The organism is Streptomyces sp. NPDC031100, assembly GCF_055570785.1.
Map to the genome: position 1 here is coordinate 531396 of NZ_JBVIGN010000003.1, position 56249 is coordinate 587644.

General features: G+C 71.8%; 50 protein-coding genes and 4 pseudogenes (2 of these 54 cut by a window edge). 25 read left to right on the plus strand and 29 right to left on the minus strand.

Translation table 11 applies throughout. The features are described from left to right. From ACZ5DS_RS10320 to ACZ5DS_RS10335, 4 genes and pseudogenes are all read left to right on the plus strand, one after another. A pseudogene (locus ACZ5DS_RS10320) lies at positions 1-231 on the plus strand (beta-galactosidase domain 4-containing protein); its annotated part reaches 1224 nt to the left of the window's first position; the annotation flags it as partial. 44 nt (positions 232-275) lie between these two features. Continuing rightward, positions 276-2111 (plus strand): LamG-like jellyroll fold domain-containing protein, encoded by a 1836-nt coding sequence (locus tag ACZ5DS_RS10325; RefSeq protein ID WP_468235735.1) that lies wholly within the window; start codon positions 276-278, stop codon positions 2109-2111. A 28-nt stretch (positions 2112-2139) separates the two neighbouring features. Then, the gene (locus ACZ5DS_RS10330; protein WP_468235737.1) at positions 2140-3813 is read left to right on the plus strand and encodes a PHP domain-containing protein; all 1674 of its coding nucleotides are present in this window, start codon (positions 2140-2142) and stop codon (positions 3811-3813) included. Beyond that, entirely contained in the window at positions 3813-4655 is an 843-nt protein-coding gene (locus tag ACZ5DS_RS10335) for a hypothetical protein (protein WP_468235738.1), read from the plus strand. The genes ACZ5DS_RS10330 and ACZ5DS_RS10335 overlap by 1 nt, the downstream gene beginning before the upstream one ends. Positions 4656-4662: 7 nt before the next feature. Here the strand turns inward: ACZ5DS_RS10335 and ACZ5DS_RS10340 are convergent, their stop codons facing one another. Genes ACZ5DS_RS10340 through ACZ5DS_RS10355 form a run of 4 tightly spaced genes read right to left on the minus strand, consistent with a single transcriptional unit; the run spans position 4663 to position 8431 of the window. Then, positions 4663-5118, minus strand: coding sequence for a MaoC family dehydratase (locus ACZ5DS_RS10340; protein ID WP_468235740.1), 456 nt, complete (start codon positions 5116-5118; stop codon positions 4663-4665). A 13-nt stretch (positions 5119-5131) separates the two neighbouring features. Next, the gene (gene menE, locus ACZ5DS_RS10345; RefSeq protein WP_468235741.1) at positions 5132-6628 is read right to left on the minus strand and encodes an o-succinylbenzoate--CoA ligase; all 1497 of its coding nucleotides are present in this window, start codon (positions 6626-6628) and stop codon (positions 5132-5134) included. 10 nt (positions 6629-6638) lie between these two features. After that, positions 6639-7514 carry an amidohydrolase family protein gene (locus ACZ5DS_RS10350; RefSeq protein ID WP_468235743.1) on the minus strand — a complete coding sequence of 292 codons (876 nt, stop codon included), beginning with the start codon at positions 7512-7514 and terminating at the stop codon, positions 6639-6641. After that, entirely contained in the window at positions 7514-8431 is a 918-nt protein-coding gene (locus tag ACZ5DS_RS10355) for an SDR family NAD(P)-dependent oxidoreductase (RefSeq protein WP_468235745.1), read from the minus strand. Before ACZ5DS_RS10355 ends, ACZ5DS_RS10350 begins: the two co-directional genes overlap by 1 nt. A gap of 198 nt (positions 8432-8629) precedes the next feature. On the opposite strand from ACZ5DS_RS10355, the gene ACZ5DS_RS10360 reads away from it, so the two are divergent. After that, positions 8630-9049 (plus strand): MarR family winged helix-turn-helix transcriptional regulator, encoded by a 420-nt coding sequence (locus ACZ5DS_RS10360; RefSeq protein WP_468236406.1) that lies wholly within the window; start codon positions 8630-8632, stop codon positions 9047-9049. Between the two features lie 112 nt (positions 9050-9161). On the opposite strand, the gene ACZ5DS_RS10365 is transcribed toward ACZ5DS_RS10360, so the two are convergent. Then, complete coding sequence (locus tag ACZ5DS_RS10365) at positions 9162-10457, minus strand: lipase family protein (protein WP_468235746.1); 1296 nt, start codon at positions 10455-10457, stop codon at positions 9162-9164. Between the two features lie 183 nt (positions 10458-10640). Between ACZ5DS_RS10365 and ACZ5DS_RS10370 the strand changes: the two genes are divergently transcribed. After that, positions 10641-11465 (plus strand): DUF817 domain-containing protein, encoded by an 825-nt coding sequence (locus tag ACZ5DS_RS10370; RefSeq protein WP_468235748.1) that lies wholly within the window; start codon positions 10641-10643, stop codon positions 11463-11465. Positions 11466-11499: 34 nt separating this feature from the next. On the opposite strand, the gene ACZ5DS_RS10375 is transcribed toward ACZ5DS_RS10370, so the two are convergent. Further along, positions 11500-14169 carry an FAD/NAD(P)-binding protein gene (locus tag ACZ5DS_RS10375; protein WP_468235750.1) on the minus strand — a complete coding sequence of 890 codons (2670 nt, stop codon included), beginning with the start codon at positions 14167-14169 and terminating at the stop codon, positions 11500-11502. 748 nt (positions 14170-14917) lie between these two features. Here ACZ5DS_RS10375 and ACZ5DS_RS10380 point away from each other — a divergent pair. Further along, complete coding sequence (locus ACZ5DS_RS10380) at positions 14918-16318, plus strand: glycoside hydrolase family 16 protein (protein ID WP_468235752.1); 1401 nt, start codon at positions 14918-14920, stop codon at positions 16316-16318. A 49-nt stretch (positions 16319-16367) separates the two neighbouring features. Here ACZ5DS_RS10380 and ACZ5DS_RS10385 read toward each other — a convergent pair whose 3' ends face one another. After that, the gene (locus ACZ5DS_RS10385) at positions 16368-16802 is read right to left on the minus strand and encodes an SAM-dependent methyltransferase (RefSeq protein WP_468235753.1); all 435 of its coding nucleotides are present in this window, start codon (positions 16800-16802) and stop codon (positions 16368-16370) included. Positions 16803-16875: 73 nt separating this feature from the next. Next, entirely contained in the window at positions 16876-17766 is an 891-nt protein-coding gene (locus ACZ5DS_RS10390) for a helix-turn-helix domain-containing protein (protein WP_468235754.1), read from the minus strand. 154 nt (positions 17767-17920) lie between these two features. On the opposite strand from ACZ5DS_RS10390, the gene tkt reads away from it, so the two are divergent. From tkt to ACZ5DS_RS10435, 9 genes are all read left to right on the plus strand, one after another. Continuing rightward, a complete protein-coding gene (gene tkt, locus ACZ5DS_RS10395; protein WP_468235755.1) occupies positions 17921-19996 on the plus strand; it encodes a transketolase in 2076 nt (691 codons plus the stop codon). A gap of 19 nt (positions 19997-20015) precedes the next feature. After that, complete coding sequence (tal, locus tag ACZ5DS_RS10400) at positions 20016-21158, plus strand: transaldolase (protein ID WP_468235757.1); 1143 nt, start codon at positions 20016-20018, stop codon at positions 21156-21158. Next, positions 21158-22750 carry a glucose-6-phosphate dehydrogenase gene (zwf, locus tag ACZ5DS_RS10405; protein ID WP_468235759.1) on the plus strand — a complete coding sequence of 531 codons (1593 nt, stop codon included), beginning with the start codon at positions 21158-21160 and terminating at the stop codon, positions 22748-22750. The genes tal and zwf overlap by 1 nt, the downstream gene beginning before the upstream one ends. Next, complete coding sequence (opcA, locus tag ACZ5DS_RS10410) at positions 22747-23673, plus strand: glucose-6-phosphate dehydrogenase assembly protein OpcA (protein ID WP_468235760.1); 927 nt, start codon at positions 22747-22749, stop codon at positions 23671-23673. The genes zwf and opcA overlap by 4 nt, the downstream gene beginning before the upstream one ends. Position 23674: 1 nt before the next feature. Further along, positions 23675-25333 (plus strand): glucose-6-phosphate isomerase, encoded by a 1659-nt coding sequence (pgi, locus tag ACZ5DS_RS10415; protein WP_468235761.1) that lies wholly within the window; start codon positions 23675-23677, stop codon positions 25331-25333. A 2-nt stretch (positions 25334-25335) separates the two neighbouring features. Continuing rightward, a complete protein-coding gene (gnd, locus tag ACZ5DS_RS10420) occupies positions 25336-26214 on the plus strand; it encodes a phosphogluconate dehydrogenase (NAD(+)-dependent, decarboxylating) (protein ID WP_468235763.1) in 879 nt (292 codons plus the stop codon). 6 nt (positions 26215-26220) lie between these two features. Next, a complete protein-coding gene (locus ACZ5DS_RS10425; protein ID WP_468235764.1) occupies positions 26221-26814 on the plus strand; it encodes a histidine phosphatase family protein in 594 nt (197 codons plus the stop codon). A 45-nt stretch (positions 26815-26859) separates the two neighbouring features. Next, on the plus strand, positions 26860-28305 hold the full coding sequence (locus ACZ5DS_RS10430) for a membrane-associated oxidoreductase (protein ID WP_468235766.1): 1446 nt from the start codon (positions 26860-26862) through the stop codon (positions 28303-28305). A gap of 141 nt (positions 28306-28446) precedes the next feature. Beyond that, the gene (locus ACZ5DS_RS10435) at positions 28447-29112 is read left to right on the plus strand and encodes a TetR/AcrR family transcriptional regulator (protein WP_468235767.1); all 666 of its coding nucleotides are present in this window, start codon (positions 28447-28449) and stop codon (positions 29110-29112) included. 6 nt (positions 29113-29118) lie between these two features. Here ACZ5DS_RS10435 and ACZ5DS_RS10440 read toward each other — a convergent pair whose 3' ends face one another. The 3 genes from ACZ5DS_RS10440 to ACZ5DS_RS10450 are packed head-to-tail and all read right to left on the minus strand — an operon-like array spanning position 29119 to position 31318. Then, positions 29119-29460, minus strand: a complete 342-nt coding sequence (locus ACZ5DS_RS10440; protein ID WP_468235769.1) for a VOC family protein — start codon at positions 29458-29460, stop codon at positions 29119-29121. 52 nt (positions 29461-29512) lie between these two features. Continuing rightward, entirely contained in the window at positions 29513-30106 is a 594-nt protein-coding gene (locus ACZ5DS_RS10445; protein WP_468235770.1) for a TetR/AcrR family transcriptional regulator, read from the minus strand. Positions 30107-30148: 42 nt separating this feature from the next. Then, on the minus strand, positions 30149-31318 hold the full coding sequence (locus ACZ5DS_RS10450; protein WP_468235772.1) for a PP2C family protein-serine/threonine phosphatase: 1170 nt from the start codon (positions 31316-31318) through the stop codon (positions 30149-30151). 151 nt (positions 31319-31469) lie between these two features. Between ACZ5DS_RS10450 and ACZ5DS_RS10455 the strand changes: the two genes are divergently transcribed. Next, positions 31470-31679 carry a hypothetical protein gene (locus ACZ5DS_RS10455; protein WP_468235774.1) on the plus strand — a complete coding sequence of 70 codons (210 nt, stop codon included), beginning with the start codon at positions 31470-31472 and terminating at the stop codon, positions 31677-31679. A gap of 165 nt (positions 31680-31844) precedes the next feature. On the opposite strand, the gene ACZ5DS_RS10460 is transcribed toward ACZ5DS_RS10455, so the two are convergent. Then, a complete protein-coding gene (locus ACZ5DS_RS10460; protein ID WP_468235776.1) occupies positions 31845-32138 on the minus strand; it encodes a hypothetical protein in 294 nt (97 codons plus the stop codon). Positions 32139-32428: 290 nt separating this feature from the next. Here ACZ5DS_RS10460 and ACZ5DS_RS10465 point away from each other — a divergent pair. Beyond that, positions 32429-32653: pseudogene (locus tag ACZ5DS_RS10465) on the plus strand (NAD(P)-dependent oxidoreductase); the annotation flags it as partial. A gap of 1 nt (position 32654) precedes the next feature. Here the strand turns inward: ACZ5DS_RS10465 and ACZ5DS_RS10470 are convergent. Further along, a complete protein-coding gene (locus ACZ5DS_RS10470) occupies positions 32655-33092 on the minus strand; it encodes a PPOX class F420-dependent oxidoreductase (RefSeq protein WP_468235779.1) in 438 nt (145 codons plus the stop codon). Positions 33093-33180: 88 nt separating this feature from the next. On the opposite strand from ACZ5DS_RS10470, the gene ACZ5DS_RS10475 reads away from it, so the two are divergent. Genes ACZ5DS_RS10475 through ACZ5DS_RS10490 form a run of 4 tightly spaced genes read left to right on the plus strand, consistent with a single transcriptional unit; the run spans position 33181 to position 37028 of the window. Beyond that, a complete protein-coding gene (locus ACZ5DS_RS10475) occupies positions 33181-33759 on the plus strand; it encodes a TetR/AcrR family transcriptional regulator (RefSeq protein WP_468235781.1) in 579 nt (192 codons plus the stop codon). After that, positions 33756-35117: an MFS transporter gene (locus ACZ5DS_RS10480; protein ID WP_468235784.1), complete on the plus strand. Its 1362-nt coding sequence runs from the start codon at positions 33756-33758 to the stop codon at positions 35115-35117. Before ACZ5DS_RS10475 ends, ACZ5DS_RS10480 begins: the two co-directional genes overlap by 4 nt. A 60-nt stretch (positions 35118-35177) precedes the next feature. After that, positions 35178-36401: a serine hydrolase domain-containing protein gene (locus tag ACZ5DS_RS10485; protein ID WP_468235787.1), complete on the plus strand. Its 1224-nt coding sequence runs from the start codon at positions 35178-35180 to the stop codon at positions 36399-36401. A gap of 57 nt (positions 36402-36458) precedes the next feature. Further along, on the plus strand, positions 36459-37028 hold the full coding sequence (locus ACZ5DS_RS10490; RefSeq protein WP_468235789.1) for a DinB family protein: 570 nt from the start codon (positions 36459-36461) through the stop codon (positions 37026-37028). Between the two features lie 22 nt (positions 37029-37050). On the opposite strand, the gene ACZ5DS_RS10495 is transcribed toward ACZ5DS_RS10490, so the two are convergent. The 5 genes from ACZ5DS_RS10495 to ribA are packed head-to-tail and all read right to left on the minus strand — an operon-like array spanning position 37051 to position 42066. After that, entirely contained in the window at positions 37051-38205 is a 1155-nt protein-coding gene (locus tag ACZ5DS_RS10495) for a saccharopine dehydrogenase family protein (RefSeq protein ID WP_468235791.1), read from the minus strand. Then, entirely contained in the window at positions 38202-39260 is a 1059-nt protein-coding gene (locus ACZ5DS_RS10500) for a saccharopine dehydrogenase (protein ID WP_468235793.1), read from the minus strand. Before ACZ5DS_RS10500 ends, ACZ5DS_RS10495 begins: the two co-directional genes overlap by 4 nt. Continuing rightward, entirely contained in the window at positions 39257-40402 is a 1146-nt protein-coding gene (locus ACZ5DS_RS10505; protein WP_468235796.1) for an NAD(P)/FAD-dependent oxidoreductase, read from the minus strand. Before ACZ5DS_RS10505 ends, ACZ5DS_RS10500 begins: the two co-directional genes overlap by 4 nt. Further along, positions 40399-41373: an ornithine cyclodeaminase family protein gene (locus ACZ5DS_RS10510; protein WP_468235799.1), complete on the minus strand. Its 975-nt coding sequence runs from the start codon at positions 41371-41373 to the stop codon at positions 40399-40401. Before ACZ5DS_RS10510 ends, ACZ5DS_RS10505 begins: the two co-directional genes overlap by 4 nt. Positions 41374-41406: 33 nt before the next feature. Next, the gene (ribA, locus tag ACZ5DS_RS10515; RefSeq protein WP_468235802.1) at positions 41407-42066 is read right to left on the minus strand and encodes a GTP cyclohydrolase II; all 660 of its coding nucleotides are present in this window, start codon (positions 42064-42066) and stop codon (positions 41407-41409) included. 38 nt (positions 42067-42104) lie between these two features. Between ribA and ACZ5DS_RS10520 the strand changes: the two genes are divergently transcribed. Beyond that, positions 42105-42881, plus strand: a complete 777-nt coding sequence (locus ACZ5DS_RS10520) for a creatininase family protein (protein WP_468235805.1) — start codon at positions 42105-42107, stop codon at positions 42879-42881. A 53-nt stretch (positions 42882-42934) separates the two neighbouring features. Here the strand turns inward: ACZ5DS_RS10520 and ACZ5DS_RS10525 are convergent. The 5 genes and pseudogenes from ACZ5DS_RS10525 to ACZ5DS_RS10545 form a co-directional block, all read right to left on the minus strand. After that, a pseudogene (locus ACZ5DS_RS10525) lies at positions 42935-43924 on the minus strand (lysylphosphatidylglycerol synthase transmembrane domain-containing protein); the annotation flags it as partial. Next, on the minus strand, positions 43921-44931 hold the full coding sequence (locus tag ACZ5DS_RS10530) for a class I SAM-dependent methyltransferase (protein ID WP_468236409.1): 1011 nt from the start codon (positions 44929-44931) through the stop codon (positions 43921-43923). The pseudogene ACZ5DS_RS10525 and the gene ACZ5DS_RS10530, both read right to left, overlap by 4 nt. Before the next feature lie 209 nt (positions 44932-45140). Continuing rightward, entirely contained in the window at positions 45141-46340 is a 1200-nt protein-coding gene (locus ACZ5DS_RS10535; protein ID WP_468235807.1) for a glycosyltransferase family 4 protein, read from the minus strand. Next, positions 46337-46735, minus strand: a complete 399-nt coding sequence (locus tag ACZ5DS_RS10540; RefSeq protein WP_468235810.1) for a 6-pyruvoyl trahydropterin synthase family protein — start codon at positions 46733-46735, stop codon at positions 46337-46339. Before ACZ5DS_RS10540 ends, ACZ5DS_RS10535 begins: the two co-directional genes overlap by 4 nt. 112 nt (positions 46736-46847) lie before the next feature. Then, the gene (locus ACZ5DS_RS10545) at positions 46848-47837 is read right to left on the minus strand and encodes a zinc-dependent alcohol dehydrogenase (protein WP_468235813.1); all 990 of its coding nucleotides are present in this window, start codon (positions 47835-47837) and stop codon (positions 46848-46850) included. A 108-nt stretch (positions 47838-47945) separates the two neighbouring features. Here ACZ5DS_RS10545 and ACZ5DS_RS10550 point away from each other — a divergent pair, with 108 nt between their 5' ends. After that, complete coding sequence (locus ACZ5DS_RS10550) at positions 47946-48710, plus strand: CDP-alcohol phosphatidyltransferase family protein (protein WP_468235816.1); 765 nt, start codon at positions 47946-47948, stop codon at positions 48708-48710. A 60-nt stretch (positions 48711-48770) separates the two neighbouring features. Here ACZ5DS_RS10550 and ACZ5DS_RS10555 read toward each other — a convergent pair whose 3' ends face one another. Next, positions 48771-49475: a YcnI family copper-binding membrane protein gene (locus tag ACZ5DS_RS10555; protein WP_468235819.1), complete on the minus strand. Its 705-nt coding sequence runs from the start codon at positions 49473-49475 to the stop codon at positions 48771-48773. A 39-nt stretch (positions 49476-49514) separates the two neighbouring features. Next, positions 49515-50138: a hypothetical protein gene (locus tag ACZ5DS_RS10560; RefSeq protein WP_468235821.1), complete on the minus strand. Its 624-nt coding sequence runs from the start codon at positions 50136-50138 to the stop codon at positions 49515-49517. 237 nt (positions 50139-50375) lie between these two features. Here ACZ5DS_RS10560 and ACZ5DS_RS10565 point away from each other — a divergent pair, with 237 nt between their 5' ends. Then, entirely contained in the window at positions 50376-51953 is a 1578-nt protein-coding gene (locus ACZ5DS_RS10565; RefSeq protein WP_468235824.1) for an alpha/beta hydrolase, read from the plus strand. Positions 51954-51999: 46 nt separating this feature from the next. Here ACZ5DS_RS10565 and ACZ5DS_RS10570 read toward each other — a convergent pair whose 3' ends face one another. The 4 genes and pseudogenes from ACZ5DS_RS10570 to ACZ5DS_RS10585 all read right to left on the minus strand — a co-directional run. Next, the gene (locus ACZ5DS_RS10570) at positions 52000-52983 is read right to left on the minus strand and encodes a sugar-binding transcriptional regulator (RefSeq protein ID WP_468235827.1); all 984 of its coding nucleotides are present in this window, start codon (positions 52981-52983) and stop codon (positions 52000-52002) included. Positions 52984-53028: 45 nt separating this feature from the next. Continuing rightward, the gene (locus ACZ5DS_RS10575) at positions 53029-53475 is read right to left on the minus strand and encodes an ATP-binding protein (RefSeq protein ID WP_468236412.1); all 447 of its coding nucleotides are present in this window, start codon (positions 53473-53475) and stop codon (positions 53029-53031) included. Positions 53476-53675: 200 nt separating this feature from the next. Next, positions 53676-55263: pseudogene (locus ACZ5DS_RS10580) on the minus strand (ABC transporter permease subunit). Positions 55264-55537: 274 nt separating this feature from the next. Further along, positions 55538-56249, minus strand: partial view of a GH1 family beta-glucosidase gene (locus ACZ5DS_RS10585; protein WP_468235830.1) — the 3' portion only. Its footprint extends 653 nt past the window's final position; only the last 712 of its 1365 coding nucleotides appear in the window; its start codon lies off the right edge, out of view; its stop codon occupies positions 55538-55540.

Sequence of the window (56249 nt, forward strand, 5' to 3'; positions counted from 1 at the left end):
GCCACCGGGCTCGTGGTCGAGCTGGACGAGCCGCGGCAGGTGTCCGTCACCCGCCCACAGCCCTCGGCCATCCGCACCGAAAGCCCGACCGCCGCCCACCCCGGCGAGCCGGTGCCCCACCCGGGCTGCGTGGTGCACCTCGATGCCGTGCACCGGGGCCCCTACAGCGCTCCCTCCTCCTCCGTCCCCGCCGGTGTCCACCACTGGACCTGGACCCTGCGCGTTCTCTGACTCCCCCCACGCCTCCTCTCCCCTTCACCTCTCACGGAGCACACGTGTGCACTTCGCATGACCACCCCCAGGGCGAGGCCGCGCAGGCCGGAGCCGGACGACGCAGTTTCCTCAGGGCCACGGCGCTGCTCGGTGCCGCCGCCACCGCCTCTGTCGCGCTGCCGGCCGTGGCCGAGGCGGCTCCCACGAGCAGCCGGCGGCCCGACACGGACAGCCGCCGCTTCACCCTCGCGGTGATGCCCGACACCCAGTACCTCTTCGACGGCCCCAGCATCGACCAGGCGCCCGTCGAGGCCTCCCTGCGCTACCTGCTGGAGCGCTGCGAGGGCGAGGACGCCGAGAACATCGTGTTCCTCACCCACCTCGGCGACCTCACCCAGAACGGTGCCGAGGAGGAAGTCGCCGCGATCAGCGCGGCGTTCGGGATCCTGGACCGGCGGGGCGTGGGCTACAGCGTCGTCGCGGGCAACCACGACGTGCGGTCCTCGACGGACGACCAGCGCGGTACGACACCGTATCTGGACGCCTTCGGGCCGCAGCGGTTCGCGGACAAGGCGACCTTCGGCGGTGCCTCGCCCGACGGCTACAACACCTTCCACCTGTTCCGGGCGGCCGGACGGGAGTGGATGGTGCTCGCCCTGGACTGGCGGCTGTCGGCGAAGGGGTACGCGTGGGCCCGGGACGTGCTGGCCCGGCACCCGAAGACGCCGGTCGTTCTCACCACCCACGAGCTGGTCTCCGAGGACGACACCCTCTCCGCCTACGGGCAGAAGCTGTGGGACCAGCTGATCGAGGATCACGACCAGATCTTCCTCACCCTCAACGGGCACTTCTGGCCGGCGGGCCGCGCCACCCGCAAGAACGCGGCCGGGAACGACGTACACCTCCACCTGACGAACTACCAGAACCGTTACTTCGGCGGCGCGGCGATGATCCGTCTGTACCGCTTCGACCTCGACCGGAACGTCATCGACGTGGAGACGATCTCCCCGTGGATCCTCGGCCGGGCCGCGAAGGGGCTCAACGAGCTGGAGCGGCAGGAGATCGAGCTGAGCGGGGACGCGGACCGCTTCTCCGTCGAGATCGACTTCGCGGAGCGCTTCTCCGGCTTCGACCCGGTGCCGGCGCGCCCGGCCCGGCCCGCCTCGCAGCTGGTCGTCCCCGGCACCCTGGCGTACTGGCGCTTCGACGCGCCCGTGTCCGGCACGGTCCGCGACCTGTCCGGGCGGGGCAACGACCTCGTGCCGGTATCGGTGGGCGGCGGCTCGCTCGGCTGGTCGGCGGACCACCACCCGGACCAGCCCGGCCACGGCAGCCTGGAGTTCACGGGCTACAAGTCGCCGCTGAAGGGTGCCTATCTGAAGACGGTCGACGGGGCGCCGCTCAACACCGCGACGTTCAGGAGCGGTTACACCATCGAGGCCTTCTACTGGCTGCCCGCCGACTGGGACGCCTCGCACCACGCGTGGGCGGGGCTCCTCAGCCGCACCGGCACGGGTGGAGCCGCCGGCAAGACCGCGGACGATCCGGACGAGCCGCTCGCCACGCTGTCGATCTCCGACGGGCCCGGGCCGCAGTGGGCGGTGCGTCCGCTCAACCAGCAGGGCATCGCCACCAACTGGGGTGACGAGACCGCCCGCGAGACCTGGTGGCACCTCGCCGTCGTCAACGACGGCCGGCACACGACGATGTACGTCCAGGGCTGTCCCGTGGCCCGCAATCCGCACGCCGCCGCCGTCGGGCTCACCTCGCTCGGGCTGCCGTGGCTGCTCGGCGGCTACGAGTACGCCGGGAAGATCGACCAGATCCTGCACGGCCGCCTCGGCGACGTCCGGATCGTCGCACGGGCACTGCCCGTCACCTCCTTCATGAACCACTGACGCCCTCGAAGAGGAGCCTTCGACGATCATGACCGAGCAGCAGCTGCCCGCCTGGGCCGACCCGTCCGTCTCCCCCGCATCCCTCGACGCCCAGGGCGTGTCGAGACGCGGACTCCTGCTCCGCGCCGGCCTGTTCGGCGCCGCGTTCACCCTCGGCTCGGCCGCCACGCCCGCCTTCGCCTCCGGCAAGCCGGAACTCGGCGGCGACGACCCGCGCCTCGCCTACCTGGTCGGCGACCACCACGTCCACTCCGTGTACAGCCACGACGCGAAGTACACGTTCTCCCAGCAGGCCCAGGCCGCCGCCAGGTACGGCCTGGACTGGATGGTGTTCAACGAGCACTCCAACTTCGGGCACGCCCACTACGGCGCGCAGCTGGAGCACCAGGAGATCCTCAAGGCCCGCGCCGAGAACCCGCGCCAGCTGATCTTCCAGGGCCTGGAGTGGTACATCCCGGCCGCCGAGCACTGCACGGTCTTCGCCGCCCCCGGCCCCAACGAGGCCGACCTGCTCACCCAGTTCGAACTCGCCTACGACGGCAAGCTGTTGGGCTACACGGACGGCGCGCCGGGCAACGCGAACACGGCCCGCAACGAGGCACACGCCGTCAAGGCCATTCAGTGGCTGGCCGAGCAGCGCCGCACCGGGTACGTCGACGACGTCCTCGTCCTCGCCAACCACCCGCTGCGCCTCGGCATCGACTCCCCGCACGAGATGCGCAACTGGCGCGACGCGGCTCCCGAGATCGTGATCGGCATGGAGGGGGCGCCCGGCGCTCAGGGCGCGGCGATCCCCGGCTGGCGTGGCGCGACCACCTCGATCCGCGGCGAGTACGAGAACAAGCCGTCCGCCAACTCCTTCGCCGGTTACCCGGCGGAGGCCTACGTCACCTACGGCGGCTTCGACTGGGCGACGGCGACCGTCGGCGGGCTGTGGGACTCGATGCTGGCCGAGGGCAGGCTGTTCTCCATCACCACCAACTCCGACAACCACCGCACGGTCTTCGACACCTGGAAGAACGGCGACTGGCAGCCCGGCCAGAACTTCGACAACACCGGCAAGCTGCCCGACCCGGTGAACACGGACACCCCGCAGCCCGGCAGCGACTTCTGGCCCGGCGAGTTCAGCCGCACCCACGTCGGTGTGACCCGCTACGGCTACCGCGCCGTGATGGCGGGCCTGCGCGCGGGCCGTATCTGGCTGGACCACGGGCACCTGCTGGACGGGCTCGACGTGCGCCTGAAGCGGGACTGCGACTTCGGGCGCGGCGTCACGCTGGGCGGACGACTGCGCGTCCGCAAGGGCGAGAAGCTCACGCTGTACGTGACGGTGACCACCGCCTCACGGGCCAACCCGCAGGGAATCCTGCCCCAGTTGGCGCATGTCGACGTGATCCGGGGTGCGGTGCGCGGCCCGGCGGCCGACCGCGACAGCTGGCGGGCGCCCGACACCAAGGTCGTGCAGACCGAGGACGTCAGCGGTCGCACCGGCACGTACACCCTGCGCATCCCGCTGACCGCGGGCGACGAGTCCTTCTACGTGCGGCTGCGCGGCAGCGACGGCAACCGGAACGGCACCGGCTACCTCGGCGCTGCGATCGACCCGCACGGGCCGATCCCGCACCAGCCCGGGAACGGTGACCCGTGGATCGATACGTGGTTCTATTCCAACCCCATCTTCGTCGACGTGGCAGGAGCCTGATGAAGCGTCATCTCTTCACCCTCACCGCCTTACTGGGAGCGCTCGCGCTCGGCGCCCCGAGCGCCTCCGCCGCCGAGGGCCCCCAGTGGGCGCCGGCCGGGACGTCGTACACCGACACCCTGGGCGGCGGGCAGGGGCTCGCGAGCCGGGCGAACGGGTCGCTGCTGCACCGCGGTCTGCTGGACATCCCGCTGGACCTCAGGATCAAGGGCTGGAACCACGTCGGAGACCCGGACATCGCGCGCGGCTACGTCTTCGACGCCTACCAGGGCGCCGACACGGCCACCGCGAAGCTGTACGCGGTCACCACGCCGTCCGGGAAGCGGTACGACTACGTGCATCCGCTGGACCCGGGCGAGAAGGTGAACAACTCCTTCGCGACCGTCTCGCCCGACGGCCAGTGGCTGGTGTCGGGCGAGTGGGGCGACCAGAACCGGCTCCAGGTGTTCCCGGCACCCCTGCTGAACCCGGCCACGCCGGCCACCGGCGGGTCGCTGGCCCAGGCCGGTCAGGTCAGCCTGGACAGGCCGGTGCGCGACATCCAGGGCTGTGACTTCGTCACCGCCACCCGGCTGCTGTGCGCCTCGGACGACGCCTCCGGCGCGCTCTTCCCGCAGAGCAGGCCGCTGCTCCAGGTCGACCTCCCGCACCCGCTGGACGGCAAGCCGGTGACCGGAGCCGTGACGAGCCTGTTCGGGCTTCCGCAACAGAGCGTGTGCACGGGCACGTTCGAGGCGGAGGGCGTCGACTACGACCCGGGCAGCGCCACCCTGCGGGCCGAGGTGATCCCGCCGGGCGTGTGCGCGGTCGCGACGACCGTGTACGCCTACCGGCAGCAGTAGCCGCCTCTCACGCGTAGAAGCGGGAGAGACTCTGCAGGACGGCGGCGGGCTTCCCGCCGCCGTCCACCTCGATCGTGCCGTCGACGGCGATCTGCACCCCGCCCGGCACGTCCTCGACGGAGGCGAGCCTCGCGGCGAGCCGGATGCGTGAGCCCGCCTTCACCGGGGCGGGGAAACGCACCTTGTTCAGACCGTAGTTGACCTTGGTCGTCACCCCCTGGACGTCCAGCAGCTCGGTGAAGAGCGGGATGAACAGGGACAGGGTGAGGTAGCCGTGCGCGATCGGGGCGCCGAAGGGGCCGTCCTTGGCGCGTTCGGGGTCCACGTGGATCCACTGGTGGTCGCCGGTGGCGTCGGCGAAGGTGTCGATGCGTTCCTGGGTGACCTCGATCCACTCGCTGGTGCCGAGGTCGCTGCCGGCCAGCTTCTTCAGCCCGTCCAGGCCGTTGACGGTGACGGTCATGAGGTGCCTTTCCTTACGGGAGTTGGCGGCCGAAGTCCCGGCGCACCCGGGACTTGAGCAGCTTTCCGGAGGCGGTGCGCGGGAGGGCGTCCGCGACCACCAGCGACTTGGGGATCTTGTACTTGGCGAGCCGTCCGGCCAGCGAGGCCAGCACCTCGCCCGGGTCGAGTGCCCCACTCTCGTGGGGGACGACGACCGCGCGGGGCACCTCGCCCCACCTGTCGTCCGGGACGCCGATGACCGCGCACTCCGCTATGGCGGGGTGGGCGAGCAGCAGGTCCTCGATCTCGGCGGGGTAGATGTTCTCCCCACCGGAGATGATCATGTCCTTCATGCGGTCGACGATGTACACGTATCCGTCCGCGTCGGCCCGGGCCGCGTCCCCGCTGCGGAACCAGCCCTCCGCGAAGGAGGCGGCCGTCTCCTCGGGCAGCCCCCAGTAGCCGGACATGACGTGCGGCCCGCGCACGACGACCTCGCCGGTCTCGCCCACGTCCACCGGGGTGAGGTCGGGCCGGACCACCCGGACGTCGCTGAAGAAGTGCGGTACGCCTGCCGAGCCGGCCTTGCTCACCGCGTGCTCGGCGTCCAGGAACAGGGTGCCGGGCGCGGCCTCGGTCATGCCGTAGCCCTGCAGGAAGGTGAGCCCGCGTTCCTGGTAGGCGGCGATCAGCGGGGTCGGCACGGGTGAGCCGCCGCAGGTGAGGATCCTGAGCGAGGACAGGTCGGCGTCCGGCCAGCGCGGGTGCCGGGCGATCAGGTCGAACATGGTCGGCACGCCGAACATGAAGGTGATCCGGTGCCGTTCGATCAGGTCGAAGGTGGCCTCCGGGTCGAAGGACTCCGCCAGGACGCAGGTGCCGCCCTTCAGCAGGACCGGCAGGGTCAGCATGTTGAGGCCGGCCGTGTGGAACAGCGGGGCGCAGACCAGGGCGCGTTCGTCGGCGGTCAGGTCGGTGTCCACCAGGACGTTGACCGCGTTCCAGGTGAGGTTGCCGTGAGTGAGCATCGCGCCCTTGGGCCGGCCGGTCGTCCCCGAGGTGTACATGAGGATGCAGGTGTCGTCGGGGGTGACGGGTTCGTCGATCGGCTCGTCGCTCGCCGAGGCCAGCAACTCCTCGTAGGCGGTGCCCACTTCGACGTACGTACGGACCTCCGGGGTCTCGGGCGGCGCGCCGCGGGAGGGGGTGTGGACGAGGACCCGGGCGCCGGAGTCGGCGAGCTGGAAGGCGAGTTCGGGGTCGGCGAGGCGGGTGTTGAGGGGGACGAAGACCGCGCCGAGCGTGCCGGCGGCGAACAGTGTCTCCAGGTAGGCGGGGTGGTTGGGGCCGAGGTAGGCGACGCGGTCGCCGCGGCGGACGCCCCGGGCGCGCAGGGCATGGGCGAGACGGGTGGTGCGTGTGTGCAAGGTGCGGTAGTCCGTCGACCGGTCACCGTGTATCAGCGCGGTGCGGTGCGGGGTCTTGCGGGCCCGGCGTGCGGGCCACGACCCCAGTCCCTCGTTGCGCATCTGACGCCCCCTACGGTTTCGTCAGCCCGAGCAGCCGGGCGGCGTTCTCCTTGAGGATCTTCGGCCGCACCTCGTCCCTGACGGGCAGCTTCGCGAAGTCGGCGAGCCAGCGGTCGGGGGTGAGGACGGGGAAGTCGGAGCCGAAGAGGACCTTGTCCTTCAGCAGCGTGTCGGCGTACTGCACCAGCTGCGGCGGGAAGTACCTCGGCGACCAGCCGGACAGGTCGATGTGCACGCCCGGCTTGTGCGTGGCGACGGCCAGGGCCTCGTCCTGCCAAGGGAACGAGGGATGCGCCAGGATGATCTTCAGATGGGGGAAGTCGGCGGCGACATCGTCCACGTACAGGGGGTTGGAGTACTTCAGGCGGATGCCGCCCCCGCCAGGCACGCCCGCGCCGATGCCGGTCTGGCCGGTGTGGAACAGGGCGATGGTCCCGGTCTCCTCGATCACCTCGTACAACGCGTAGGCCGCCGCACGGTCGTTGGGGAAGAAGCCCTGGATGCCGGGGTGGAACTTGAAGCCCTTCACCCCGTACTCCTCGACCAGCCGCCGGGCCTGCCGCACGCCCGCCTTCCCGCGGAAGGGGTCGATGGAGGCGAAGGGAATGAGCACGTCCGTGTTGGCGGCGGCCGCCTCCGCCACTTCCTCGTTCGGGACGGGCGCGGTGCCGGTGGCGGACTCGGCGTCCACCGTGAAGATCACGGCGGCCATCTTCCGCTCGCGGTAGTAGGCGGCCGTCTCCTCGAGGGTCGGCTTCCGCCTCCCCTCGACCTTGAAGTAGGCGGCGGAGGCGGCGTGCAGGTCGTCGTCCAGGGAGGAGTGACCCTTCGAGGACACCTCCGCGTGGGTGTGGACGTCGATCGCGACCAGGTTCTCGATGTCCATCACGCCTCCGGGACCTTCGGCGCGGGGATGCCGACCGTCTGGGGCTCGGCACCGACCGACGTGTGCCAGGCATCGGCGAGCGCCTCGGGGCTCCAGCCGCCGTCCGCGTACGCCGCCCGGATCTCCTGCGGATGCGACCAGAGCGCCACCTTGTCGCCGCCGATGCCGATGGCCTGGCCGGTGATCCCGCGTGCCGCCCCGGAGGCGAGGAAGGGCACGAGGGCCGCGCAGTCCTCGGGGGTGCCGAAGCCCTCGCCCTTGCGCAGGAAGTCCGGCAGCGGGGTGCCGCCGCGCAGCGCCTCGACGTACGGGGCGAAGGCCGGGATGGTCTGGGTCATCGCGGTCGCGGCGACCGGCACGATCGCGTTGACGGTGATCTGCGCGCGGGCCAGCTCCAGCGCCCAGGTGCGGGCCATCGCGGCGATGCCGGCCTTGGCGGCGGCGTAGTTGGTCTGCCCGAAGTTGCCGCGCTGCCCGGCCGGGGAGCCGACCAGGATCAGCGTGCCGCCCGCGCCCTGCTCGCGCATGCGGACGGCGGCGGCACGGGCGCAGGTGAACGTGCCCCTGAGGTGGGTGGTGACCACCGCGTCGAAGTCCTCGTCGGTCATCTTCCACAGCACCTTGTCGCGCAGGATGCCGGCGTTGGTGACCAGGATGTCGAGCCGCCCGAACTCCTGAACGGCCCGGTGTACGAGGCGGTCGGCGGCCTCGGCGGTGCCGACCGGGACCACCTCGGCGACGGCGGTGCCGCCGGCCTCGGTGATGGACTTGACGGCCTCCTCGGCCACGGCGTCGTCAATGTCGTTGACGACCACCGAGGCGCCGTGGGCGGCGAGGGCGTGGGCATAGGCGAGGCCGAGGCCCCGGCCGCTGCCGGTGACGACGGCGGCCTTTCCGGTGAGATCGACGGGAGGCACGAGCGGGTCCCTTCGTTCGCATGCAGGCGACTTCGAGATCGAAGCTAAGAGCAATAATTGTTGTCGTCAATAGTTGTTATCGTCCTTCGGATACGGCATGCTGGGATGCGCACCACCGAACGGACCGAGACCAGGGGGCCCGCCATCACCCGCCGGCACACGAAGAACCCGAGCCCGATCGACGCGGACGAGCCGTGGATGCGCGGGCTGCACGCGGACACGGGCTATCTGCTGTACCGCCTCGGCCTGCGCTCCGGGCAGATGTTCAACGCGTTCCTGCAGGAGTCCGGGTTGCGGCTGCGGCACTACGCGGTGCTGCGCTTCCTCGCCACCTCCGAGGGTGCGCTCCAGCGCGAGCTGAGCACCCGGCTCGGCTACGACCCGAGCGCGATCGTGGGTCTGGTCGACGAGTTGGAGAAGCTGGGCTTCGCCGAGCGCCGCCCCTCCCCCGACGACCGGCGCAGCAGGATCGTCGTCCTGACCGAGGGGGGCCGCACCTTCCTGCGGGACACCGACGAGGCGGGCCGCAGGGTGACGAACGACCTGCTGGACCAGCTGGACGCGGCGGAACGCGAGACACTGCACGCTCTGCTGCTGCGGGTCGCGGACCGGCCATGAGCGGCCGGTCAGGTGCGCGACGGCGCGGAGGTCGTCTGCACCGGGTGAGGTCCCCGCGCCCGTGGGCTCCGGGCGCGGGGACCTCTGCGGTACGGCTGTGCCGGGTGACGAATCAGCAGTTGCCGGTGTCCGCCTTGCCGTCGAACCGGTCGCCCAGCCAGTCGACCACATCGCCGATGGCGTTCGGGTCGCTGGTGAGGTGGTCGCCCGCGTACGCGCTCCAGCGGGTGCTGATGCCGGCGGCGCAGTAGGCGCGGCGGGTCGCGCTCGCGGTCCGGGCGGGGATCACCTCGTCCAGCAGGCCGCGGTACTGGAACACCGGGAAGCCGATCTCGTAGCGGGCGCCGGAGCGGGGTGTGCCGACCCCCGCCCCCAGCGTGTTGGCGTCGACGGCGTCGCCCCAGGTGGTGCCGTCCGGGCCGCTGAGGGCGTAGATCTGGTCGAGCGTCAGCCGGTCCTTGGTGTAGTGCTCGATCCGTGTGCCCGGGAAGCGGCTCACGGTGCCGGCCGCGCACAGCGATTCGGCGTCCTTGACGGCCTTGCGGCCGCTGTCGTTCAGGAGGTCGTCGAACGGCAGGTCCGGGTGGGTGACGGACAGTCCGATGAACGCGTCCACCAGGAACCCGGCGAAGAACTGCCCGTCGAGGTTGCTCGCCACCTGCGTGAGGTCGGCGGGGATCCCGCCGGAGGCCGCGCCGACGACGTGCAGTTCGGGGGCGTACGACCGGGCGAGCTGGGCCGCCCACAGGCTGCCGGAGCCGCCCTCCGAGTAGCCCCAGATCCCGACCTTGGCCTCGGGACTCACCCCGGTGCCGGGCACCCGGGAGGCCACGCGGGCCATGTCGAGGGCGGCATGGCCCGCCTCGACCCCGGAGGCGTAGGGGTGGACCTGGCCGTCCAGGTATCCCTGGCCGTCCGTCGCGGCCACGGCGTAACCGGCGTTGAGCAGGGCCGCGATGTTCGGGACCTCGTAGGCGTCCTGGTACTGGCCCGCGAGCTGTTTGGAGAACGCGCACTGCGGTCCGATGCCGAGGGTGCCGGGCACGAATGCGACCAGCGGCCGCTCGCCCGGTCCGGTCCACGGCTTGTGCGGTACGACGACGGTGCCGGCGACGGAGACCCGCCGGCCCCGCCCGTCGGTGGAGCCGTACTGCACCTTCCAGGCGTCCACCGCGGGGCCGCCGACCAGCATGGGCAGCGCGTCGACCCGGCGGCAGGCGACGACGGCACCCGGCTCGGCGGTGGCGCGGTCCGGGGGCCGGTATATGTCGGCGTCCGCGGCGGAGCACGCCTCAGGCGTTCCGGCCGACGCGGTCGCCGCCGGCACGGTCAGCAGTCCGCCGAGCAGGCCGGCGGCGGCGAGCAGCGCGGCTCTCCTGGGCAGCGGCTTCTTCGACCTGTGTGACATCACCTCAGAGCGTCCCTTCCGTGGGGTGAAGAGGTACGTGATGCTGAGCAGGCCGTGAGGTTACGGAACCGTAAGTAAGCGCTGATAGTTAGAGGATGATGAACCGGCGGGGCAGGGCTGTGCGCCGGTGACTAGCGTCGCAGCGCAACCGGAAAAGGGCCGGGCGTCGTCCTCTTGATCACCATGCCCACTACAAACCCGGCCGGTCTTCCGGCCTCTCCGGTCGGCCAACTGCTCGATTTCACCTGGACACAGGCCCGGTCCTGCGCCTTCGCCATAGCCCTGCTGTCCGGCGTGGCGGCGTCCGCCCTGCTGCCGCCTCTGCCGGTGGCCCGCTACGACCTGCTCGTCGGCTACGGCCTGTTCCTCACGCTGCTGTTCTGGCGGCGCGGCTGGGAGAGCGGACGCGATGTCGCCGTCATCGCCGCCTGCCATGTCATCGGTCTCGCCTTCGAGCTGGTGAAGGTCTCTCTCGGCTCGTGGAGCTACCCGGAACCGGCCGTGCTGAAGTTCGCGGGCGTCCCGCTGTACGGGGGCTTCCTCTACGCGGCCGTCGGCAGCTATGTCTGCCGGGCCTGGCACCTGTTCGACCTGGAGGTGGTCCGCTACCGGCCGTGGGCGACGGCGCTGGTGGCCGCCGCCGTCTACATCAACTTCTTCAGCCACCACTGGCTGCCCGACGCCCGCTGGCCGCTCGCCGCCCTCCTCGTGGCCGTCACCGCGCGTACGTCCGTGCACTTCACCGTCCGCGGGACACGGCGGCACATGCCGCTCGCGCTGTCCTTCGCCCTGATCGGGTTCTTCCTCTGGCTGGCGGAGAACCTGGCCACCTACGTGGGCGCGTGGCGCTACCCGTACCAGCTCCACGGCTGGCAGCCCGTCGACTTCGGCAAGTTCGGCGCGTGGGCCCTGCTCATCAGCGTCACGTTCGTCCTCGCGGCGTTCGGCCGGTCGAGGGCACCCACCCGGGCAGGGGGGAGCGTGACGGGGCCCGTTTCCGACACGTGATCGAATCGAGGCCCCGGTGGAGACGGGCGTCCGGTCAGCCGGGCAGTGCGGCCAGCAACCGGCGGTCGCGGGGCGCCGGCTTGCGGTCGAGGCGGGCGTCCAGCAGCCGGCGGGCCGCATCGCAGCGGCCGTCCGCCACCAGCGCGTACAGCAGCGTCTCCTCGACGACCTCGCGCTGGGCCGCGCTTCCGCCGACCCTGCGCAGCTCGGGCAGTAGCGCGTAGAGCCCGCGGGCCGCCTCCTGGAAGCGCTCCTCGACGAGCGCGGCGAACGCCTCGCACAGCGGCGCGACGATCTCCCGCTGCACCGGATCGGCACCCGACGCGTGGTCGCGCAGCCTGCGCAGCGCGGGCAGGTCCCCGGCGGCGGTCAGGGCGACCGCGGCGTGCAGCGCGGTGAACGCGGTCGCCGGCCGCTCCAGCACCTCGCGCCCGACCGAGTCCAGCACGTCCGCGGTGGGCAGTTCGCCCTCCCAGCTGTCGCTGAGCCGTGCCCGCCACAGCAGCGACCCCGAGTCGACCAGGGCCCGCATTCCGGTCACCCGGCCCGGCGCGAGCTGGGCGAACCAGCGCCTACGGACCGCGGCCGGGTCGTCGAGGGCCAGTTCGTGCAGGGCGATGTGCCAGGAGAAGTGCGCCCGGTGGACCGCGCCCCGGCCCCGCCCCGACACCCAGCGTTCCAGCCAGTCGCGGCCCGCCTCGTGCGCGCCCGACTCGTAGTGCACATGGGCCAGGGCGTGCACGGCGTGCCCGGAGGCCGGCTCGGCGGCCAGGGCCCGGTGGGCGAGTTCGCCCGCTTCGTGGAGCCGGCCCTGCCCCTGCCGCAGGAAGGCGAGCAGCGAGGTGTGGAACCAGTGCCCGTCGTACGCCGGTGACGTCAGCTCGAGCAGACCGAGCGCCTCGTCGTCGTGCAGGTCGCTGACACCGGAGAAGGCGATGGTGGGCACGGCGGCGGCGAGCGCGAGCGCGTCGGCGGGGTACGTCCGCAGGTGTCGTACGAGCGCCTCGTCCCCGTCGTCGCCGATGATCCGGCGGGTGACCACGTCCACGAAGGAGCGCTCGCGCTCGTCGGCCCGCTCGCGGGCGCAGCGCTGCGCGTCGGCCAGGGCGCGGGGTACGTCGACGGCGGCCGAGCTCTCGTGGCCCAGCAGGGCGAGGGCGGCATGGCCGAGGGCGAAGCCGGGGTCGAGGGCGACCGCGCGGGTGAGGGCGTCCTCGGCTCCGGACCGGACCTTGAGGATCCGGTCGAGTCCCGTGCGGTAGGCGGCGGCCGCCTCCGCGTGGGTGGTCAGGGCGAGGCCGTACCCGTCGACGGGACGGCGGCTCCTGCGCGGCTTCGGGGTGAGCGGCGCCAGCAGCTGCTGGGCCAACTCGGCCGCCTGGACGCGGATTTCGGGGATGGCGGTGGTCTCCCACAGCTCGCCACGGCGCGGGGCGCCGAGCGTGAACAGGGGGAGCCCGGCATCGCCCAGGGCGTCGAGGAGGCGGCCGTCCCGGGTCGCGGCACCCATGCCCAGCGGGCCGGGAACCGCCATGCCTGACGCGAACAGCGCACGCCACAGCGGGTCGCCGAGGCTCCGCCCGGGGCCGGTGCAGTCGACCACCCAGCCCACGTGCAGCGTACGGCCGCCCGAGAGCTCGACGGCGAGCGGTCCGCCGTCGGATGCGGTGGCCCGCACGACCGTGCCCGTGTGGACCTGGAGGCGGCGGGCGGTGCGGGCCCGGGAGACGTGCTCGGCGGTGGCGGGGGCCATGCGGTGGCGGTGGGTGTTCCACAGGGCGCCCTCGCGGGCGAGGAACTCCTCCCGCTCCTCTGGGGTGAGGCTGCGCCACAGGCGCGTGATGTGCGGGCGGAGGCTGTCGAGGCCGGGGCGCCAGTCACCGTGGGTACGGACCGAGCGGCTGAGGTGACGGTAGACGGCGCGGCGCAGCCTGCCCAGGGACGTGTCGTGCAGGTCCTCCGGCGCGGGCATCACTCCGGCCGGGCCGAGTGCGTGCGGCTGGGGCAGCAGGCCGTTGCGGGAGAGGGCGTGCACCGTGCGGCCGGGGCGGTCGAGGGTCAGGGCGAGGTCGACGGCGGTCAGGCCCGTGCCCACGAGCAGTACGTCGTCGGTGCAGTCCAGGGCGCCGTCCAGGGCACCCGGCGCCCACGGCGCGCCGACGAAGCGAGGCGAGGCGCGCAGGGCGGGCGGAGCCCATGCGGCGGTCGGGGCCGCGGGGCCGGTGGCGAGGACGGCGGCGTCGGCGGTCAGGTGTCCCCCGTCGGCCAGGCGGAGCTCCACCCTGCCGTCGGGGGTGCCGGTGCAGTTCTCCGCGCGGGTGCGCAGCCGGCGTACGGCCACCGTGCCGTGGGAGCGGACGACGGCCTGGCCGAGGGTGTCGGCGAGGTAGGCGCCGTAGCGGTACCGGGTGGCGAAGTCGGCGCCGGTGACGGAGGGTTCGCCGTGCCGGCACAGCCAGCGGGTGAGGTGTCCCGGGTCGTCGGGGTAGGCACTCATGTTGCCCGCGGGGACGTTGAGGCGGTGGCGCGGGTCGGGGGTGGCGTAGGCGGTGCCGCGGCCCGCTTCCGGGGCCGGGTCGACCAGGACGACGTCGAGGGGAGTCCGTCGGCGGGTCGCCGTCTCGCAGAGCTGGACGGCGGTCAGGGCGCCCGCCGCGCCGGCTCCGACGATGGCCACGGTGTGCCGCTTGCGGACTTCGGTCACGGATACCTCCGGCGGGGTCGGTCAACTGCGTCGGCACTGCTGCGAACTCGTCCGATCGGGTCGGCGGGGGAGCCATGCGGAGCCGGGGATCTCACCGGAGGCTCAGGACGCCGGTCGGCCGTTCACAATCTGTTCATACCCGGAGGGGTCCGGACAATCGTTTTCCGGCCGTATCGGGTGGCGCGTCCTCACCGTAATCCCGGCAAGTGTCGTGGGCGTCTCGCACATATCGAACGGGCCGGGGTGGCAGTCCGGACGGTGGTCCCGGCGCGGGATCATCACCGCGCTCGGGGCGCTGCCGGTCGCGGCCCTCACGGGCTGCAGCTCGTCCGCCGACGCCTCGGCGGCCTCGGACGGCAAGGGCGCCGCGGCGTCCGCGCGGGCCGCCACGACCAAGAAGGCGACCATCACGGTCACGCCCGCGCGGGCTCGTACAACGACACAAGGACGTCACCTTCCACATCGGCCGCGAGCAGATCAGCACGGTCGACCTGGCCGCGAAGACCATGACGGTCCGCCGGGACGGAAGGACCACGGCCGGGCAGCGAGGTCTGAGCCGCCCCGAGCCGGTGCGGGAGGCTTCATGGGGTGAACTCCCCTGCGGCGAAAGGACTTTCTCCGCTTTAACTCTTGACGACCTCAGGGGCGGGGAGCACATTGGCGGCACCCTGAGAGCGCTCTCAACCCACCATGGGAGCGCTCTCAAAGGACTCCCGCACACCCCTCCGTACCCGAGAGGCCCTCCCTCATGAGCGAATCCTCCGGCATACCCAGACCCCGCGCGTTCCGCCGCGCGCTGGTCGCCGTCGTCGCCACGCTCGGTGTGGCCGCAGCGGTCGCGACGGCTGCCACCGCACCCGCGAACGCCTCCGCCCCCACGCCCCCGTCCGGCTGGACCCAGGTCTTCCTGGACGATTTCAACGGCTCGGCGGGATCCGGCGTCAACACGTCCAACTGGCAGTACGACACCGGTACCTCGTACCCGGGCGGCGCGGCCGGCTGGGGCACCGGCGAGGTCGAGACGATGACCTCCGGCACGAGTAACGTCTCGCTCGACGGCAGCGGCAACCTGCTCATCACCCCGCGCCGCGACGCGTCCGGCAACTGGACCTCCGGGCGCATCGAGACCACCCGCACCGACTTCCAGCCCCCGGCCGGCGGCACCCTGCGCGTGCAGGCCCGCATCCAGCTTCCGAACGTCACCGGCGCCGCCGCCAAGGGCTACTGGCCGGCGTTCTGGATGCTCGGCTCACCGTTCCGCGGCAATTACTGGAACTGGCCGAGCGTCGGCGAGCTGGACATCATGGAGAACGTGCAGGGCCTGAACACCGACTGGGCCACCATGCACTGCGGCACCAACCCGGGCGGCCCCTGCAACGAGACCTCCGGCATCGGCAACTCGACCTCGTGCACCGGCAGCACCTGTCAGGCAGGCTTCCACACCTACGCGATGGAGTGGGACCGCTCGACCAGCCCCGAGGAGATCCGCTTCTACCTCGACGGCGTCAACTTCCACACGGTGAAGGCCAACCAGGTCGACGCGACGACCTGGGCCAACGCCACCGACCACGGCTTCTTCCTCATCCTGAACGTGGCGATGGGCGGCGGCTTCCCGGCCGCCTTCGGCGGCGGCCCGGACGCCGGCACCGAGCCGAACCACCCCATGGTCGTGGACTACGTGCAGGTGCTCCAGTCCTCGGGCGGCGGAGGCGGCACCACTCCCCCGCCCTCCGGCAACCGGGACGCCTACAGCGCCATCCAGGCCGAGTCCCACGACGGCCAGTCCGGCGTGATCACCGAGACCACCACGGACACCGGCGGCGGGCAGGACATCGGCTACCTCGCGAACGGCGACTGGGCGCTCTACAAGGGCGTCGACTTCGGCTCCACGCCGGCCACCCAGTTCTACGGTCGGGTGGCGAGCGGCGCCGCATCCGGGGTGAGCGGCCTGGTGGAGGTACGCCTCGACAGCCGCAGCAACGCCCCGATCGGCAGTTTCGCGCTGGCCAACACCGGAGGCTGGCAGAGCTGGCGGACGATCCCGGCGAACATCGGCTCGGTGACCGGCACGCACGACGTGTACCTGACGTTCACCAGCGGCCAGCCCGCCGACTTCGTGAACGTGAACTGGTTCGACTTCGGTCACTGACAGGAGTGTGGGGCCCCGTGAGCAAGATCCCACGGGGCACCCCGACCTGTTAAGGCCGCGGGATGGGCAGTTCGCGCAGTGGATCGCCACCGTCGATGAAGAGCCGGGCGTCTGCCCTGGTCGCCCTGGCGATACGCTGCAGCACCTGCTGACCGGCCTCGGGGTGTCGCCCGTCGAGGGCACCGACGCGGACGGCGAACACGATGTCGTACGGCTCCTCGTGTGGTTGCAGAACGAAGTGTTCGGCCGAGACCTGACGGACACTCATACGGCCCGACATGATCTCCTCCACCGCGGCGGTCTCCGCCTGGGTGATGGCGGTGGCGGATCTGTCGATGGCCAGGATGTGCCCGGTGGTGAGTCGCCTTGCGACTGCTCGTGCGGCCGCCCCGGGCCCGCAGCCGATTTCGAGAACGCGGGAATGCGGCTGAAGGGGAAGCGCATCCACGATCGCGGCGAGGCGCGGGGACAGACCATTCGGCATGGTCAAAAGGTAAGCGCCGAACAGCCGAGGCGCACTCCAGGCAACCTCCGGTCACATACGAGCACAGCCACGGCTACCGCAGCTCCACCCGAAACGCCACCGGCGTCACGCCGGTGTGCAGATGGAAGAACTTCGAGAAGTTCGCCGCGTCGGGAAAGCCCACGGCCGCCCCGACGCGGCCGATCGGCATGTCCGTGTGGGCGAGGAGGCGCTTGGCCTCCAGGACGACCCGCTTGTCGATGAAGCCCTTCGGGGTCTCGCCGGTGGCCGCGCGGACCGCGCGGACGAGGGTGCGGCGGGAGTAACCGAGAGCATCGGCGTAGGCGCTGACGCTGTGGTTGGTGGCGAAGCCCTGCTCGACCGCGTCCCGGAAGAGGGTGAAGGTGGTGTCCGACTGCTGCCGGGACGCCTCGGCCGAGCTGGCCGCGAGATGGGCGAGGCGCAGCAGGAACGCGGTCAGGGTGTGCCGCAGCACGGCGGTGTGCAGGCTCAGCGGGAGCGTGGCGGTGTCCTCGTACTCGCGACGCAGTTGGTCGAGAGCCGCTTGGAGCGCGGCGAGTTGGGCCGGGTCGGGATGCAGCAGCGGCGGCAGGTCGTAGCGGTACAGGCCGGTGGCCTCGACGGTGGCGCGGGGCAGGAAGCCGGGCTGCATGGTCAGGACGGTGCCGCGGTAGTCGCTGGTCCGGGAGAACCGGTGGACCTGTCCGGGGCGGATCCACAGCAGGTCGCCGGCCGCGGCCTCGTACTCGGCGAAGTCGACCATGTGCCGGACGGGGCCCTCGGTGAAGAGCATGACGACGTGGAAGTCGATGCGGTGGACGCGGTGCAGCGGGGCATCGGCGTGCCAGGTGCGGTCGGTTCCCATCGGGCCGATCTGCATGCCGACGCCGCCGACGGCCAGCTCGGCCGGGAAGGGGAAGGTTCTGATCCCCTCACCGTCGCCTTGGTGTGTTCTGCCCGCCATGTCTCGCATGTCCTGCTCGTGCCGTCCCTGTCGCGCGATCACTGTCCCAGATTCACCACAGGCTGACACACCTCACCCTTCCTTCTAAAAAGTCAGACTTTTAGTTTTGAACGCGTCCGGCCGCAATCACGCATTGAACGAGGACTTCTTGAAGATGAGCACGCAGACATCCGACGGCTTCGAGTGGACCGACCTCGACCGGCGTGCCGTGGACACCGCCCGGCTTCTCGCGGCCGACGCCGTGCAGAAGGTCGGCAACGGCCACCCGGGCACCGCGATGAGCCTGGCCCCCGCCGCGTACACGATCTTTCAGAAGGTGATGCGGCACGACCCGGCCGACCCGGAGTGGACCGGTCGTGACCGCTTCGTGCTGTCCCCCGGCCACACCTCGCTGACCCTCTACACCCAGCTCTTCCTCGCCGGGTACGAGCTGGAGCTGGACGATCTGAAGGCGTTCCGGAGCCATGGGTCCAAGACGCCGGGTCACCCCGAGTACGGGCACACCGCCGGAGTCGAGACCACCACCGGGCCGCTCGGCCAGGGTGTCGCCAACGCCGTCGGCATGGCGATGGCCGCCCGCTACGAGCGCGGCCTGTTCGACCCCGGGGCCCCCGAGGGCACCTCCCCCTTCGACCACACCATCTGGGCGATCGTCTCCGACGGCGACCTGGAGGAGGGCGTCTCCGCCGAGGCATCCTCCCTGGCGGGCCACCAGAAGCTCGGCAACCTGGTCTTCCTCTACGACGACAACCACATCTCCATCGAGGGCGACACCGCGACCGCCTTCTCCGAGGACGTGCTGGGGCGGTACGAGGCCTACGGCTGGCACACCCAGCGCATCGAGCCCACCGCCGACGGCGACGTCGACGTACCCGCCCTGTACGCGGCGCTGAAGGCGGCCCAGGCCGAGACCGAGCGGCCCTCGATCATCGCGATGCGCACGATCATCGCCTGGCCGGCCCCGAACGCCCAGAACACCGAGGCCTCCCACGGCTCCGCGCTCGGCGCGGAGGAGATCGCCGCCACCAAGCGCGTCCTCGGCTTCGACCCGGAGCAGTCCTTCGAGGTCACGGACGAGGTCCTGAAGCACACCCGCCGGGCGCTGGACCGGGGCGCCGAGGCGCACGCGGCCTGGGACAAGCGGATCGCCGAGTGGCGCGCGACCGACGAGGAGCGGGCGCAGCTGTTCGACCGGATCAGCAAGGGCGAGCTGCCCGAGGGCTGGGAGGACGCCCTGCCCGTGTTCGAGGAGGGCAAGTCGGTCGCGACCCGCGCGGCCTCCGGCAAGGTGCTGCAGGCGCTCGGCCCGGTCCTGCCCGAGCTGTGGGGCGGCTCCGCCGACCTCGCCGGCTCGAACAACACCACCATCGACAAGACCAGCTCCTTCCTGCCGCAGGGCAACCCGCTGCCCGAGGCGGACCCGTACGGCCGTACCGTCCACTTCGGCATCCGCGAGTTCTCGATGGCCGCGGAGATGAACGGCATCGCCCTGCACGGCAACACCCGCATCTACGGCGGCACCTTCCTGGTCTTCTCCGACTACATGCGCAACGCCGTCCGTATGTCGGCGCTGATGCAGCTGCCGGTGACGTACGTGTGGACGCACGACTCCATCGGCCTCGGCGAGGACGGCCCGACGCACCAGCCGGTCGAGCACCTGGCCTCGCTGCGCGCGATCCCCGGCCTGAACGTCGTCCGCCCGGCGGACGCCAACGAGACCGCGATCGTCTGGGCCGAGATCCTGAAGAGGCACGCCACCCACCCGGCACCGCACGGGCTCGCGCTGACCCGCCAGGGCGTGCCGGTGTACGCGCCCCACGAGGACGCGGCCAAGGGCGGCTATGTGCTGCGCGAGTCCTCGACCGAGACCCCGGAGGTGATCGTCATCGCGACCGGCTCCGAGGTGCAGCTGGCCGTCGCCGCACGGGAGCAGCTGGAGGCCGAGGGGATCGGCACGCGGGTCGTGTCGATGCCGTCCGTGGAGTGGTTCGAGGAGCAGTCGCCCGCCTACCGCGAGAGCGTGCTGCCGCCGGCCGTGAAGGCCCGTGTCGCCGTCGAGGCCGGTATCGGTCTGACGTGGCACCGGTTCGTGGGGGACGCAGGTCGGATTGTCTCCCTCGAACATTTCGGTGCCTCCGCCGATGCGACGACACTGTTCGCCGAGTTCGGCTTCACCCCCGAGAACGTCGCCGCCGCTGCCCGCGAGTCGCTGGCCGCGGCGCGTGCCTGATACCGACGCGACCAGAAAGATGATCACTGTGACCGAAGCAATCGCGACCCCCGGAGCCCTCGAGCGGCTCGCCGACGAAGGCGTGTCGATCTGGCTGGACGACCTGTCGCGGAGGCGGATCACCTCGGGCGGCCTGGCCGAGCTCGTGCGAAGTGGCGGCGTCGTCGGCGTCACCACCAACCCGTCGATCTTCCAGGCGGCCATAGGCTCCGGCGAGGGATACGAGGAGCAGCTGGCCGACCTCGCCGTACGGGGTGTCACGGTCGACGAGGCCGTGCGGATGACGACGACCGCCGATGTGCGGGCAGCAGCCGACATCCTGGATTCCGTGTACACCGCCTCCGAGGGCCGCGACGGCTGGGTCTCCATCGAGGTCGACCCCCGCCTCGCCCACGACACCGTGGCGACGGTCGCCGAGGCCAGGCAGCTGGCCTGGCTGGTCGACCGCCCCAACGTGATGATCAAGATCCCGGCGACCCGGGCCGGCCTCCCGGCGATCACCGAGGTCATCGGCCTCGGCATCAGCGTCAACGTCACGCTGATCTTCTCGCTGGAGCGCTACCGCGAGGTCATGGCCGCCTACCTGGCCGGCCTGGAGAAGGCCAAGGAGCGCGGCCTGGACCTGTCGAAGATCCACTCGGTGGCGTCCTTCTTCGTCTCCCGCGTGGACAGCGAGATCGACAAGCGGCTGACCGCCCTCGGCACCGACGAGGCCCGCGCGCTCAAGGGCCGGGCGGCACTCGCCAACGCACGGCTCGCCTACGAGGCGTACGAAGAGGTCTTCGCGTCCGAGCGGTGGCTGGTGCTCGCCGGTGTCCAGGCGAACAAGCAGCGCCCGCTGTGGGCCTCCACCGGCGTGAAGGATCCCGCGTACAAGGACACCCTGTACGTGGACGAGCTGGTCGCGCCCGGCACCGTGAACACCATGCCGGAGGCCACGCTCAAGGCCACCGCCGACCACGGCGAGATCACCGGTGACACGGTGACCGGCGGCTATGCGCAGGCCCGCGCGGACCTCGCCGCCGTCGAGCGGCTCGGCATCTCCTACGACGAGGTCGTCCAGCAGTTGGAGGACGAGGGCGTCGCCAAGTTCGAGACGGCCTGGCAGGACCTGCTGGACGCCGTCACCAAGTCCCTGGAAAGCAAGGGAGTTGACGCGTAATGACGACCAAGGCTCCGGAACCGGAGACGCCCCCCACCGCGGAGGTGCCCGTTCCGCTCGCCCCCGCCGCCGACTGGGTGAACCCGCTCCGGGACGCCCGCGACCGCCGGCTGCCCCGCATCGCGGGCCCCTCCGGCCTGGTCATCTTCGGCGTGACGGGTGACCTGTCCCGCAAGAAGCTGATGCCGGCCGTGTACGACCTGGCCAACCGCGGCCTGCTGCCGCCGGGCTTCTCCCTCGTCGGCTTCGCCCGCCGGGACTGGGAGGACCAGGACTTCGCGCAGGTCGTGCACGACGCGGTACGCGAGCACTCCCGGACCCCGTTCCGCGAGGAGGTGTGGCAGCAGCTCGCCGAGGGCATGCGGTTCATCCCCGGCGACTTCGACGACGACACAGCCTTCAAGCAGCTGAAGCAGGCCGTCGAGGAGCTGGACGCCTCCCGCGGCACCGGCGGCAACTTCGCCTTCTACCTCTCCGTCCCGCCGAAGTTCTTCCCCAAGGTCGTGCAGCAGCTGAAGAAGCACGGCCTGGCCAACCCGCCGCAGGGCTCGTGGCGCCGGGCGGTCATCGAGAAGCCGTTCGGCCACGACCTGAAGTCGGCGCAGGAGCTGAACGCGGTCGTGCACGACGTGTTCGAGCCCGAGCAGGTCTTCCGCATCGACCACTACCTGGGCAAGGAGACGGTCCAGAACATCCTGGCGCTGCGCTTCGCCAACCAGATGTACGAGCCGATCTGGAACCGCAGTTACGTCGACCACGTGCAGATCACCATGGCCGAGGACATCGGCATCGGCGGCCGGGCCGGCTACTACGACGGCATCGGGTCGGCCCGTGACGTCATCCAGAACCACCTGCTGCAGCTGATGGCACTGACCGCCATGGAGGAGCCGATCGCGTTCGACGCGGAGGCGCTGCTCACCGAGAAGCTGAAGGTGCTGAAGTCGGTGCGGCTGCCGGAGGACCTCGGCAGGCACACCGTGCGCGGCCAGTACGCGGCCGGCTGGCAGGGCGGCGAGAAGGTCGTCGGCTACCTCCAGGAGGACGGCATCGACCCCAAGTCGAAGACCGACACCTTCGCCGCGATCAAGCTCGGCATCGAAAACCGCCGCTGGGCGGGCGTCCCCTTCTACCTGCGCACCGGCAAGCGGCTGGGCCGCCGGGTCACCGAGATCGCGGTGGTCTTCACGCGGGCCCCGCACTCCCCGTTCGACTCCACCGCCACCGAGGAGCTGGGTCAGAACGCGATCGTCATCCGCGTCCAGCCCGACGAGGGCATGACCGTCCGCTTCGGCTCCAAGGTGCCGGGCACCTCGATGGAGATCCGGGACGTGTCCATGGACTTCGCCTACGGCGAGTCGTTCACGGAGTCCAGCCCGGAGGCGTACGAGCGGCTCATCCTGGACGTACTGCTCGGCGACGCCAATTTGTTCCCCCGTCACCAGGAAGTGGAAGAGTCCTGGAAGATCCTCGACCCGATCGAGGAGTACTGGGCGAAGCACGGCAGGCCGGCTCAGTACCCGTCGGGCACCTGGGGTCCGGAAGAGGCAAACGAGATGCTCGCACGAGACGGACGGAGCTGGCGCAGGCCATGAAGATCGACCTGACCGACACCACGGCAAGCAAGATCAACAAGGCGCTGGTGCAGGGCCGCCGCGCCATCGGCACCCCGGCCGTGGGCATGGTCCTGACGATGGTCATCGTCACGGACGAGGAGAACGCCTACGACTCGATCAAGGCCGCCGAGGACGCCTCGCACGAGCACCCCATGCGGACCCTGGTCGTCATCAAACGGCACGCGCGCACCCTGCGCGACCGCACCGCGTCCCGCCTCGACGCCGAGGTCCGGGTCGGCTCGGAGGCCGGCACCGGCGAGACGGTCGTGCTGCGGACCTACGGCGAGGTGTCCGACCACGCCGACTCCGTGGTCCTGCCGCTGCTGCTGCCGGACGCCCCGGTGGTCGTGTGGTGGCCGGTGGAGGCGCCGGACACCCCGTCCAAGGACCCCCTCGGCGCGCTCGCCCAGCGCCGGATCACCGACCTGTACGCCGTCGAGCGGCCACTGGAGGTCCTGGAGACCCGCGTGCGCAACTACGCGCCCGGCGACACCGACCTCGCCTGGACCCGGCTGACCCTGTGGCGGTCGATGCTGGCCGCAGCCCTCGACCAGGCCCGGGAGAAGGTGACGTCAGCGGCCGTGGAGGCCGAGGCGGACAACCCCAGCGCCGAGCTTCTGGCGCGCTGGTTGCAGGCCCGCCTGAACGTCCCGGTGAACCGGGTGGTCTCCGGGGGCCCGTTCGTCACGGCCGTGCGCCTCGGCACCGGGAACGGCGAGGTCGTCATCGACCGCCCCGCCGGGCCCCTCGCGACCCTGTCCCTGCCGGGCCAGCCGCCGCGCACCCTCGCCCTGAAGGTGCGCCCCACCTCCGAACTCATCGCCGAGGAGCTGCGCCGCCTCGACGCCGACGAGATGTACGCCATCGCCCTCAGGGGCGAGGCCACCAAGGAGAACGCCTGAGATGGCAGATTCCGAGTTCCCGAAGCTCGTCAACCGGCCCGAGTGGACGGCCCTCGCCGACCACCGCGCCGAGGGGCAGCCGCAGCTGCGTGAGCTGTTCGCCACGGACCCCGGCCGCACCGAGCGGTACGTCGTCCGGGTCGGCGATCTGCACATCGACTACAGCAAGCACCTGATCACCGACGAGACCCTGGCCCTCCTCCAGGAACTCGCCACCGCCACCGGCGTGTTCGCGCTGCGGGACGCCATGTTCCGCGGCGAGAAGATCAACATCACCGAGCGGCGGGCCGTCCTGCACACCGCCCTGCGCGCCCCGCGGGACGCGGTCATCGAGGTCGACGGCGAGAACGTCGTCCCGCGCGTGCACGCCGTCCTGGACAAGATGGCCGGCTTCGCCGAGCGGGTCCGCTCGGGCGAGTGGACCGGCCACACCGGCAAGCGGATCCGGAACGTCGTCAACATCGGCATCGGCGGCTCCGACCTCGGCCCCGCGATGGCCTACGAGGCCCTGCGCGCGTACACGGCACGGGAGTTGACGTTCCGGTTCGTGTCGAACGTGGACGGCGCCGACCTGCACGAGGCCGTAAGGGACTTGGACCCGGCCGAGACCCTCTTCATCGTCGCGTCCAAGACCTTCACCACCATCGAGACGATCACCAACGCCACCTCGGCCCGCTCCTGGCTGCTCGACGGCCTGGAGGGCGACGAGAAGGCGGTCGCCAAGCACTTCGTGGCGTTGTCGACCAACGCCGAGAAGGTCACCGAGTTCGGTATCGACCCGGACAACATGTTCGAGTTCTGGGACTGGGTCGGCGGCCGCTATTCGTACGACTCCGCGATCGGCCTGTCCCTGATGATCGCCGTCGGACCGGACCACTTCCGGGAGATGCTCGACGGTTTCCGCCTGGTCGACGAGCACTTCCGCACCGCGCCTGCCGAGTCCAACGCACCGCTGATTCTCGGCCTGTTGGGCATCTGGTACGGCAACTTCCTCGACGCCCAGTCGCACGCGGTGCTGCCGTACAGCCACTACCTGTCCAAGTTCACGGCGTATCTCCAGCAGCTGGACATGGAGTCCAACGGCAAGTCGGTGGACCGGCAGGGCCGTCCCGTGGAGTGGCAGACCGGGCCGGTGGTGTGGGGCACGCCCGGCACCAACGGGCAGCACGCCTACTACCAGTTGATCCACCAGGGCACCAAGCTCATCCCGGCGGACTTCATCGGCTTCGCCGAGCCGGTCGCCGAGCTGAGCGGTAATCTCAAGGGCCAGCACGACCTGCTGATGGCCAACTTCTTCGCCCAGACCCAGGCCCTCGCCTTCGGCAAGACGGCCGAGGAGGTCCGTGCGGAGGGCGTGCCCGAGGAGCAGGTGCCGCATCGCACCTTCCGCGGCAACCACCCCACGACCACGGTCCTCGCCGAGGCGCTGACCCCGTCCGTGCTCGGCCAGCTGATCGCCCTCTACGAGCACAAGGTGTTCGTGCAGGGCGCCGTCTGGGACATCGACTCCTTCGACCAGTGGGGCGTCGAGCTGGGCAAGGTCCTCGCCAAGCGCATCGAACCGGCACTGACCGAGGGCGCCGACGTGCCCGGTCTCGACCCCTCCACCACGGCCCTCGTCGCCGCCTACCGCACTCTCAAGAACGCTCAGGAGAACTGATCATGCAGCTCGGTCTCATCGGTCTCGGCAAGATGGGCGGCAACATGCGCGAGCGGATCCGCCGCGCCGGCCACACCGTCATCGGCTACGACCGCAACCCCGAAGTCTCCGACGTCAAGAGCCTCGAAGAACTGGTCGAGAAGCTCGACGCGCCGCGCACGATCTGGGTGATGGTCCCGGCCGGCACCGCCACCCAGACCGTCATCGACGAGCTCAAGGACCTGCTCTCCCCCGGTGACGTGGTCGTGGACGGCGGCAACTCCCGCTGGACGGACGACGAGAAGCACGCCGCCGAACTCGGCATCAAGGGCATCGGCTTCGTCGACGCGGGCGTCTCCGGCGGGGTGTGGGGCCTGCAGAACGGCTACGCCCTCATGGTCGGCGGCGACAAGGAGCACGTGGAGCGCCTGAAGCCCGTCTTCGAGGCGCTCAAGCCGGAGGGCCCCTACGGCTATGTCCACGCCGGCCGGGTCGGCGCCGGGCACTTCTCGAAGATGGTCCACAACGGCATCGAGTACGCCATGATGCAGGCCTACGCCGAGGGCTGGGAGCTGCTGGAGAAGGTCCACTCGGTGGAGAACGTCCGCGAGGTGTTCCGCTCCTGGCAGGAGGGCACCGTCATCCGCTCCTGGCTGCTGGACCTCGCGGTCAACGCCCTGGACGAGGACGAACACCTGGAGAAGCTGCGCGGGTACGCGGAGGACTCCGGCGAGGGCCGCTGGACGGTCGAGGCCGCCATCGACAACGCGGTACCGCTCCCGGCGATCACCGCCTCCCTCTTCGCCCGGTTCGCCTCCCGGCAGGACGACTCCCCGCAGATGAAGATGATCGCGGCGCTGCGCAACCAGTTCGGCGGGCACGCCGTAGAGAAGAAGGACTGAGCAGCCGTGGGGGACCTCCTGCTGGTCCGCCACGGCGAGACGGAGTGGAGCGTGTCGGGCCGGCACACCAGCTGGACCGACCTGCCCCTCACCGCGCACGGCGAGGAACAGGCCAAGTCCCTCGCTCCGCTGCTCACCGGACGGACCTACGCCCTCGCGCTGACCAGCCCGCTGGGCCGCGCGATCCGCACCGCCGAACTGGCGGGCCTGACCGGGGCCGTACCCGACCCCGATCTGCACGAGTGGGACTACGGCGGCTACGAGGGTGTCACCACGGTCGACATCCACCGCGCCCGCCCCGGCTGGGACCTGTGGACCGACGGCGTACCCCCCGGCCCCGAAGGTCACCCCGGCGAGTCACCCGAACAGATCGGGGCCCGTGCCGACCGGGTACTGGCCCGGGTGGAGAAGGCGCTTGCCACGGACACCGGTGACGTCATCCTGGTGGCACACGCCCACTTCCTGCGGGTGCTCACCGCCCGCCGACTGGGCCTGCCGCCCGCAGAGGGCCGCCTGTTCCAACTGGCGACCGGCACGGTCAGCCGACTCTCCACGGAGCACGGCCGGCCGGTCATCACCGAGTGGAACGTACGCCCGTAAGCGGGCAGTTGACACTGTTCCCGGGGCCCGCCAGAGTCGCGGCTGATGGAGATCAACGATCTGACACCGGCCGAGCGACGAGTCTGGCGGGCCTTCGCCACGGGCCAGGAGGTGGACTTCCGCACCGGGCACGAGGAAAGGGGTCCGCAACGGACCGTCCGTGCCCGCGTGTTGCGCTCCCTGCTCCTCAACGGCCCGCGGGAGCCCGGTGAGACGGCCGCCCTCAAGCTCAGGGGAGCCCACGTCACCGGTGCGCTGGACCTGCGGGACGCCTCTGTCGAGAGCGTCGTCCATCTCACCCACTGCCGCTTCGACGACGCGCTGTACCTCGACGGCGCCCAGCTGCGCTACGTCAGTCTGCGTGACTCCGAACTGCCCGGCCTGTGGGCGACACGCGCCCGGACCGACGGCAATCTCCGGCTGACGCGCTGCCGGCTCGGCGGGCCGGTACGCATCGACGGGACGCAGATCGGCGGAGTGCTCCTGCTCGACGGAGCGGTGCTGACCGCCGAGGGCTCGGACGGGCCGGCGCTCCGCCTCAACCACCTCGCCGTCGACGACGACCTGTACGCACCCGGGCTGACCGTCCACGGCCCGGTGCGCCTCGACGGCGCCCATGTCGCCGGTTCCGTCGACCTCACCGAGGCGCGGCTGGAAGGGTCCGGCCCGGTGGACGCCCTGCACGCGCAGACCCTCGCCGTGGAGGGCGACCTCCTGCTGCGCGAGGCCCGCCTCGAGGGCCGGATCGACTTGCGCGGGGCGCGTGTCACCGGGCGCCTGGACCTGTCGTACGCCCAGCTGTCGCACCCCGGGCAGACGGCCCTGCGCGCGAGCAGCGCCACGATCGGCGAGCTGTGGCTGCGCGGCGGTCCGCCGGTGCGCGGAACCCTCAATCTGCGCCGCTCCCAGATCGACGTGCTGTTCCTGGATCCCGACATGGTCACCGACGAGGTCCTGATCAACAGCCTCGTCTACACCTCCCTCACCCCGCACGAACCCGCCGAGCGGCGTCTGCCCATGCTGGCGCGCGACGGCGACGGCTTCGTCCCGCACGCCTACGAGCAGCTGACCGCCGCCTACCGCCGTATCGGCGACGACCACGCCGCGCGGCTCGTCCAGCTCGCCAGGCAGCGCCGCCACCGCCGTACCCTCCCCTGGTACGGCCGGCTCTGGGGCTTCGCCCAGGACGTCACCGTCGGCTACGGCTTCCGGCCGCTGCGGGCCGCGGGCTGGCTGCTGTCGCTGCTGACGATCGGCTCCGTCGCCTTTGCCCTGCATCATCCGCAGCCCTTGAAGGCGGGCGAGGCGCCGCCGTTCAGCCCGGTGTTCTACACGCTCGACCTGCTGCTGCCGGTGATCAGCTTCGGGCAGGAGGGCGCGTTCGCGCCGCGCGGCTGGTACCAGGCCCTCGCCTACGTCCTCGTCCTCACCGGCTGGATCCTGGCGACCACCGTGATCGCCGGCGTCACCCGCACGGTCAGCCGCCAGTGAAGCCGCACGCCGCACGCCGGGCACCGCCGGCAGGGGCGCGGGATGTGAGGAACATCCCGGCGGGAATGCACGGTCCGGCTTCTACAATCACCGGCACGTGAGCGAGCCTGCTCCAGGCGTCCCCAGGCCCGAAGGAAACCGATGACGAGCGAGGAAGACCCGCGGCGATCCCCGGGACGCGTGAACGACGCGGCCCGGACCAGGGCCGAGATCCTCGACGTGGCGACGCAGGAGTTCGCCAGGGCCGGCTACGACGGCGCCCGGGTGGACGAGATCGCGGCCCGCACCCGCACCACCAAGCGGATGATCTACTACTACTTCGGTGGCAAGGAGCAGCTGTTCACGGCCGTACTGGAGCGGGTGTACGGGGAACTGCACGAGGCCGAGCAGCACCTGGACGTCGAGCACCTGGACGCGGTGGCGGCCGTGCGGCGCCTGGCCGAACTCGTCTTCGACCATGTCGAGCGCCACCCCGACTTCGTCCGCCTGGTGAGCATCGAAAACGTCCACGAGGCACAGCACATCACCGCCCTGCGCAGGCTGGGCAGGTTCGACTCGCCCGCACTGGGCGTGATCCGGCGCACCCTGGAGGCCGGGCAGCGGGCGGGCCGGTTCAGGGCCGACGTCGACGCCGTTGACCTGCACGCGGTGATCAGCTCGTTCTGCTTCTTCCGGGTGGCCAACCGGCACACCTTCGGCGCCCTGTTCGGCCGGGACCTGCTGGACCCGGCGCAGCGCGAGCACTACCGGGCGATGGTCGGCGACATGGTGATCGCCTATCTCACCGCCGAGCGGACCGCGGGCTGAGCACCTCTACGGGCGCGGATGGCGCGGCTCGTACAGCCCGAGCCGGCCGCCGCCGGGCAGGCGGAGCGCGGTGACCCGGCCCCAGCGCGCCTCTTCGACCGGCTGTGCGAACTCCACGCCCTTCTCGGCCAGTTCCTGCCGAGTCGCATCGAGGTCATCGCACATCAGCATCAGTTCGTAGGAGGGCTCGCTGTCCGTGGGATGGCAGGCCACCTCCGTGGGAGGCGCCTGGAAGATCAGCCAGCCGCGGCCCGCGTCGACGTGCGCCCACCCGAGAACGTCCCGCAGGAAGGCTCGGTCGGCTTCCGCGTTCCGGCCGTGAATCACCACATGTGCACCATTGATCACGATCGGAGGCTAGTGCGGGGCGGTGGGCGGAACAAGCACCCCTGACGGTACGTCAGGAGGGCGCCACCGCCGCGTCGAGCAGCGGCCCGAGTTCGCGCACCGCGGTCGTCAGCGGGTGTACGTCCTGTTCGGCCCGGGCCATCAGGATCGCGCCCTCCAGACTGCTGATCATCAGGGTGGCGAGGGAGTCGGCGCGGGCGGTGGGCACGCCCATGCCGGTCAGGGCCTCGGCGACCGGGCCGCGCCAGGTCGCGAACGCGGCGGCGGCCGCCTCCCGCGTGGAGGTCCCGGAGCCGGCGCAGTCGACGGTCGCGGCGGCGACCGGGCAGCCGGCGGCGAAGCCCTCGGCCTCGTACTCGTCCGTCCACTGGGCGGCCATCGCCGCGAACAGGCCGCTCGGCGTCGGCTCGTCCAGGCCCGCGAGGAAACGGCCGACGCGCTTGCCGGCGTACCGGCCGGCCCAGCTCACGGCCTCGTTGACCAGCTGTTCCTTGCCGCCCGGGAAATAGTGCTGGAGCGAGCCGCGCGGCGCCCCGGCGTGGGCGGCGACGTCCCGCATGCCGGTCGCGCCGACCCCGTCGCGCCGGATCAGCTGGGCCGCGCTGAACACCATCCGCTCGCGCGGTCCGTGCCGCGACCGTGCCATGACCGACCTCCGCTCACCTTCGTCCCCACCTTATGACCGCCGTCATACAGCAGCTGCGCCGACTGCTGGTTCGCCCGCTTCTTCGTCGAGGTCAACGACGATCATCGCCGCATCGTCCGCCTGGTGGCCCCCGGTGTGACGGATCAATGCCTGATGCAGTTGTTCCAGGAACTGCGACGGAGTGCAGGTGGGCACCGCTTCCACGGCCTCGGGCAAGGCGAAGAAAACGCTGTCGGGATTGCGGGCTTCGATCACGCCATCGGTGTACAGCAGCAGACGGTCACCGGGTGCAAGCGGATAGCTCTCCACCTTGGCGGGAGGACCGGTGATGAAGTCGCCCAGGCCCAGGGGTGGCAGTGGTGAGCTGGGCATCAGGGCGTGAACCTTGCCCTTGTGCAGGAGCAGCGGAGGCGGATGGCCGCGGTTGAACACCTGGACCTCGCGGCCGTCGGGCACCTGAGCCACGAGCGCAGTGACGAAATCCTCCGCCTGGTCTTCCCTCCCGTCCTGGTCGACCGCGCACGGCGCGGCTCGCTCCCGGTGCAGCGCAGCCGCGCAGTGGTTCATCACCTCCACCAGGTCGTCCTCATAGTGCGCGGCCTCCCGGAAGGCGTTCAGCACGGCTGCGGCCAAACCCACAGCAGGCAATCCTTTGCCGCGGACGTCGCCCACGATCATCCGGACCCCGTACCGGGTCTCTACGGCCTCGTACAGATCGCCGCCGATCTGCGCTCCCGTCTCGGCCGCGAGATACATGCTGGCCGCCCGTACCGGCCCCAGCCGGGCCGGTACGGGCCGCAGCAGGACTCTTTGTGCTGCCACGGCGACCCGGCGAACCTGGTTGAGCTCGCTCTGCCTGCGCGTGCGCACGGCTCTACTCGTGATGACACTGGCCACGGACACCACGAGGAGGCCCAGGAGGTTGCTGTAGATCAGCAGGCCACCCCACGCCTCGTGCAGGGTGGTGGTGGTCAGGCTGACGGCCAGGGCTCCAGCCGCTGCCGCGAGGGTGCCTTTCGGGCCCATCGTCAGCGAAGCCAGGGCCGGCATCGCGACGAGGAGCGGGCCGGTGTAGATATCGTGCGCAGGCGAGAGCTCGATCCCCAGCCCGAGCAGTATGATCATGAACGGCACGCACTGCGCGAATCGGAAAAGGGCCCGGCTATGCCCGCCCGCTCCGGGCGGAGGAGCCAGGCGGAAGAGCGTCTGCATGGATACAAGCCTGCCTCGCTGAAGTGGGCTGTTCCACTCATCGCACCCCGGCGTCAGGGGCCGTGACCGACACCTCCCCCAGCGCTACGGCGCACCCGGCGCCGCACCTCGACTCCATCACCTCTCGCATCGACCAACCCGCCTCCAGGCGGTGAGCACCCGCAAGCAGGGCGGACGGCTCGCCTTCACCCTCCGAGCGCTCGACAGCCCGCCGCCGGAGGCCGCTACCTGCGCGGCCGCCGCACTCGATGAGTACGCCTCCGGCTTCGCCACCCGCATTGACGAGCAGTCCCCACCAAGTGAAACGCTCACCCGCCAACTGAAGCACTCGGTCACAACGGGAGGGGAATCAGTGCTGTGACCTCCAGCGATAGGTGGCCAGAGACGACGGGAAGTCTGCTGGCGAACGGCCGGTGCTCAACTGTCGTTGGCCATTTTCCTCAGAGATGGTCGGCCGCCGCGGTCTCGACCTATCCCGTGCCCCGGGGGCGATATCCCGCCTGTGCGCGGATTTGCCGGTCGGCGGTCACTCAGCGGGGATCCTCGGCCGGACCTCCACGATGATGTCCGCGTCCGCCGCGTCGCCCTCTTCGCCGCGCCAGAGGAAGACCCGCACGTGCTTCGCCCGCGAAAGGCCGCGCATCTTCCACTCGCTCATCAGGTCGGTGACGACGAGGGCGACGACGTAATGGGCGCCCTCACCCGAATCATCGGCGGTGATCGTACCCCGCCACCGTTCGGGGTCGCTGCCGTAGGGGCGCCATCCCTCCGAGCCGTGCGGCTCGAGCACCCGGTACACCCAGCCCGTCTCGGTGCCCATAGCACCGATCCTGTCACTGCAAGGAGTCCCATGCGCGTATCGGACGACGCCCGCCGAGCGCGGGTCGCCTAGGACGCCTGTGTGGCCAAGTAGCACTGTGATTGGCCAACTATCGCTGCGAGTCACAAGCACCGGGCCCGACCGGGCAGAAAATCGAACACGTGATTGAATTCGGTCATGCCACCGATTCTCGACCACCTCATTCGCGCGCAAGAGGAGAGGCACACCGCCTGCCTGCGGCCCGCCGCATGCCCGAGCCGCCGCCCGACCCGCCCCGGCTGCGGGCGATACTCACGCACCTGACCGAGGCCTTCCACTTCGCCGAACGGCAGGGTTTGGACGTGTTCAAGAACAACCGGCTCATCGCCGAGGCGGCCCGCAAGGCGCACCTGGCCTCGCCACTGCTCGACGTCTGCCACACCCTGTTCGAGGAGACGGTGGCGCAGGGACACGGCGGCGAGGGCATGGTGGCGGTGCTGCGCGCGATCGAGGCGCGGACCGCGCAGGCGTCGTAGGTCAGCCCTTCGGGATGCCGTACACCCGCTCGACGGGCAGCCGCAGCACCAGCCGGTGGTCGCGGACCATGGCGGCCCGGTAGTCGTCCCAGTCCGGGTGTTCGCCGAGGACGTCCCGGTAGAGCCGGATCAGCTCCTCGACGGTCTCGTCGTGCGGGTCCTCGGCGACCGGTGACAGTTCGGCCGTGCCCTCGGCGACCGTGTACGCCCAGCGGTCGTCGCTGGTGACGTGGTAGGAGGCGCGGGGGTCGCGGCGCAGGTTGCGGGTCTTGGCGCGGTCGTCGGTGACCGAGATCCGGATGACCCGTTCGTCGGGGTAGTAGGCGTGGCTGACGTTGGACAGCTGGGGGCGGCCGTCGCTCTTGAGGGTGACCAGCACCCCGCCCCGCGTCCGGGAGAGCAGCTCGATCAGTGCGTCCTGCGTCGGGTCCTGAGTCATATGAGGGTCAACTGGCCCGGCAGGCCGCACATTCCCTGCACGGAGAGGTGAGTAGACACTGTCTACGCGCGACTGGTAGACAGTGTCTATGACCGAATCCGAGACGGGGCTCCGGGCGCGTCTGATCGACGTGGGTGTGGAGCTGGTGACCACCGAGGGCGTCCAGGCCCTGACGCTGCGGGAGATCGCCCGGCGCGCGGGGGTCTCGCACGGGGCGCCGCGCCGCTACTTCCCCACCCATCTGGAACTGCTGTCCGCCATCGCCCGGCGGGGGTTCGCCGATCTGGGCGAGCGGGTCAGGCCGACGCTCGACGGCAGCGGTGATCCGCGCGCACAGGTGACGGCGCTGGCCCGTGCCTACCTGGAGTTCGCGCTCGACAACCCCGGTATGTACGAGCTGATGTTCCGTCACGATCTTCTCGAGAGCGGGCACTTGGGGCTGCGCGGAACGAGCCTGCCCCTCTTCGGGCTGCTCGCGGACCTCGTCGGACAGGTCCGTCCGGACGCGGACGCCCGACGTGTGGCCGGTGCCCTGTGGGCGAACCTGCACGGCATCGCCCAGCTGTGGCGCTGGGGCAGTCTCCAACTCGCCACGGGCGACGAGGACTTCGGTGCCCTCCTGGACGCGGCACTGCTCGCCCATCTGGGCCCGGAGGGCGCCCGGTGAACCGCCGACTGACACTGGTGGCCAGTGTGGCGGGCGCCGTGCTCGTCGCCCTGGACGGTACGGTCCTCACGGTCGCCCAGCCGTCCTTGCAGCGATCGCTGCACGCGTCGTTCGCGCAGCTGCAGTGGACCAGTACCGCGTATCTCGTGGCGGTGGCGAGCCTGCTGGTGTTCGCGGGGCGGCTCGGCGACCGGTACGGGCAGCGGCGGATGTTCGCGATCGGCATGCTGGGGTTCGGCGTGACGTCGGCCGGCATCGGCCTGGCGCCCGGGATCGGCTGGGTGATCGGGCTGCGGGTGGCACAGGGTGTGTTCGGGGCCCTGCTCCAGCCGGCCACGCTCGGGATGCTGCGGGCCGCCTTCCCGCCGGACCGGCTGGCGATGCCGCTCGCGGTGCGCACCAGCGCGATCGGCCTGGCGGCCGCGGCGGGCCCCTTGGTCGGCGGCGCGCTGGTGAGCGGGCCTGGCTGGCGGGCGGTGTTCTTCCTCGGCGTACTGCCGGCCGTCGGCTTCGGGCTGGTGGCGCTGATCCTGCCCGGAGGGAACCGCCCGCAGGCCTCCCGTACGCGGCTGGACCTGCCGGGGGCGCTGCTCCTCGCCCTGACCCTGGCCGCACTCGTGCACACGCTGGTCGCCCTGCCCGCCTCCGGTGCCGCTGTCGCCGCCGGGCTCGGGGGTGCCGCACTCGCCGCTGCCGCCTTCGTGCGACACGAGCGGCGCGCCGCGAGTCCCCTGCTGCCGCCCGAGGTGATCGGCTCGCCCGCGGTCGGGGACGCCCTCGCCCTCCTGGTCGCTGCGTCGGCCTCGCTGTTCGGCACCCTGTTCGTCGAGACGTACGTGCTCCAGCGCCGGCTCGGCCTCGACCCCGTCCACAGTGCCCTGCGCAGCCTGCCGTTGGCGGTGCTGATGGTGCTGGCCGCGCCCCTGTGCCCGGTGCTGCTGCGCCGGGTGGGTGCACGCCGGACGGCGGCAGCGGCGACGGCGGTGCTCGCGCTGGGCGTCCTCGTCCTGTCCGGGGCCACCGGTGCCCTCGCCCAGGGTTGTGCCTTCGCGCTGCTGGGTGCCGGTTTCGGCACGGTGATGGTGACGGCCACTCATGTCGTCGTACGGCACGCGGAAGTGACGGTGGCCGGAGTGGCGGGCGGTCTCCAGCAAACCGCGCTGAACGTCGGTCCCGTGCTCGGCGTGGCCGCGGGCACCGCGCTGATGGGCGCAGGCCCTCGGACGGCGCTGCTCGTGCTCGCCGCCGTGGCCGCACTCGCCGTGCCGGCCTCCCGCGCGCTCCCGGGGCCCGGCGTCGCGTCGCTCACACACACCCCTGAGGAGCGGGTCCGGCCCGGTGTTCCTGCGCGACGATGAGCGTTGCGTCCCGGCGCGCAGGCCGGACCGCGCGTGCATCACGTGACCCCGAGGAGAGCGATGGCCGAGCTGCGACAGGAAGTCGACCCGGACGAGCTGGCGCTGGACCCGAAGGCGCTCGGCCGCCTCGACCGGCACTTCGCCCGCTACGTCGACGAAGGGCGCCTGCCCGGCTTCCTGCTGGCCGTGGCCCGCGGCGGCCGTGTCGCCCACCTGACCACGCACGGCCACAGCGACCTCGCGGCCGGGCTGCCGGTCCGGGCGGACACCCTGTGGCGGATCTACTCCATGACCAAGCCCGTCACCGCGGTCGCGGTCCTGCAACTGGTGGAGGAGGGCCGCCTGTCCCTGGACGACCCGCTCGACCGCTACCTACCCGCATTCGCCAACCCGCGCGTGTACGCGAGCGGTACGGGCACCGATGTGCGCACACGCCCCGCCTCCGGCCCCCTCCTCATCCGGCATCTGCTCACCCACACGGCGGGCCTGACCTTCGGCTTCTACTACCGACACCCCGTGGACGCCCTCTACCGCGAGGCCGGCCTGGAGTCCTCCGTGCCGCCCGGTGCGAACCTCGCCGAGACGATGGAGGTGTACGCCCGCCTGCCCCTGCAGTTCGAGCCGGGCACCCAATGGAACTACTCGGTCGCCTCCAACGTCCTGGGCCGGGTGATCGAGGTGGTCTCCGGACGGCCCCTGGACGAGTACGTCGGCGAGCGGATCCTCCGCCCGCTCGGCATGAACGACGCCGGTTTCCACATCACCCCCGAACAGGCCGAGCGACTGGCCGCGTTGTACGGCGAGACGGACGACGGCGGCATCGCGCCGATCCCGGGGCTGCCGGTGCGGGGCCGGCCACGGTTCCTGTCCGGCAGCGGCGGCATGGTCGCCACGGCGCAGGACTTCCACCGGTTCATGGAGATGCTGCGCCGCGGCGGCGAACTGGACGGCACCCGTCTCCTCTCCCCCGACACGGTCGCCCTGATGACCCGCAACCAGCTGCCCGGCGGCGCCGACCTGCGCTCCTTCGGGGCCCCGGCCCATCAGGAGCGAGCCAAGGACGGCCTCGGCTTCGGCTTCAACGTCTCCGTCGTCATCGACCCGGCCCGCACCCTGGCCCCGCAGGGCCTCGGCACCTACGGCTGGACGGGCGTGGCCACCACCGCCTTCTGGGTCGATCCGAGCCACGATCTGACGGTTCAGTTCATGACTCAGGTGCGCCCGAAGACACTGAAGGTCTTCCCGGAGCTGCGGCGGCTGGTGCACGAGGCGCTGCTGGACTGACCGCTCGCCACGGTCCCTGCGTAAAGCATTGGCGAGCGTGGGCCCTCAGGGACGAGCATGGAACGCATGAGTGATCAACCCGCGCGATGGACCCGGGCAACCGTCTACCCCGACATGTGGGTCGACCCGGACGACGACCCCCGCGACAACGAAGGATCCGGTCCGGAGGGCGAGCTTGCGACGCTGCAGGACGTCCTGAAGAACTACCGCATCACACTGCGGATGAAGTGCGAAGGCCTGGATGCGGAGCAACTGGCCCGTCGGTCGGTTCCGCCGTCGACGATGTCGCTGCTCGGCCTGCTGCGGCACCTCGCCGAGGTGGAGCGGGACTGGCGCAACTGGATCAGCGACGGCGATCCGCTGCCGCAGCTGTACGGCGAGCCTGACGGCGACTTCGACGGGGCTGTCGCCGAGCAGGCCGAGGTCGACGCTGCGTACTCCGATCTGGCGCGCGAGCAGGCCGCGATCGACGCCGCGCTGGCCGAGCACCCGGATCTGGGCGAGCGTCTGGGGAAAGAGGGGATCGCAGTCCGGGAGTTGATGGTCCACATGATCGAGGAGTACGCCCGTCACTGCGGGCACGCCGACCTGTTGCGGGAGTGCATCGACGGCAGGGTGGGCCAGTAGCGGGGGGCAGCGGCCCCCTGTTCTACTGACCCAGCCGCAGGCTGAACTGCAGCCCCTCCTCGGCGAGTTCCGCCAGCCACACCTCCGACCGCTCCGCCGTCTCCGCCGCCCTGTTCAGGCCCGCCGGCAGGCTTCCGTCCAGGATGTGGCGGACGCCGAGGGCGAGCGGGCGGGAGACGCAGCGGGCCATCGCCGATTCCTCGGTGTCGCCGACGAGGTCGAGGAGGTAGCTGCCGGTCCAGGTGCGGTGCGGTGCGGTCTCGACCTCCAGGGACACGGACAGCACCACGCGGTCGCGGTCCTCGTCCGTCGTCGGGTAGGTCGCCGCCAGCTCGCGGGCCAGGGCGGCGATGCGCTCGTCGTCGCCCGACCTCAGCTCCTCGAAGACCGGCTCCCACGCCTTCAGCCAGCCGTCAAGCCGCAGGGTGCCCCGTACGAAGGTGCGCGGGGTCCAGGCGGGCGGGAGCCCGTACTGGGTGATGAAAGGGATGCTGTCGCGGTTGGGGTAGGCCTCGAAGGTCTCCCCGTCGAGGACGTGCGGGCGGGTCGCCTCCCAGGGGCGGTCGGCCGTGGCTTCGGTGCCGTCCTCCAGATAACGGGCCGGTGAGCGCAGGGCGTTGAGGACGCCCAGGGGTGCCCAGCTGAAGCGGTAGCGGAAGTCGTTCGGGACCGCCGGGACGCCGCCGCAGTAGGAGGTGAGGCGGTAGGTCGCGGGCGTGTCCGCGCCGAGGTCCGTGCGCGCCCTGCCGATGAGGCTGTGGGCGAAGAGGTGGTCGATGCCCGGGTCGAGGCCCGCCTCGGTCAGCACGACCAGGCCGACTGCCGCTGCCGCCGGTACCTGGTCCAGGACCTCGGGTGAGACATAGCTGGAGCAGGCGAAGTGGGCCCGCGCGCCCACGCACGCGGACAGGAGCCCGGCGTGCTCGGGTGCGGGCAGCATCGATACGACGACGTCCCCGGGGGCCAGTTCGGCGGTGAGCGCGGGGAGCGTGAAGCCACGGGGTTCGGCGCGTCCGGTCAGGCCCAGGGCGGCAAGGGCTGCGGCCGCGCGTTCCTCGGTGCGGTGCCACAGCCGTACCCGCTCGGCCGTCGCGCAGAGTGCCGCCAGTCCGCTGCCGGTGGAGAGGCCCGCACCGACCCAGTGGACGGTTCCGGACGCCGGGACGCGGTCGGTCATTTCTCCAACTCCCCTTCTTCGATGCCTAGTTCATGGCAGGCCTGGTGGAATCGGTCGAGGCAGCGTGCCCACGGACCCGAGGTGCCGAAGTCGAGCAGCCGGGGCACCAGGGCCGCCGAGAAGTCGGTGCTGGACTCGCGGGGCAGCAGCGAGGGCAGGTTGTCGATGGCGATGAGGTCGAGCGGCGGCTCCTTGCACAGCCGGCGCACCGGTTCCGTCCAGTCGGTGGTGCGGTCGTAGACGGGCAGGACGTTCAGCGGGGAGCCGACGTCGCAGGTGACGTCGCACAGGGTGCGCAGGCGGCGCGACGGGGCGTCCAGGTCCGCCTCCCGAAGGAAGGGCGGGACCGGGGTGACGGCGAGGACGCAGTTCACCATCACATCGTGGTCGAGCAGGGCGGGCCGGTCCAGGTCGCGGGTCTCGGCCAGGTCCCAGCGGGTCGCGGCCACCCCCGCGGTGTCGAAGGCGGCCGTGGCGCCCCGGCCGCTGCGGCCGAGCGCGCCGATGACGAGAGCCGTGAACTCCTCCTCTCCCGGGGCCGGTTCGAGGGTGGCGTCCAGGTCCTCTTTGGTGGTGGGGCGCAGAGGTGCCGGCAGGCGGCCGCGGTGCTGGAGCACGGCGAGCGCCGCGCCCAGGTAGCCCGCCCAATAGCCGAAGGCGGCCAGCCTGCGGCCCTGGTCGTCCACCAGGTACTCCAGGTCCAGCAGCGCCCCTCCCCCGGCCGCGAACCGGCGCAACAGCTCGGCCGCGCCCGGCTGTTGCTTGTACGCGTGCCCGAAGAAGATGTGCCGGTGCGTCAACGCCGGTGGTTCGTCGGGGAGTTCCTTGAGGCCGAGGATCACGGCGTCCGCCGGCGCCGAGACCCATGAGCCCGTGGGGGCGCGGCGGCAGCCGGCCGCCTCGTACTCCTCGACGGGGAAGATCCGCTGCGGGGACTCCTCGACCGTCAGGTGCACCCCGCTCTCGGTCAGGCGGCGGGCGTCGGCGGGGACGATCGGCGTGCGCCGTTCGGTCGTACGGGCCTCGTGGCGCAGCCACAGGTGGAGCTCGCTCATACCAGGTTGGCCTCCGGGCGCGGGGCGTCGGCCGCGAACCGGCCGACGCTCAGGGGGCGGACGTCGAGGAAGGGCACGCGGCCCAGGTACAGGTCGCGGACGATCTCGCCCACGGCCGGTCCCTGCAGGAAGCCGTGGCCGGAGAAGCCGGTCGCATACAGAAAGCGGGATACCGACGACGCCTCGCCGATCAGGGCGTTGTGGTCGGGGGTGTTCTCGTACAGGCCCGCCCAGGTGGCGGTGCGGCGCAGGTCGAGCAGGGCGGGCGCCCGGTGCTGCATCGCCTCGCACAGCCGGGGGATCCAGCGGTCGTGGGTGTCGGTGGCGAAGCCCTCCTTCTCGTCCGGGTCGGACATGCCGAGCAGCAGCCCGGGGCCCTCGGCGTGGAAGTAGAGGCTGGTGGTGAAGTCGATCGTCATGGGCAGCGCCGGTGGCAGCCCGGGGACGGGTTCGGTGACCGCGATCTGGCGGCGCAGCGGCCGTACCTGCAGATCCACTCCCACCATCGCGCCGACCGCCTTCGACCAGGCGCCGGCCGCGCAGACAACCGTGTCGGCGGCGATGCGGCCGAGGGTGGTGCTGACGGCGGTGATGGTGTCGCCGTGCAGTTCGATGCCGGTCGCCTCGGTGTGGCGCAGGATGCGGGCGCCGTGGGCGCGGGCGGCGGCCGCGTAGCCGTGGACGACCGCCTCGGGGGTGCAGTGGCCGTCGTCCGGGGAGTAGGCGGCCGCCAGCAGCCCGTCGGTGGTGATCAGGGGCGAGAGGCGGCGGGCCTCCTGCGGGGTGAGCATGCGGCTGGGCACGCCGAGGGAGTTCTGCAGCCGTACGCTCGCCTGGAAGGAGGCGACCTCCTCGGGGGTGGACAGCAGAAACAGATAGCCGACCCGGTGCAGCCCGATGTCCTGGCCGATCTCCTCCTCGAACCGGCCGAAGGCCTCCAGGCTGCGCGCGCCGAGCTGGATGTTCAGCTCGTCGGAGAACTGGGCCCGCACCCCGCCCGCGGCCTTGGAGGTGGAGCCGGCGGCCAGTTCGTCGCGTTCGACCAGGACGACGTCCCGCACTCCGGCGCGCGCCAGGTGGTAGGCGATGCTCGTGCCCATCACCCCGCCGCCGATGATGACCACCCGGGCCTGAAGGTTCACGCGGCTGCCTCCTTCGCGGCGCGGATCACGGCCCAGGCCGCCGCGGCGTCCTGGATGCCGAGTCCGGTGCTGTTGTAGTAGACGATGTCCTGCGGTGCGGTGCGGGCGCCACGGCGTCCGGTGAGCACCGCGCCCAGCGGGATCAGGGCGTCGGGGGTGAGCAGGCCGTCGCGCAGGGCGTCCACGACCGGCCCGGCGTGCCCGGCCGCAGTACCAGCGTCGTCCACGACGACGGCCGCGGCACGTCGTACGACGTCGCGGTCGACCTCCCGGCGGGTGGGCTCGAAGGAGCCGATGCTGACCACCGTGCAGCCGGGTGCCAGCCAGGCGCCGCGCACCACGGGTGTCGTGCTGAGCGTGCAGGCGGCGACCACCGAGGCACCGGTCACGGCCTCCTCGGCGCTGTCCACGGCCCGGACGGGGACGCCGAGTTCGGCGGCGACGGTCCCTGCGGCGGCGGTGCGACGGCTCGGGGTCGGGCTCCACAGCCGTACCGCCGTCACCTCGCGGACCCGGGCGATCATGCGGGCGTGGGCGAGGGCCTGGGTGCCGGAGCCGAGCAGTGCCAGGTCCGCGGGCCCAGGCACGGCCAGGGCGTCCACGGCGACGGCGCTGCCCGCGGCCGTGCGCAGCGTGGTCACCGCCGTGCCGTCCAGGACGGCGACGAGCCGCCCGGTGTCGGGGTCGAGCGCGGTGACGACCGCGTGCACGGTGGGCAGCCCGGCCGCCGCGTTGCCCGGGTTGACGCTGCCGAACTTCGCCACCGCCCCGGTGTCCCGGGACAGCCGGGAGACATAGGCGAAGACCACGCTGTCGTCGAAGCGGCTCGGTTCCATGATCTTTGCGGGGAGATCGGCCTCGCCCGTGCCGAGCGCGGTGAAGGCCGCCCGCTGCGAGGCGATCGCCGCGTCCGCGCCGAGCAGTCGCGTCACCTCGGCGCCGGAGAGGAAGAGGACGTCGTCGTCGGTCACCCCCTGATCCTGTCCGGACGGCCGCCCGTCGAATCAGGAGCCGTGCGCGACCGCGTCCAGATGGGGCAGGATGTGGTCCATCCGCTCCCGCTTCGTCCGCAGATACGTGATGTTGCTCTCGCACGGCTCGATCAGCAGCGGCACCTGCTCGGCGACCTGGATGCCGTGCCGCACCAGCGCCTCCCGCTTGCGCGGGTTGTTCGACATCAGCCGCACCGAGCGCACCCCGAGGTCGTGCAGGATCTGCGCGGCGACACCGTAGTCACGGGCGTCGACCGGCAGGCCGAGCGCCAGGTTCGCCTCGACCGTGTCCAGGCCCTCCGCCTGCAGCGCCATCGCCCGCAGCTTCGCCAGCAGACCGATGCCGCGGCCCTCGTGCCCCCTCAAGTACACGACGACGCCGCTGCCTTCGGCGGCCACCGCACGCAGCGCCGCGGCCAGTTGGTCGCCGCACTCGCAGTGCTGAGAGCCGAACGCGTCGCCGGTCAGGCACTCCGAGTGCAGCCGCACCAGAACGTTCTCGGTGCCGATCTCCCCGTGCACCAGGGCGACTTGCTCGTCACCGCGGTCGTGGTCCAGGTAGCCGACCGCCTGGAATTTCCCGTACACGGTGGGCAGCGGGGCATTCACCACGCGTTCCGCGCCCGAACGCCGCGGGGACTTCTTGCCGAGGATGCCGATGTTTTCTGTCATGATCTGATTCCTAAGCAGAGACGAAAGGCCGGGAAAAGATGAGTGGTTCGGGCGCGCGTGCGGCGGCATACGGGGTGATGCCGGCGGACACCACGGAAGACGTACGGATGCGGGGGGCGGGCGTTTCAACACAGGTCGCCGTCCTTCCCGTCGGCAGCTTCGAACAGCACGGCCCCCACCTTCCGCTGGCGACCGACACGCTCGTCGCCTGTGCCGTGGCGCGGGAGATCGCCGCCGCGTACCCGGTGCACCTCCTTCCGCCGGTGACGGTCTCCTGTTCGCACGAGCACGCGGCCTGGCCGGGGACCGTCAGCATCTCCGCCGTGACCCTCCACGCGGTGGTGAGGGACATCGCGGCGTCGCTCGGCCGCTCCGGTGTCGACGCGCTCGTCGTGGTCAACGGGCACGGCGGCAACTACGTGCTGGGCAACGTGGTCCAGGAGGCCTCCGCGCGCGGCGAGAAGACGGCGCTGTTCCCGGCCGCCGAGGACTGGGAGGAGGCACGGCAGCGGGCGGGGGTGCACACCTCGCCGCTCACCGACATGCACGCGGGGGAAATCGAGACCTCCATTCTGCTGCATGCTCATCCCGAATTCGTCCGCCCTGGTTACGAGTCCGCCGATTTCACCGCTGACGACCGTCGTCATCTGCTCACCGTGGGAATGTCCGCCTATACCGAATCGGGCGTCATCGGCCGTCCTTCCCTGGGCTCCGCGGAAAAGGGGAAGGAACTGCTGGCGAGCCTGACGGAATCGTTCGGCGCGCTTTTCGCGCTGCTCACGTCCGCCGACGGCGCCGGGGAGGTACGGGGGTAGCCGCGCAGCCCCGCGTACCAGCGGGCGACGAGGACGACGGCGCCGGGCAGGCTCGCCACGAAGCTGAGCACGCCGTACACGACGGCCACGGCCACTCCGCTGCTCGCGCCGAGCCCGGCGGCGCCGAACGCCCAGGCGGTGACGCCCTCGCGGGGGCCGAAGCCGCCGACGTTCAGCGGCAGGCCCATGGCGACCAGGGCGAGGACCGCGAGCGGGAGCAGCACCGGCACGGAGGCGGCGGATCCGGCGACCCGGGCCGCCACGACGAACGTCGCGAGGTGCCCGGCGAGGATCACCGCCGAGGACAGCGCGACACCGGGCCCCGCCTGACGGGACAGCAGACCCTCCCGCACCTCGCCGAGGCCCCTGCGCAGGGCGCCGCCGCGGCGGGAGGCCGCACGGTTCATCCGGACGGCGAGGACGACGGCGAGCGCGCCCGCCACGGCGAGGACGGTCAGCGGGGCGAAGGTGCGGACGTCGTCCCGCACGGGCGAGGGCAGGGTCAGCAGCGCCGCCGCGCCGAACACGGTCAGCGCGACCTGCCCGGCGACCCGCTCCAGGACGACCGCCTTCACCCCGCGCCGGATGTCCCCGGCGCTCTGCCCGTGCCGGACCGCCCGGTGCACATCGCCCAGGACCCCGCCGGGCAGGGCCGCGTTCAGGAACAGCGCCCGGTAGTAGTCGGCCACCGCGGGCCCCAGCGGCAGCCGGATGCGCAGCCCCCGGGCCACCAACTGCCAGCGCCACGCGCTGAACACGGTGGTGACCACGCCGATGCCGAGGGCCGCCAGCAGCGTCACGGTGTCGATCCGCCGCAGCCCGTCGAGCAGCACACCCGTGCCCAGCCTCCAGAGCAGGGCGCCCAGGATGGCGACACCGGCGACGGTGCCGAAGTGGGTACGGACAGCGGGGGACTTGAGGCGGGAGAGGAAGCGGCGGGGGGGCTGCGCAGGCTCGGCGGCGGCTGCGCTCGTGTGCCTACGGGCATGCGCCACCGGTGGCGTACGGAGCGTCGCGCCGGCTCCCACCGCTTGGCCGCTCATGAGGTCCCGCCCGTCGGCCGGGGCAGGGCCAGCAGGTCGCTGTGGTGGATCACGACCGACAGTTCACCGGCCTCGCAGGCGGCCAAGCGCTCACGCAGGTAGCGCGCGGCGCGCTCGCGCAGTTCGGGCCGCTGCTGGACGGCCGCGCCCACCCAGCCGCGCAGCCACTGGGCGGTCAGCGCGGACTCCTCGGGGCCGAGCCGCCACGGGCTCGGGTTCACCCGAACCGTCGCCCCGCGCTCCGCGAACGCCTCGCAGGCCACGGTGACCGCGTCCGGGCCGAGCAGCCCGGTACGCCGCTGGTGGTCGTTGAACGCCTCGGTGATCTCCGGGTCCAGCGGGTGGGACGGGGTGAGTTCGACGCGTCCGGCGACCGACAGCGTGAGCAGGGCCGGGCAGCCCGCCCCGGCGCAGGCGGCGGCGAGGGTCCCGATCTCCTCCTGGGTGAGGACGTCCAGCAGCGCCGAGGCCGTCACCAGGCTCGCCCCGGTCAGCGCGTCCGGGGTGAGCCGGGCGACGTCACCGCGCCGCGTCTCGACCGAGACCCGGCTGCCGTCGGCGGCGGAGCGCGGGGAGGCCACGGCGGCGAAGTGCAGCAGGTACGGGTCACGGTCGTGCAGGATCCAGTGCTGGGCGCCGTCCAGGCGAGGCGCGAGCCAGCGGCCCATCGAGCCGGTGCCGCAGCCCAGGTCGTGCACGACCAGACTGTCCGACCGGCCCGGCAGATTGGCCAGCCGGATCCGCAACGGGTCGAGCAACTCCTCGGACCGCGCGGCGGCATCGGCCCCCTCCCGCAGCTGCAACCACTCGGGTGCGTACCGCGGCGGCTCCTCTCCCCCACCGTCCCGCAGCCGCACGGTGGCCCGCTCGCCGGGCCGGGCTATGGGGCCGGCGCCCGCGATCACGTCGACGGCGCCGTCGTTGTTTCGGGGCGCGTCGCCTATCGGTTGCTGCCCATGGACAACACCCAACGCCTGCACCTCACGGCCCTTGGATCCGGCACTCATCCCCTGCCCCTCACGGTCCTTGGCTTCCGCACCCAACGGCCGCGCCTCGCCGCCCCGGGATCCGGCACCCGTTGCCTGCACCTCGCCGCCCTCGGACTCGGCGCCCAACGGCTGCGTCTCGCCGTCCCGCCCGCCGTCGGCCCGTGCGAACTCGGCCTCGCTCGGCCCCGGCTGGGCCGGGATCGCCCCGCTCACGGTCCTGGTGTCGGTCATGCCGCCCTCCTCGGTGTCTCGGGGAGCCGGCCGAGGACTCCGGCCAGGCTGCGGGCGGTGGTCGCCCATCCGTCGAGGGCCGCGCGGCGGCTGCGGGCGGCGGCCTTCAGACGGCGGCGTACGTCGGGTTCGCCGAACCAGCCGCGCAGTTCGGCGGCGAGCGCGGCGGGGTCCTCCGGCGGGACGAGGATGCCGGGGACGCCGCCGTCGGGGGCGCGGCCGACCGCCTCGGGCACACCGCCGACGTCGGTCGCCAGCACCGGGATGCCGCGGGCGAGGGCCTCGGTGATCGCCATGCCGTACGTCTCGGCGTACGAGGTGAGGACCATCAGGTCGGCCGCCGCATAGGCGGCGTCGAGTGCGGCGCCGGCCTGCGGTCCCGCGAGCAGCAGCCGGTCCTGGAGCCCGTGCTGCCGGATCAGCTCGCGCAGGTGGGCGACGTACTCGGGGTCGTTGGTCAGCCCGCCCACGAACTCACAGCTCCACGGCAGCTCCCGCACCGCGGCCAGCGCCTCCACCAGCCGGTGCTGGCCCTTGCGCGGGGTGACCGCGGCGACGCAGAGCAGCCGGGTGACGCCGTCGGTGCCGGGCGCGAGGGGCGCGATGTCGGCGCCGGGGGCGGCGACGTGCACCCGGTCGGGGGCGAGGCCGTGGTGGGAGACGAGCCGGCGGACCGCCCAGTCGCTGGTGGCGATCACCGCGGGAACCGCCCGCAGCACCGCCCGCTCGCGGGCGTCCAGGTCGGCGGCCACGGCCGCGTCCAGGCCGGTCTCGTCGCCGAGGGGCAGGTGCACCAGCACCGCGAGCCGCAGGCGTTCGGCCTCGGGGACGACGACCTCCGGGACGCCGCAGGCGACCAGCCCGTCCAGCAGGACGACGGTGTCGTCCGGCAGGTCCCTCAGCGTACGGGCGAGCGCGTCACGCTCGGCCCGGGCGGGGCGCGGCCAGCTGCCGGGCACGGCGTGCCGTACGGCCTGCCAGCCGAAGCCCGGCAGGTCCAGGCAGACCCGGCGGTCGTAGGCGTTGCCGCCGCTCGGCGCGGCCGGGTCGTCGACTCCGCCCGGCATGACGAAGTGCACGGTGCGCAGGGACATGGGGATGATCCCGACGTTCTCGGCGACGGAGGCGGCGGTGGCCTGCGCGGGCACGTAGGCGAGCCGTTTCTTCTCGGTGTGCGCCACGGTCACATCGGTCACAGGGCACGCTCGTAACTCGCCCAGGCGATGTGCGACTCGTGCAGCGTGACGGTGATGCCCTTCAGACCCTTCGCGCCCTCGCCGAGCGCGCCCTTGTGGACGCGTTCGGCGAGCCGGTCGGCGATGACCTTGGCCAGGAACTCCGTGGACGTGTTGATCCCGGCGAACTCGGGCTCGTCGTCGAGGTTGCGGTAGTTCAGCTCGGCGACGACGGCGCCCAGTTCCTGCGTGGCCAGGCCGATGTCGACGACGATGTTGTCCTCGTCCAGCTGTTCGCGGCGGAAGGTGGCGTCCACGAGGAACGTGGCGCCGTGCAGGCGCTGCGCGGGTCCGAACACCTCGCCGCGGAAGCTGTGGGCGATCATGATGTGATCGCGGACGGTGATGCTGAACAACGGACGACCCTCCAGGTGCGGCGCGTCTGGTGCCCCCGGCGGCTCCCTGCCGGGGGTTGCCGTGTAGTACGGCTCTTCGCTTCCCCGTGTTCAGCCCCCTCTCACTCTTTTCTCAGGTCAGGCCGTTGCCGGTGTAGCTGATGCGGTGACACAGGGCGGGGATCTCGCCGGCGGCGAGGCGTGGCATCAGCTCCGGCAGCTCCTCGAAGGTGCTGTCGCCGGTGATGAGGGCGTCCAGGGCCGGGTCGGCGAGCAGGTCTAGGGCGAGCGCCATCCGTTCGGCGTAGCCGCGGCCGGCGCGTGCGGCCGGGGAAACGGTACCGACCTGGCTGCTGCGCACGGTGAGCCGGCGCGAGTGGAAGGCCTCGCCGAGCGGCAGGGCGACGCGCCGGTCGCCGTACCAGCTCAGTTCGACGACCGTGCCCTCGGCGGCGAGGAGTTCCAGGGAGCGGGTGAGGCCCTGTTCGGTGGCGCTGGCGTGGACGACGAGATCGCAGTCGCCGAGGGCGTCCTCGGGTGCGGCGAAGTCCACGCCGAGGGCCTCGGCGGTCCGCGCGCGGGCCGGGTCGGCGTCGACCAGCTGCAGCCGCAGGCCGGGGAAGCGGGCGAGCAGCGCGGCCACCGAGCAGCCGACCATGCCGCCGCCGACCACCGCGATCCGGTCGCCGATCAGGGGCGCCGCGTCCCACAGGGCGTTCACGGCGGTCTCCACGGTCCCCGCGAGCACGGCCCGCTCGGCGGGCACCCGCTCGGGTACGACGGTCACGGCGTTCACCGGAACGACGTAACGGCTCTGATGCGGATAGAGGCAGAAGACCGTGCGCCCGACGAGCGCCTGCGGGCCCTCCTCGACGACACCGACGCTGAGGTAGCCGTACTTCACCGGCCCGGGGAAGTCGCCCTCCTGGAACGGCGCCCGCATCACGGCGTGTTGGGACGCGGGGACCCCGCCGCGGAAGACCAGGGTCTCCGTGCCGCGGCTGACTCCGGAGTACAGCGCGCGGACCAGGACCTCGCCCTCGGCCGGCTCCGCGAGGGTGACGTCGCGGATCTCTCCGTGCCCCGGCGAGCGGAGCCAGAACGCGCGGGCCGAGTGGTTCATCGGCATCCTCCTGAACGATCGGGAAGTTGTTCACGTACCGAGAAGTGCACAGGCCGCGCACAGTACGCGGCGTTGATCGACTCTGTCACTCGGCCGGAGGAATGCGCGGTGGCCCTGAACAACACGTTTGACGCGAGGCTCCAGCAGGAGACCGCCGTGGGAGCGGGCGTGCAGATCCTGCTGCTGGCCCTGCTCGGCTCGGCGATCGGCCTGGGGCCGGCCGGCTGGCTGACGGGACTGACCTTCGCGTTCGCCACCTGGGCGGTCCTCTCCCGTGCCCTGCACCGCTCGCGGCTCAGCTCCTTCGGCCCCGCCAACCGGGTCACCCTCGGCCGGGCCACCCTGGTCGGCGGGGTGACCGCGCTGGTCGCGGACTCCTTCGAGAGTTCGCCACCGGTCACGCTGCTGGTCGGCCTGACGGCCGTGGCGCTGCTCCTGGACGGTGTGGACGGCAAGGTGGCGCGCCGCACCGGCACCTCCAGCGCGCTCGGCGCCCGCTTCGACATGGAGGTCGACGCGTTCCTGATCCTGGTGCTGAGCGTGTACGTGTCCATGCAGCTCGGCCCCTGGGTGCTGCTGATCGGCTCCATGCGCTACGGATTCGTCGCCGCGGCCCGCGTCGCCCCCTGGCTGAACGCCCCGCTGCCGCCGTCCTTCGCCCGCAAGACCGTCGCCGCGCTCCAGGGCATCTGCCTGCTCCTGGCGGGCGCCGAGCTGCTGCCGCACGCGGCCAACCTGGCCGTCGTCCTGCTGGCGCTGGGCTCGCTGGTGTGGTCGTTCGGGCGGGATGTGCTGTGGCTGTGGCGCACCTCCCGTACGGCGGTGGAGGAGGCACCGGTGGAGCCTCGGCTGCTGGAGCTGGCGGCGCGCTGAGAGGGCAGAGCGAAGGGCCCGGACCGGCTGCCGGTCCGGGCCCTTGGGCGTGGTGCGCGGTTACGACCTCGCCGACCGGCTTCGTACGAGGGCGAAGGCCGCCGCAGCCAGGCCCAGTACGCCGATCACCAGCCCGGCGATGCCCAGCCGGCGGGCCGTGGAGTCGCTCGCGTCCGACGCCTTGGCGGTAGCGGCAGCGCTGCTCTTGGCTGCCGCCGGGGTCTCCCCGCCGGCCGTGAGCTTGAGCACCGGCGCCGGGTTCTCCGGCTCGTCCCCGCCGCTCGGTTCCTCGATCCAGCGGGCGACCTTGCCGTCGGAGTAGGTCTGCAGCGTCTTGAACGTCAACTGGCCCGTGTCCTCGGGCAGTTGACCGAAGGCGACGTCGAAGTCCTCGTACTGTCCGGCGCCGATCTTCCCGCCGGTCCAGGTGATCGCGGAGACCGCGTCGGTGATGGTGCCGTCGTCGGTCTTGACCGGCTTCTTGAGCTTGGTGGTGGTCACCTTGGCGGTCCAGCCGTCCTGCGGGTGGACGAGGACGCCGAGGACGGGGTGGTCGGTGGGCAGGAAGATCTGCACCTTGGTGGTGGAGGCGGTGTCCTCCTCGTTGGGGACGCGGAAGGTCAGCACGCCGTCCGTGGCTCCCTTGGCGTAGCTGTCCGGGTGGACGGTGACGTGGGCGGAGGCGACGCCGGCCGCGGCGAGGAGTCCGGCGGTGGTCAAGGCGGCAACGGCCGTGGCGCGGCGCAGGGTTCGTGTCGTGGACATGGGTGAGTGGATCTCCGTACGAGTGACGTGTGTGGGTGGTCAGATCGAGTACGGGATCGGGGCCGGGGGTCCGCGACGGCTCACCGCGTGGCGCAGCAGGGGGCGGCAGGACGGCTCCTGGCCGACCGGGACGCGCAGGGTGCGCCCGTCCGGGACGGGCAGCGGGGCGTCCCGCCACCAGGCGGCGAGGCCCGGGACGAGCGCGACCGCGCGGCGCAGCAGCGACCACAGCGCGGCCTCGCCCCGCCTCAGCCACCAGGAGGCGACGAGGGCGGCGAGGAGGTGCGCGACGGTGGCGTGGGCCGTCGAGTGGGCGTGCATCGCCGCCATGGTGTGGTCCGGCATCGCGGCCATGGTGTGCGTCGGCACGGCTGCCCTGCGCAGGGTGTGCACGGGTCCCGGACCGGTGCCCCGGTGGGCCGCGCCGAAAGCGAGGTGCAGGCCCGCCTGGGTGAGGAGCATGGCCGCGCCGATGCCGGGCAGCGACCGCTCCCGTCCGGCGACCGCACCGCCGAGCGCGAAGACGGCGAGGAAGGCGGCGGCGTCGGTCCACAGCGGCGGCATGTCGCCCATGGCCAGGCCGTGCCCGGCGGCGGCGAGCAGCACGCACACCGCGGCGAACACCGCGGCGCGCAGGCTCCTCACTGCCGGCGACGCGCTCATGGTGAGGGATCCTCCCACGACCGGGTCATACGTCGTGCGCCGACGCCCTGTTCACGGACCGCTGCGAAGCCGTCGGTGAGTGCGGACGGGAATCAGCCCGCTCGGGTTCTCCTCCGTACGTCTTTTTCCGTGTACGCCCGGAGTCGTAGCAAGACCGCCCTGCAGAGGGATTCGCCCGCCACCGCAGACACGAAATGGTCTTTCGGTCCTGGAAGTTGACCGAAAGGAACGGCCATCGTGCGGATAGGACGCATGGCGCCCTTGCTCGCCGTGGGGATCACGGCAACGCTGGTCCCCGCCCTCGCCCCGACGCAGGCATCGGCGGCAGAACCGCTGAAGAGATTCGAGAACCAGAAGCCCGCGTGGCACCGTTGCGACGCCTCGCAGCCCGCTGCGTTCCAGTGCGCGACGATCAAGGTCCCGCTCGATTACAGCCGCCCCGACGCCAAGACGCTCAAGCTGGCCATCTCCCGCATGAAGACCAGTGTCCCCGGCCAGCGGCACGGCGCGATCCTCTTCAACCCCGGCGGTCCCGGCGGCGAGGGCCTGGACATGCCGGCTCTGATGAAGGACATGCTGCCCAAGAAGGTCCGGGAGCAGTACGACCTCATCGGGTTCGATCCGCGCGGCGTGGGGCGCAGCAGCCCGCTCACCTGCGGTCTCACGGGCACGGAGCAGAACACCGAACACCCCTACAGGCCGGAGACGTTCGGCAAGGACGTCAAGTGGGCCCGGACCGTCGCCGACAAGTGCCGTGCCAGGAACGGCGACAAGCTCGCGTACATCACCACCCGCAACACCGCCCGCGACATGGACGTCATCCGCGCCGTCCTGGGCGAGAAGAAGATCTCCTATCTGGGCTTCTCCTACGGCACGTACCTGGGCGCCGTCTACGCGCAGATGTTCCCCGGCCGGACCGACCGCTTCGTGCTGGACAGCTCGGTCGACCCCGCACGGGTCTGGCGCGGCATGATCCAGGTCTGGGCGGAGGGCACCGAGCCGGCGTTCACCCGCTGGACGAAGTGGACCGCGCAACGCCACCGCACCTACCAGCTCGGCGACACCCCGGCCAAGGTGAAGAAGACGTTCTGGGACCTGATCGCCCGGGCCGACCGCACTCCCATCGAGGACCGCGGCCAGAAGCTCACCGGGGACGACATCCGTGCCGCCCTGCGCGCCGCTTTCTTCAGCCCCAAGAGCGCGGCCGAGGCTGTCGTCGAGCTGAAGAAGGCCGCCGACGGCAGACCGGCTTCGGGCCACACCGCCGGGCCGGACGACGCGCAGGGACCGCGCCGCTTCGCGGCTCCCGCAGCGCAGCTGCCGGAGGACAACGGCTCCGTCATGTTCTGGACCGTGGTCTGCGGCGACACCGCGGCCTGGCCGCGCGACCCCGAGCAGTACCGGCGTGACGCGATCCGGGACAAGGCCAAGTACCCGCTGTACGGCGACTTCGGCTCGAACATCACGCCCTGCGCGTTCTGGGACAAGCCGGCCGAGCCCGTCACGAGGGTGGACACCAACGTCGGCCTGCTCACCGTCCAGAACCAGTGGGACTCCCAGACACCCCTGACCAGCGGCCTCGGCATGCACCACGCCCTGAAGGGCTCGCGCATGGTGTACGTCAAGGGCGGCGAGGGCCACGGCGTCTACTCCGGTGACCCGCGCTCGTGCGCCGACCGCGCCGTCAACGCCTACCTGAGCAATGGAAAGCTTCCGGCACAGGACGTCACCTGCCAGGCGTCCGGTCGCCCGAACCCGGGCGTGAACGGCATCGTCCCGACGCCGCCGCACGTGCCGGGAGCGCCCCGCTTCTGAGCCGTCCAGTCGGCGGCGCTGCGGTTGTGGTCGGCCGGGCCCCGCGTCAGCGAAGCAGGTGCTCGGCCACGGCCGTGTTGGTGACGATGCCGTGGAACAGGCCGGTCTTCAGCGCCGCCGAGGTGGCGTCGGCCCGTTCGGCACCGTCGGCGAGAAGGATCACGTCGGGGATGCGGCGCAGTTCCTCGAAGCTGATGGCGATGATGCGCTCGGTGAGTTCCGGGGCGACGGGATGCCCGTCTGCGTCCAGCAGTTGGCCTGCGACTTCGGCGCATGCTCCGTGAAGTCGGTACCGTTCGCGTTCGGTGCCGCTGAGTGCGTCGTAGATGGTCGACAGCCCCGGCCCCCATGCGCCCACGGTGATGATCGCTTTGGTGACGTGCCGGAACCGGCTCACCGCTTCGGCGATGCCTGGCTGCCGGCGCAACGTCCGGGCTGTCGCACCGTCAGGGAGGATCAGCGGCGCGTAGATCGGATACACGGGGCCTCGCGCGATGGAGGCGGCTCGCCGTACGGCTTCCACGGCGTTGGCGTCCACGGGCCGCAGTGGGCTCACCCCGCACAGTTGCACCACGGTGCACCGGGCCAGTGCGGTCAGTTCCGTGCCGAGTGCCTCGATCTCGGGGCCCCAGATCAGTCCGAGGACATCGGTGTCCGTGACGATCTCGGCGAGCAGGCTCGCCGCGACCGCGCCCAGGCGGTGGGTGACCAGCGCCGCGCCCCCGGGGTCCTGCTCCGTGGAGGTGAAGACGACGCTGTGGCGGAGGCCGTACCGGGTGCGGAGGGCGTCGGAGCATTCGGCGTCCAGTTCGGCGGGCAGGCGGATTTCGAGTCGGATCATGCCCTCGTGCAGGGCGGTCTCCAGCATGCGCGCCACCTTGAAGCGGCTGACGCCGAACTCCTCCGCAATCTCGATCTTCGACTTTCCTTCGAGGTAGAAACGACGGGCCATGGCCGCGGCCTGGATCATCTCCTCCGGGCCCGAATGGTGCGGGGGTCTGCCGGCTCGCAGCCGCTGCTGAGTGCTCATGGGATCGTCCACCACCCGTTCTTCGCGGCCGTTTTTCGGACCGTGTCAGCCGGGGACGGCAGCGGCCGCCCGCGGTAGGCACGCACGGACCCACTTTCCGCCTCCGGGCGCCCACCCTGAAGTCCAGGACCCGGCGAGCGCGGTGATGATCGCGAGCCCGCGCCCGCAGTCGTCGTCGCTTCCGGCCGAGCGTTGGACGGGCAGGTCCGCGGATCCGTCATGTACTTCGGTGTGGAGTACGTCGGGTCGCAGTCCCAGCCTGAGTGTGATCGACGATTCCGGTCGACCATGGCAGACCGCGTTCGTGACCAGCTCACAGACGACCAGGACGGCCGCGTCGACAAGTTCCTCGGCCGCTCCCCAGCGGTGCAGAAACTTCCTGGTGAAGGCGCGCGCCTGCCGGGGCGCAGTCAGGGCGGCCCGCAGTTCTACGGAGGCGGAAGCGACTTCGACGTCGGTGCGCGGAACGTCGCATTGGGCCACAGTGTCCATGGCTTTCTTCCGGCCCTTCAGAAGATTCAGGATCGATCCCCGAGCTGCTTTTTTGCTCAATTGAGCTAATAGATCTCATCTGTCGCTTATGCCTTCCATTAAAGAAGAGGGACAAGCCGAGATCAATGCGATGGCCGAGATCATTTAAAATAAGAGCACATAGCGCTCATCAGAGCGAAAAGTCACTGATGACCGGCTGGTCACCGGGCGGCCAACTCCCGTAGGCGGAAGGGATGTGGGCGCGGTCGCCGTATCCCGCCCGCCGCGGTCACGGCGAGAGCGCCGAGGACGGCGAGGACGGCGGCGGGGGCGAGGACCGCCCAGGGGGCGCGCTCGGCGTAGGGCTGGTTCTCGGCGAGCAGCCGGCCCCATTCGGTGGACGGGGGCTGTGCGCCGAGGCCGAGGAAGCCGAGCGAGGCGAGAGCGAGGGCGATGCCGGGCAGCCGCAGCAGGGCGTGCCGGGTGACGGGCGGCAGGACGGCGGGCAGGAGTTCGCGGCACAGCAGGTACCAGCGGCCGGCGCCCAGGGCGCGGGTCGCGGTCAGGTGCAGGGTGGCGCGTTCCTGCCGCAGCAGCGCGGAGGTGTGGGCGGCCAGAGGCGCCTAGGACACGGCGGCGACGGCGAGGGCGGGGGTGGCCGGTCCGCCGCCGGCGACGGCGGTGACCAGGAGCGCGGCGAGGACGGGCGGCACGGCGTTGACGGTGTCGACGAGCGGCCCGGACAGCCGGGGCAGCAGGCCGAGCAGTACGCCGGTGAGCAGGGCCAACGCGCTCAGGGTCAGGGCGAGCAGCAGGGTGTCGAGGGCACCGTGGCCGATCCGGGCGAGCAGGTCGCGGCCGAGCGCGTCGGTGCCGAACGGGTGGGCGGCGGACGGGGGTTGAAGACGGGCGCCGGTGTCCAGGCCGAGGGGGTCGAGGGCAGGCCGGCGGCCAGGACGGCGAGCAGCGCGGCACCGAGGAGGAGCGGTACGGCCGGCCGGGCGGGCGGTGCGGGCCGGTGCAGCGCGGGCAGCGCGCCGTCGCGCAGGGCGGGCCCGGTGAGCAGGCGTACGGCGAACCGGGCGCCGGCGGCGGCCGCGGCGGCCAGCAGGACCAGGGCGAGCGTGCCGGTCTGCAGGACGGGCAGGTCCTGGGCGAGGGCCGCCTGGAGGGTGGTGCGGCCGAGCCCGGGGACGTCGAAGATCTGCTCCACGGTGACGGCCCCGCCGGTCATGCCGACGACGAACAGGGCTGTGTCGGGCAGCAGTCCGGGCAGGCAGCGCCGTACCGCCTGCCACGCGATGCGCCGGCGGGACGGACCGCGCGCGGCGGCGGCCCGCGCCCAGGGTTCGGCGAAGGCTCCGGGCAGCTGGTCGTCGAGGAGCCGGCCGAGGACCGCCCCGGCCGGCAGTCCGAGCGCGAGCGCCGGCAGGAGGGTGTCCCGGGGGCCGTACCAGCCGAGGGCGGGCAGCCACCCCAGGTGCACCCCGACGACGGTGGCCAGCACGGACGCGGTGAGGAACTCGGGCAGTGCGGCGAGCACGGCGGACCCGGTCCCGCCGGATCGCGCCCGCCCACCCCCGTACAGGTGCGGGCGCACACGACCGCGGCGGTGCACGCGGCGACGAGGAGGGCGACCGCCATGAGCAGCAGCGAGGCGCCGAGCGCCTGCAGCACGGCCGGGCCGACCTCGGCACCGGAGATCCAGGACCGCCCGGCGTCCCCGCGCGCCAGTCCGCCGAGCCACCGCCCGACCAGCGTCAAGGGCCCGTGGTCCAGGCCGAGTTGGTCACGGATGGCGGCGAGCACCTCGGGCGCGGGGTCCCGGTCCTGGGCGCGCGCCTTGAGGACGGTGTCCCAGGAGACGGCGGCCGCCGCGGCACGGGCGGGAGCGGGCCGGAGGCCGGCAGGTCCGCGGCGGACAGGGCGGCGAGCAGGGTGCGCGGGATACGGGATGGCATGCAGCTCTCCTCACAGGACTGGGATGAATGGCGCGTGCATGACAGTCCGGAACAGGCAATGAGATACGGGCCGGTGGGCGCGGGCTGCCTCATCCGCACCCACCGGCCGTCCGGGCCCCGGCTCAGGCGGCCCGGCGGGCCTGGCCGCGGTGGTCGCGGACGATGTCCGCGTACCGGTGTCCGCTGCCCTTGATCGTGCGCACCTGGGTGCCGTAGTCGACATGGACGAGGCCGAAGCGCTTGGCGTAGCCGTACGCCCACTCGAAGTTGTCCAGCAGCGACCAGGCGAAGTAGCCGGCGAGCGGCGCGCCCCTGCGGGCCGCCGAGGCGCAGGCGGCGAGGTGCTGCTCCAGGTAGTCCTGGCGCTCGGGGTCGTCGACGGTGCCGTAGGGGTGGACCACGTCCGGGAAGGCCGAGCCGTTCTCGGTGACGTAGATCTTCCGTGCGCCGTACTCCTCCGTCAGGCGCAGCAGCAGGGTCTCGATGCCGCTCGCGTCGATCTCCCAGTCCATGCCGGTGCGCGGGACGTCCGGGCGGCGCACGGAACGGACGCGGGGGGCGGGTCCGTCGGGGTCGTCGGCGACGTACGCCGGGAAGTAGTAGTTCAGGCCGAGCCAGTCCAGCGGGGCTGTGATGGTCTCCGAATCCCCTGGCTGCTCGGGGAGTTCGACGCCGTACGTCTCGACCATGTCGGCGGGGAAGCCGCGGCCGTGCACCGGGTCGAGCCACCAGCGGTTGACATGGCCGTCGTGACGGCGGGCGGCCGCCTGGTCCTCGGGGCGGTCGGTGGCGGCGTACACGGTGGAGAGGTTGTTGACGAGGCCGACCTCGGCG

Bases quoted from the DNA above. Each gene is read 5' to 3' on its own strand.
- ACZ5DS_RS10330 (WP_468235737.1), top strand. From the start codon at position 2,140: ATGACCGAGCAGCAGCTGCCCGCCTGGGCCGACCCGTCCGTCTCCCCC.
- ACZ5DS_RS10520 (WP_468235805.1), top strand. From the start codon at position 42,105: ATGAGTGGTTCGGGCGCGCGTGCGGCGGCATACGGGGTGATGCCGGCG.
- ACZ5DS_RS10450 (WP_468235772.1), bottom strand. From the start codon at position 31,318: ATGCAGACGCTCTTCCGCCTGGCTCCTCCGCCCGGAGCGGGCGGGCAT.
- ACZ5DS_RS10385 (WP_468235753.1), bottom strand. From the start codon at position 16,802: ATGCCGAATGGTCTGTCCCCGCGCCTCGCCGCGATCGTGGATGCGCTT.
- ACZ5DS_RS10360 (WP_468236406.1), top strand. From the start codon at position 8,630: ATGCGCGGGCTGCACGCGGACACGGGCTATCTGCTGTACCGCCTCGGC.
- ACZ5DS_RS10560 (WP_468235821.1), bottom strand. From the start codon at position 50,138: ATGAGCGCGTCGCCGGCAGTGAGGAGCCTGCGCGCCGCGGTGTTCGCC.
- ACZ5DS_RS10500 (WP_468235793.1), bottom strand. From the start codon at position 39,260: ATGAGCGAGCTCCACCTGTGGCTGCGCCACGAGGCCCGTACGACCGAA.
- ACZ5DS_RS10530 (WP_468236409.1), bottom strand. From the start codon at position 44,931: ATGAGTGCCGGATCCAAGGGCCGTGAGGTGCAGGCGTTGGGTGTTGTC.
- ACZ5DS_RS10340 (WP_468235740.1), bottom strand. From the start codon at position 5,118: ATGACCGTCACCGTCAACGGCCTGGACGGGCTGAAGAAGCTGGCCGGC.
- ACZ5DS_RS10430 (WP_468235766.1), top strand. From the start codon at position 26,860: ATGGAGATCAACGATCTGACACCGGCCGAGCGACGAGTCTGGCGGGCC.
- ACZ5DS_RS10570 (WP_468235827.1), bottom strand. From the start codon at position 52,983: ATGAGCACTCAGCAGCGGCTGCGAGCCGGCAGACCCCCGCACCATTCG.
- zwf (WP_468235759.1), top strand. From the start codon at position 21,158: ATGACGACCAAGGCTCCGGAACCGGAGACGCCCCCCACCGCGGAGGTG.
- ACZ5DS_RS10350 (WP_468235743.1), bottom strand. From the start codon at position 7,514: ATGGACATCGAGAACCTGGTCGCGATCGACGTCCACACCCACGCGGAG.
- ACZ5DS_RS10380 (WP_468235752.1), top strand. From the start codon at position 14,918: ATGAGCGAATCCTCCGGCATACCCAGACCCCGCGCGTTCCGCCGCGCG.
- tal (WP_468235757.1), top strand. From the start codon at position 20,016: ATGATCACTGTGACCGAAGCAATCGCGACCCCCGGAGCCCTCGAGCGG.
- ACZ5DS_RS10390 (WP_468235754.1), bottom strand. From the start codon at position 17,766: ATGGCGGGCAGAACACACCAAGGCGACGGTGAGGGGATCAGAACCTTC.
- pgi (WP_468235761.1), top strand. From the start codon at position 23,675: ATGGCAGATTCCGAGTTCCCGAAGCTCGTCAACCGGCCCGAGTGGACG.
- menE (WP_468235741.1), bottom strand. From the start codon at position 6,628: ATGCGCAACGAGGGACTGGGGTCGTGGCCCGCACGCCGGGCCCGCAAG.
- tkt (WP_468235755.1), top strand. From the start codon at position 17,921: ATGAGCACGCAGACATCCGACGGCTTCGAGTGGACCGACCTCGACCGG.
- ACZ5DS_RS10365 (WP_468235746.1), bottom strand. From the start codon at position 10,457: ATGTCACACAGGTCGAAGAAGCCGCTGCCCAGGAGAGCCGCGCTGCTC.
- ACZ5DS_RS10495 (WP_468235791.1), bottom strand. From the start codon at position 38,205: ATGACCGACCGCGTCCCGGCGTCCGGAACCGTCCACTGGGTCGGTGCG.
- ACZ5DS_RS10575 (WP_468236412.1), bottom strand. From the start codon at position 53,475: ATGGACACTGTGGCCCAATGCGACGTTCCGCGCACCGACGTCGAAGTC.
- ACZ5DS_RS10485 (WP_468235787.1), top strand. From the start codon at position 35,178: ATGGCCGAGCTGCGACAGGAAGTCGACCCGGACGAGCTGGCGCTGGAC.
- ACZ5DS_RS10545 (WP_468235813.1), bottom strand. From the start codon at position 47,837: ATGAACCACTCGGCCCGCGCGTTCTGGCTCCGCTCGCCGGGGCACGGA.
- ACZ5DS_RS10470 (WP_468235779.1), bottom strand. From the start codon at position 33,092: ATGACTCAGGACCCGACGCAGGACGCACTGATCGAGCTGCTCTCCCGG.
- gnd (WP_468235763.1), top strand. From the start codon at position 25,336: ATGCAGCTCGGTCTCATCGGTCTCGGCAAGATGGGCGGCAACATGCGC.
- ACZ5DS_RS10445 (WP_468235770.1), bottom strand. From the start codon at position 30,106: ATGGCACGGTCGCGGCACGGACCGCGCGAGCGGATGGTGTTCAGCGCG.
- ACZ5DS_RS10475 (WP_468235781.1), top strand. From the start codon at position 33,181: ATGACCGAATCCGAGACGGGGCTCCGGGCGCGTCTGATCGACGTGGGT.
- ACZ5DS_RS10555 (WP_468235819.1), bottom strand. From the start codon at position 49,475: ATGTCCACGACACGAACCCTGCGCCGCGCCACGGCCGTTGCCGCCTTG.
- ribA (WP_468235802.1), bottom strand. From the start codon at position 42,066: ATGACAGAAAACATCGGCATCCTCGGCAAGAAGTCCCCGCGGCGTTCG.
- ACZ5DS_RS10370 (WP_468235748.1), top strand. From the start codon at position 10,641: ATGCCCACTACAAACCCGGCCGGTCTTCCGGCCTCTCCGGTCGGCCAA.
- ACZ5DS_RS10335 (WP_468235738.1), top strand. From the start codon at position 3,813: ATGAAGCGTCATCTCTTCACCCTCACCGCCTTACTGGGAGCGCTCGCG.
- ACZ5DS_RS10490 (WP_468235789.1), top strand. From the start codon at position 36,459: ATGGAACGCATGAGTGATCAACCCGCGCGATGGACCCGGGCAACCGTC.
- ACZ5DS_RS10460 (WP_468235776.1), bottom strand. From the start codon at position 32,138: ATGGGCACCGAGACGGGCTGGGTGTACCGGGTGCTCGAGCCGCACGGC.
- ACZ5DS_RS10435 (WP_468235767.1), top strand. From the start codon at position 28,447: ATGACGAGCGAGGAAGACCCGCGGCGATCCCCGGGACGCGTGAACGAC.
- opcA (WP_468235760.1), top strand. From the start codon at position 22,747: ATGAAGATCGACCTGACCGACACCACGGCAAGCAAGATCAACAAGGCG.